Origin of the sequence: Actinomyces stomatis (assembly GCF_031292835.1) — a bacterium.
Classification (GTDB): domain Bacteria; phylum Actinomycetota; class Actinomycetes; order Actinomycetales; family Actinomycetaceae; genus Actinomyces; species Actinomyces stomatis.
The window spans coordinates 1-55242 of record NZ_JASPEP010000015.1 but is presented as its reverse complement, the minus strand read 5'-3'; the positions used below and the strand labels follow the sequence as shown (position 1 = coordinate 55242).

At 62.2% G+C, this 55242-nt stretch carries 65 protein-coding genes (1 of these 65 only partly in view); 59 read left to right on the top strand and 6 right to left on the bottom strand.

Features of this window, described 5'->3' with window-relative positions; translation table 11 throughout:
* The 3 genes from nusG to rplA all read left to right on the top strand — a co-directional run.
* Positions 1-92, top strand: partial view of a transcription termination/antitermination protein NusG gene (nusG, locus tag RIV12_RS09010; protein WP_309323285.1) — the 3' portion only. The gene continues 745 nt to the left of window position 1, outside the view; 92 of the gene's 837 nt are visible here — the last part of the coding sequence; its start codon lies off the left edge, out of view; its stop codon occupies positions 90-92.
* Between the two features lie 260 nt (positions 93-352).
* Entirely contained in the window at positions 353-784 is a 432-nt protein-coding gene (gene rplK / locus RIV12_RS09005) for a 50S ribosomal protein L11 (protein ID WP_009233246.1), read from the top strand.
* A 98-nt stretch (positions 785-882) separates the two neighbouring features.
* The gene (gene rplA, locus RIV12_RS09000) at positions 883-1572 is read left to right on the top strand and encodes a 50S ribosomal protein L1 (protein WP_075250043.1); all 690 of its coding nucleotides are present in this window, start codon (positions 883-885) and stop codon (positions 1570-1572) included.
* Positions 1573-1865: 293 nt separating this feature from the next.
* Here rplA and RIV12_RS08995 read toward each other — a convergent pair whose 3' ends face one another.
* From RIV12_RS08995 to RIV12_RS08985, 3 genes are all read right to left on the bottom strand, one after another.
* Positions 1866-3365 carry an OmpA family protein gene (locus RIV12_RS08995; protein WP_309323283.1) on the bottom strand — a complete coding sequence of 500 codons (1500 nt, stop codon included), beginning with the start codon at positions 3363-3365 and terminating at the stop codon, positions 1866-1868.
* A gap of 221 nt (positions 3366-3586) precedes the next feature.
* Positions 3587-5209 (bottom strand): OmpA family protein, encoded by a 1623-nt coding sequence (locus RIV12_RS08990; protein ID WP_309323282.1) that lies wholly within the window; start codon positions 5207-5209, stop codon positions 3587-3589.
* 14 nt (positions 5210-5223) lie between these two features.
* Entirely contained in the window at positions 5224-6873 is a 1650-nt protein-coding gene (locus RIV12_RS08985; RefSeq protein WP_309323291.1) for an OmpA family protein, read from the bottom strand.
* Between the two features lie 335 nt (positions 6874-7208).
* Here RIV12_RS08985 and RIV12_RS08980 point away from each other — a divergent pair, with 335 nt between their 5' ends.
* The 20 genes from RIV12_RS08980 (at position 7209) to RIV12_RS08895 (ending at position 27436) form a co-directional block, all read left to right on the top strand.
* Positions 7209-7832, top strand: coding sequence for a hypothetical protein (locus RIV12_RS08980; RefSeq protein WP_309323280.1), 624 nt, complete (start codon positions 7209-7211; stop codon positions 7830-7832).
* A gap of 188 nt (positions 7833-8020) precedes the next feature.
* On the top strand, positions 8021-8515 hold the full coding sequence (locus RIV12_RS08975; RefSeq protein WP_309323278.1) for an OmpA family protein: 495 nt from the start codon (positions 8021-8023) through the stop codon (positions 8513-8515).
* A 377-nt stretch (positions 8516-8892) separates the two neighbouring features.
* Positions 8893-9234, top strand: coding sequence for a hypothetical protein (locus tag RIV12_RS08970; RefSeq protein ID WP_309323276.1), 342 nt, complete (start codon positions 8893-8895; stop codon positions 9232-9234).
* A gap of 922 nt (positions 9235-10156) precedes the next feature.
* Complete coding sequence (gene cpaB / locus RIV12_RS08965) at positions 10157-10966, top strand: Flp pilus assembly protein CpaB (protein WP_309323274.1); 810 nt, start codon at positions 10157-10159, stop codon at positions 10964-10966.
* Positions 10963-12867, top strand: coding sequence for a response regulator (locus tag RIV12_RS08960; RefSeq protein WP_309323272.1), 1905 nt, complete (start codon positions 10963-10965; stop codon positions 12865-12867). The genes cpaB and RIV12_RS08960 overlap by 4 nt, the downstream gene beginning before the upstream one ends.
* The gene (locus RIV12_RS13175) at positions 12855-13271 is read left to right on the top strand and encodes a TadE/TadG family type IV pilus assembly protein (protein ID WP_428978927.1); all 417 of its coding nucleotides are present in this window, start codon (positions 12855-12857) and stop codon (positions 13269-13271) included. Before RIV12_RS08960 ends, RIV12_RS13175 begins: the two co-directional genes overlap by 13 nt.
* An 11-nt stretch (positions 13272-13282) precedes the next feature.
* Complete coding sequence (locus tag RIV12_RS08955; RefSeq protein WP_309323270.1) at positions 13283-14548, top strand: TadA family conjugal transfer-associated ATPase; 1266 nt, start codon at positions 13283-13285, stop codon at positions 14546-14548.
* Positions 14545-15471, top strand: a complete 927-nt coding sequence (locus RIV12_RS08950) for a type II secretion system F family protein (protein WP_309323268.1) — start codon at positions 14545-14547, stop codon at positions 15469-15471. The genes RIV12_RS08955 and RIV12_RS08950 overlap by 4 nt, the downstream gene beginning before the upstream one ends.
* Before the next feature lie 4 nt (positions 15472-15475).
* Positions 15476-16372 carry a type II secretion system F family protein gene (locus RIV12_RS08945; RefSeq protein ID WP_309323266.1) on the top strand — a complete coding sequence of 299 codons (897 nt, stop codon included), beginning with the start codon at positions 15476-15478 and terminating at the stop codon, positions 16370-16372.
* A complete protein-coding gene (locus RIV12_RS08940; RefSeq protein WP_309323264.1) occupies positions 16365-17546 on the top strand; it encodes a sensor histidine kinase in 1182 nt (393 codons plus the stop codon). The genes RIV12_RS08945 and RIV12_RS08940 overlap by 8 nt, the downstream gene beginning before the upstream one ends.
* A 16-nt stretch (positions 17547-17562) precedes the next feature.
* Positions 17563-18195 carry a response regulator gene (locus tag RIV12_RS08935; protein ID WP_309323262.1) on the top strand — a complete coding sequence of 211 codons (633 nt, stop codon included), beginning with the start codon at positions 17563-17565 and terminating at the stop codon, positions 18193-18195.
* A gap of 162 nt (positions 18196-18357) precedes the next feature.
* Complete coding sequence (locus RIV12_RS08930; protein ID WP_309323260.1) at positions 18358-18618, top strand: Flp family type IVb pilin; 261 nt, start codon at positions 18358-18360, stop codon at positions 18616-18618.
* A gap of 204 nt (positions 18619-18822) precedes the next feature.
* Positions 18823-20379: an OmpA family protein gene (locus RIV12_RS08925; protein ID WP_309323258.1), complete on the top strand. Its 1557-nt coding sequence runs from the start codon at positions 18823-18825 to the stop codon at positions 20377-20379.
* 72 nt (positions 20380-20451) lie between these two features.
* Positions 20452-21075 carry a pilus assembly protein TadG-related protein gene (locus RIV12_RS13170; RefSeq protein ID WP_428978928.1) on the top strand — a complete coding sequence of 208 codons (624 nt, stop codon included), beginning with the start codon at positions 20452-20454 and terminating at the stop codon, positions 21073-21075.
* An 809-nt stretch (positions 21076-21884) separates the two neighbouring features.
* On the top strand, positions 21885-22211 hold the full coding sequence (locus RIV12_RS08920) for a hypothetical protein (protein WP_309323256.1): 327 nt from the start codon (positions 21885-21887) through the stop codon (positions 22209-22211).
* 50 nt (positions 22212-22261) lie between these two features.
* A complete protein-coding gene (locus RIV12_RS08915) occupies positions 22262-22969 on the top strand; it encodes a hypothetical protein (protein ID WP_309323254.1) in 708 nt (235 codons plus the stop codon).
* Positions 22966-23970, top strand: a complete 1005-nt coding sequence (locus tag RIV12_RS08910; RefSeq protein ID WP_309323252.1) for a hypothetical protein — start codon at positions 22966-22968, stop codon at positions 23968-23970. Before RIV12_RS08915 ends, RIV12_RS08910 begins: the two co-directional genes overlap by 4 nt.
* Before the next feature lie 811 nt (positions 23971-24781).
* Positions 24782-26290, top strand: a complete 1509-nt coding sequence (locus tag RIV12_RS08905; protein ID WP_309323250.1) for a hypothetical protein — start codon at positions 24782-24784, stop codon at positions 26288-26290.
* 325 nt (positions 26291-26615) lie between these two features.
* Positions 26616-27038 (top strand): hypothetical protein, encoded by a 423-nt coding sequence (locus RIV12_RS08900; protein ID WP_309323248.1) that lies wholly within the window; start codon positions 26616-26618, stop codon positions 27036-27038.
* Positions 27038-27436, top strand: coding sequence for a hypothetical protein (locus RIV12_RS08895; RefSeq protein ID WP_309323246.1), 399 nt, complete (start codon positions 27038-27040; stop codon positions 27434-27436). Before RIV12_RS08900 ends, RIV12_RS08895 begins: the two co-directional genes overlap by 1 nt.
* Here the strand turns inward: RIV12_RS08895 and RIV12_RS08890 are convergent.
* Positions 27420-27857: a DUF192 domain-containing protein gene (locus RIV12_RS08890; protein ID WP_309323244.1), complete on the bottom strand. Its 438-nt coding sequence runs from the start codon at positions 27855-27857 to the stop codon at positions 27420-27422. The two genes, RIV12_RS08895 and RIV12_RS08890, sit on opposite strands and share 17 nt — an antisense overlap.
* The gene (locus RIV12_RS08885) at positions 27854-28684 is read right to left on the bottom strand and encodes an A24 family peptidase (RefSeq protein ID WP_309323242.1); all 831 of its coding nucleotides are present in this window, start codon (positions 28682-28684) and stop codon (positions 27854-27856) included. The genes RIV12_RS08890 and RIV12_RS08885 overlap by 4 nt, the downstream gene beginning before the upstream one ends.
* Positions 28685-29144: 460 nt before the next feature.
* Here RIV12_RS08885 and rpsL point away from each other — a divergent pair, with 460 nt between their 5' ends.
* From rpsL to rplQ, 36 genes are all read left to right on the top strand, one after another.
* Positions 29145-29519, top strand: a complete 375-nt coding sequence (gene rpsL / locus RIV12_RS08880) for a 30S ribosomal protein S12 (protein WP_003786082.1) — start codon at positions 29145-29147, stop codon at positions 29517-29519.
* On the top strand, positions 29519-29989 hold the full coding sequence (rpsG, locus tag RIV12_RS08875) for a 30S ribosomal protein S7 (protein WP_003786052.1): 471 nt from the start codon (positions 29519-29521) through the stop codon (positions 29987-29989). The genes rpsL and rpsG overlap by 1 nt, the downstream gene beginning before the upstream one ends.
* 45 nt (positions 29990-30034) lie before the next feature.
* Positions 30035-32176 (top strand): elongation factor G, encoded by a 2142-nt coding sequence (gene fusA, locus RIV12_RS08870; protein WP_309323240.1) that lies wholly within the window; start codon positions 30035-30037, stop codon positions 32174-32176.
* Positions 32177-32376: 200 nt separating this feature from the next.
* The gene (tuf, locus tag RIV12_RS08865) at positions 32377-33567 is read left to right on the top strand and encodes an elongation factor Tu (RefSeq protein ID WP_009394384.1); all 1191 of its coding nucleotides are present in this window, start codon (positions 32377-32379) and stop codon (positions 33565-33567) included.
* A gap of 416 nt (positions 33568-33983) precedes the next feature.
* A complete protein-coding gene (locus RIV12_RS08860) occupies positions 33984-35588 on the top strand; it encodes a SpaH/EbpB family LPXTG-anchored major pilin (RefSeq protein ID WP_309323238.1) in 1605 nt (534 codons plus the stop codon).
* Between the two features lie 236 nt (positions 35589-35824).
* Positions 35825-37063: a class C sortase gene (locus RIV12_RS08855; RefSeq protein WP_309323236.1), complete on the top strand. Its 1239-nt coding sequence runs from the start codon at positions 35825-35827 to the stop codon at positions 37061-37063.
* A gap of 258 nt (positions 37064-37321) precedes the next feature.
* Positions 37322-37630, top strand: a complete 309-nt coding sequence (rpsJ, locus tag RIV12_RS08850) for a 30S ribosomal protein S10 (protein WP_003786051.1) — start codon at positions 37322-37324, stop codon at positions 37628-37630.
* Between the two features lie 8 nt (positions 37631-37638).
* The gene (gene rplC, locus RIV12_RS08845; RefSeq protein ID WP_075377473.1) at positions 37639-38307 is read left to right on the top strand and encodes a 50S ribosomal protein L3; all 669 of its coding nucleotides are present in this window, start codon (positions 37639-37641) and stop codon (positions 38305-38307) included.
* A 4-nt stretch (positions 38308-38311) separates the two neighbouring features.
* Positions 38312-38956: a 50S ribosomal protein L4 gene (gene rplD, locus RIV12_RS08840; RefSeq protein WP_009403568.1), complete on the top strand. Its 645-nt coding sequence runs from the start codon at positions 38312-38314 to the stop codon at positions 38954-38956.
* On the top strand, positions 38953-39255 hold the full coding sequence (rplW, locus tag RIV12_RS08835) for a 50S ribosomal protein L23 (protein ID WP_003786064.1): 303 nt from the start codon (positions 38953-38955) through the stop codon (positions 39253-39255). Before rplD ends, rplW begins: the two co-directional genes overlap by 4 nt.
* 26 nt (positions 39256-39281) lie before the next feature.
* On the top strand, positions 39282-40118 hold the full coding sequence (rplB, locus tag RIV12_RS08830) for a 50S ribosomal protein L2 (RefSeq protein WP_009747234.1): 837 nt from the start codon (positions 39282-39284) through the stop codon (positions 40116-40118).
* Between the two features lie 14 nt (positions 40119-40132).
* Complete coding sequence (rpsS, locus tag RIV12_RS08825; RefSeq protein WP_003786073.1) at positions 40133-40411, top strand: 30S ribosomal protein S19; 279 nt, start codon at positions 40133-40135, stop codon at positions 40409-40411.
* 31 nt (positions 40412-40442) lie between these two features.
* Complete coding sequence (gene rplV, locus RIV12_RS08820; RefSeq protein ID WP_003789298.1) at positions 40443-40820, top strand: 50S ribosomal protein L22; 378 nt, start codon at positions 40443-40445, stop codon at positions 40818-40820.
* Complete coding sequence (gene rpsC / locus RIV12_RS08815; protein ID WP_003789299.1) at positions 40820-41641, top strand: 30S ribosomal protein S3; 822 nt, start codon at positions 40820-40822, stop codon at positions 41639-41641. The genes rplV and rpsC overlap by 1 nt, the downstream gene beginning before the upstream one ends.
* A gap of 3 nt (positions 41642-41644) precedes the next feature.
* Positions 41645-42064 carry a 50S ribosomal protein L16 gene (gene rplP / locus RIV12_RS08810; RefSeq protein WP_003781881.1) on the top strand — a complete coding sequence of 140 codons (420 nt, stop codon included), beginning with the start codon at positions 41645-41647 and terminating at the stop codon, positions 42062-42064.
* Positions 42064-42309 carry a 50S ribosomal protein L29 gene (rpmC, locus tag RIV12_RS08805; RefSeq protein WP_009403578.1) on the top strand — a complete coding sequence of 82 codons (246 nt, stop codon included), beginning with the start codon at positions 42064-42066 and terminating at the stop codon, positions 42307-42309. The genes rplP and rpmC overlap by 1 nt, the downstream gene beginning before the upstream one ends.
* Positions 42306-42599 carry a 30S ribosomal protein S17 gene (rpsQ, locus tag RIV12_RS08800; protein WP_003789301.1) on the top strand — a complete coding sequence of 98 codons (294 nt, stop codon included), beginning with the start codon at positions 42306-42308 and terminating at the stop codon, positions 42597-42599. The genes rpmC and rpsQ overlap by 4 nt, the downstream gene beginning before the upstream one ends.
* A gap of 1060 nt (positions 42600-43659) precedes the next feature.
* On the top strand, positions 43660-44028 hold the full coding sequence (gene rplN, locus RIV12_RS08795) for a 50S ribosomal protein L14 (RefSeq protein WP_003781898.1): 369 nt from the start codon (positions 43660-43662) through the stop codon (positions 44026-44028).
* Between the two features lie 2 nt (positions 44029-44030).
* Positions 44031-44375, top strand: coding sequence for a 50S ribosomal protein L24 (rplX, locus tag RIV12_RS08790; protein WP_003781892.1), 345 nt, complete (start codon positions 44031-44033; stop codon positions 44373-44375).
* 2 nt (positions 44376-44377) lie between these two features.
* Entirely contained in the window at positions 44378-44935 is a 558-nt protein-coding gene (gene rplE / locus RIV12_RS08785) for a 50S ribosomal protein L5 (protein WP_009396382.1), read from the top strand.
* Position 44936: 1 nt separating this feature from the next.
* Entirely contained in the window at positions 44937-45122 is a 186-nt protein-coding gene (locus RIV12_RS08780) for a type Z 30S ribosomal protein S14 (protein WP_003781856.1), read from the top strand.
* A gap of 58 nt (positions 45123-45180) precedes the next feature.
* Positions 45181-45579, top strand: coding sequence for a 30S ribosomal protein S8 (rpsH, locus tag RIV12_RS08775; RefSeq protein ID WP_003781870.1), 399 nt, complete (start codon positions 45181-45183; stop codon positions 45577-45579).
* Between the two features lie 21 nt (positions 45580-45600).
* Positions 45601-46140, top strand: coding sequence for a 50S ribosomal protein L6 (rplF, locus tag RIV12_RS08770; protein WP_003781878.1), 540 nt, complete (start codon positions 45601-45603; stop codon positions 46138-46140).
* A 2-nt stretch (positions 46141-46142) separates the two neighbouring features.
* Positions 46143-46523: a 50S ribosomal protein L18 gene (gene rplR, locus RIV12_RS08765; protein WP_003789309.1), complete on the top strand. Its 381-nt coding sequence runs from the start codon at positions 46143-46145 to the stop codon at positions 46521-46523.
* A gap of 34 nt (positions 46524-46557) precedes the next feature.
* A complete protein-coding gene (gene rpsE / locus RIV12_RS08760; protein ID WP_003781868.1) occupies positions 46558-47265 on the top strand; it encodes a 30S ribosomal protein S5 in 708 nt (235 codons plus the stop codon).
* Positions 47265-47471: a 50S ribosomal protein L30 gene (rpmD, locus tag RIV12_RS08755; protein ID WP_009396392.1), complete on the top strand. Its 207-nt coding sequence runs from the start codon at positions 47265-47267 to the stop codon at positions 47469-47471. The genes rpsE and rpmD overlap by 1 nt, the downstream gene beginning before the upstream one ends.
* 1 nt (position 47472) lies before the next feature.
* Positions 47473-47949: a 50S ribosomal protein L15 gene (gene rplO / locus RIV12_RS08750; RefSeq protein WP_003789315.1), complete on the top strand. Its 477-nt coding sequence runs from the start codon at positions 47473-47475 to the stop codon at positions 47947-47949.
* A 353-nt stretch (positions 47950-48302) separates the two neighbouring features.
* A complete protein-coding gene (gene secY, locus RIV12_RS08745) occupies positions 48303-49595 on the top strand; it encodes a preprotein translocase subunit SecY (protein ID WP_309323234.1) in 1293 nt (430 codons plus the stop codon).
* The gene (locus RIV12_RS08740) at positions 49592-50179 is read left to right on the top strand and encodes an adenylate kinase (protein WP_309323232.1); all 588 of its coding nucleotides are present in this window, start codon (positions 49592-49594) and stop codon (positions 50177-50179) included. Before secY ends, RIV12_RS08740 begins: the two co-directional genes overlap by 4 nt.
* A 136-nt stretch (positions 50180-50315) precedes the next feature.
* The gene (gene map, locus RIV12_RS08735) at positions 50316-51197 is read left to right on the top strand and encodes a type I methionyl aminopeptidase (RefSeq protein ID WP_309323230.1); all 882 of its coding nucleotides are present in this window, start codon (positions 50316-50318) and stop codon (positions 51195-51197) included.
* 375 nt (positions 51198-51572) lie between these two features.
* Positions 51573-51794 carry a translation initiation factor IF-1 gene (gene infA / locus RIV12_RS08730; protein WP_003781847.1) on the top strand — a complete coding sequence of 74 codons (222 nt, stop codon included), beginning with the start codon at positions 51573-51575 and terminating at the stop codon, positions 51792-51794.
* A gap of 33 nt (positions 51795-51827) precedes the next feature.
* Complete coding sequence (gene rpmJ / locus RIV12_RS08725; protein ID WP_003781903.1) at positions 51828-51941, top strand: 50S ribosomal protein L36; 114 nt, start codon at positions 51828-51830, stop codon at positions 51939-51941.
* Between the two features lie 165 nt (positions 51942-52106).
* Positions 52107-52481, top strand: a complete 375-nt coding sequence (gene rpsM / locus RIV12_RS08720; RefSeq protein WP_010614542.1) for a 30S ribosomal protein S13 — start codon at positions 52107-52109, stop codon at positions 52479-52481.
* Positions 52482-52543: 62 nt separating this feature from the next.
* Complete coding sequence (rpsK, locus tag RIV12_RS08715) at positions 52544-52945, top strand: 30S ribosomal protein S11 (RefSeq protein ID WP_003781888.1); 402 nt, start codon at positions 52544-52546, stop codon at positions 52943-52945.
* 156 nt (positions 52946-53101) lie between these two features.
* Positions 53102-54103, top strand: a complete 1002-nt coding sequence (locus RIV12_RS08710) for a DNA-directed RNA polymerase subunit alpha (RefSeq protein ID WP_075417354.1) — start codon at positions 53102-53104, stop codon at positions 54101-54103.
* A 30-nt stretch (positions 54104-54133) separates the two neighbouring features.
* On the top strand, positions 54134-54856 hold the full coding sequence (gene rplQ, locus RIV12_RS08705; protein ID WP_075417353.1) for a 50S ribosomal protein L17, sunset domain variant: 723 nt from the start codon (positions 54134-54136) through the stop codon (positions 54854-54856).
* Between the two features lie 111 nt (positions 54857-54967).
* Here the strand turns inward: rplQ and RIV12_RS08700 are convergent.
* Positions 54968-55242, bottom strand: a 275-nt coding sequence (locus RIV12_RS08700; protein ID WP_309323228.1) for a tetratricopeptide repeat protein, incomplete at its 5' end; no start/stop codon positions are given.

Below are 55242 nucleotides of genomic sequence, written 5' to 3'. Positions count from 1 at the left end.
ACCCCGACACTCAGAAGCTCCAGGTGCTCATCTCCCTGTTCGGCCGTGACACCCCGGCCGAGCTCTCCTTCACCCAGGTCGCCAAGATCTGAGGCGGACCTGAAGAAAGGCCCCGACATCGGCTGTGGCCCGACGACGCAGAACAGGCGTCGTCGGGCCACAGCCGCCCGGGCCGCGCGAGCGGCCACGGCACGGGAGCCATGAATCACAGGCCGATGTCCTGTGATACCGCGCACCGGGCGCCCTGCTCGGCCCGGCGGCGGGCTACGATGAGCGCTTGTGTGTGCGCATGCACCCACGGCTGCACGGCAGGCGTGCAGCACATCCGGACAAGTAAGAAGGACCCATTCCTATGGCCCCCAAGAAGAAGGTCGCCGGGCTGATCAAGCTCCAGATCCAGGCCGGCCAGGCCAACCCCGCTCCGCCGATCGGCCCCGCCCTGGGTGCCCACGGCGTCAATATCATGGAGTTCTGCAAGGCGTACAACGCGGCGACCGAGTCGCAGCGCGGCAACGTCATCCCCGTGGAGATCACCGTCTACGAGGACCGCTCCTTCACCTTCATCACCAAGACCCCTCCGGCCGCCGAGCTCATCAAGAAGGCCGCGGGCGTCCCCAAGGGATCCGCCACACCCCACACCGTGAAGGTGGCCTCCCTGACCCAGGCCCAGGTGCGTGAGATCGCCGAGTCCAAGATGCCCGACCTCAACGCCAACGACGTCGAGGCCGCCGCCAAGATCATCGCCGGCACCGCCCGCTCCATGGGCATCACCGTCGAGGCCTGAGGCACTCGCCGGTCCGCCGGTTCTCTCAACTCAACCCCCATACGAAACCGTGGAAGGGCCTCGCGCGGCCCGAACACCACGACTGCAAGGAGAAGCAGATGACCAAGCGCTCCAAGGCCTACCGCGCCGCGGCTGAGAAGATCCAGTCCGGAGTCCTCTACACCCCGGCCGAGGCCGTTCACCTGGCCAAGTCCACCTCCATCACCAAGTTCGACGCCACCGTGGATGTCGTCTTCCGCCTGGGAGTCGACCCCCGTAAGGCGGACCAGATGGTCCGCGGCACCGTGTCCCTGCCGCACGGTACCGGTAAGACCGCCCGCGTCGTCGTCTTCGCCCAGGGTGAGCGTGCCGAGCAGGCCCTCGCCGCCGGCGCGGACGAGGTCGGTGGCGACGAGCTCATCGAGAAGGTCGCCAAGGGCTACACGGACTTCGACGCCGCTGTGGCCACCCCGGACCTCATGGGCAAGGTCGGCCGCCTGGGCCGCGTCCTGGGCCCCCGGGGCCTCATGCCCAACCCCCGCACCGGCACCGTGACGATGGACGTGGCCAAGGCCGTCTCCGACATCAAGGGCGGCCGTATCGAGTTCCGCGTGGACCGCGCCTCCAACCTCCACTTCATCATCGGCAAGGCCTCCTTCTCCGAGGAGCAGCTGACGGAGAACTTCCAGGCCGCCCTGGAGGAGGTCCTGCGCCTCAAGCCCTCGACCTCGAAGGGCCGCTACATCCTCAAGGCCACCATGACCACCACCATGGGCCCCGGCATCCCGATGGATGTCACCAAGGCCTGAGGCCCTTTCTCTTCACGACGGCGTCGGCCGCCTCCTCATCCGGGAGGCGGCCGACGCCGTTCTTCGCCTTCCGGGTTGTCCGGGCGGTCCCCGGGTCCTGCCCGGGGACCGCCCGAGTCCTCCACGGGGGCATCTGCCCATGGTCCGAGGGGTGCCAGGCTGGCTACGGTGAAGCCGTCGGTGGAGCACCGGATGGGGGAGGGGAGTGGAGAAGCTGGTTGTCCCCGTCCTTGTCTCTCCCTCTCGCAAGGACGGGGACGACCTCTCCGCCTTGAGGTAGGCCCGGATACGCCTCAGCTGTTTTTGACGGGGATGTCGGTGAGGCGGAAGGCGAAGTCGGCGATGTGTTTTGTGGGTGCTGCGTGGTCGAGGGTGATGGTGTCGCCGCCGGGGTCGGGCCAGACGACGCAGACGGTGGTGGTGCCGGCCTTGATAGGGGGAGTGAGCTGGAGCTCGGTGAGGGGGACGTGGGTCTTGAAACCGGCGTCGAGGTAGTCGGCGGGGTAGATGCGTTCGCCTCCGGCCAGGAGGGTCAACCCATTGGAGGAGAGCTCGGTGGGCTCGCTGCTGCCGTCCTCGCTGCGGGAGTTGGAGAAGAGAACCTCTTTGTCGCCGAGCCAGATCTCGAGGCCGCTGGGGGTGGAGTCCTTCTTCGCGTTGAGGGTGGTGTGGAGCTGTCCGAGGAGGTAGCCGCCAGAGCGGGTGACGTGGTTCAGGCTGATGGTGAGCTGGGCGCCACTGTCATGCTTGACGGTGACGCCTTCGGTGCCCTTGGCAACCGGGCCCTTGGGGTCTGGCAGCTTACCGCTGCTACTGGGGGTGGGGGTGGTGTTGTTCTTGGTGGTGGTGCCGCCGGTGGGGGTCAGGGTGATCTCGACGCGCCGGTTGACGGCCCGGGCCTCGTCGCTGGTGTCCTTGACCTTGGGCTCGGACTCGCCCTTGCCGGACACGCTGGTCTGCCACGTGTCGAGCTTGGTGAGCTGCTCGAGGCGGGTCTTGACGGCGTTGGCGCGCTTCTCGGAGAGGGTCTGGTTGTAGGCGTCGTCCTGGACGTCGTCGGTGTGCCCCACGATCGTGAGCGTCCCGCCGTCGGGGTACTGGTTCAGCTGGCCGGCGACGGTTTGGAGCTGGGTCTCGGCGGCGGGGGCCAGGTCGGCTGAGTCGGAGGCGAAGGTGACATCACTGGCGAGGGTGACGGTGATGTCCTTGCTTCCGGTGTGGGTGCTGGTGGAGTCATCCAGTGCCCGGGTGTAGCGCTCAATGGGCACCGGGGCGGCCAGAGCCTGGTCGGGCTTTGCCTTGTAGTTGGGGTTGGCGACGCTGTCGAAGGCCTTGTCGATGGCCTCAAGGTCGATGCCGGAGGCTGCTGCGGCACTGCTGTCGAGGACGTTGACGGTGACGAAGCCGGCCTGGGGGACGAAGACGGTGACCTCCTTGGCGTCCACCGGCCCGAAGAGCACGAAGCAGCTGGTGGACTCACCCGGTTTGAGCGGCAGCTTGTTGTAGTTGTCCTTGACCTTGTTCTCCACGCTGGCGGTGGCTACCCACGCCCGTTTGGTGGGCAGGTCCAGCAGACGCACCCCGTTGGCGCCCCAGTCGGATCTCCTCAGGCGACCGGGGCGTGACAAAGGCATGGATGCCTCGAAGGTGTTGCTGCTGCTGTCACCGGAGGCGTCTGCGATGTCCTTGACCGCGGGGTCGTCCTTGGCCCGCGTCAGCTTCAGGACCAGCACGGTGGTCGTCTCGTCGCGGCGCACCAGCGGCGAGACCTGAATCCCCAGGTGGTGACCCATGACGTGAGCATCAAGCTCTTGCCAGCCCTGAGGCGCCCCCGACGCCCCAGGCACGGCCGCCCCTGACGCCCTACCCGCCGACGCCGACGCTGCTGCGGAAGTGGGGCCGGTCTGACGCTTCGACAGCCAGGGGGCCTTGCACCCGGCCATTACCGGCAACCCGACACCGGTCAGGATCGCACCGGACAGAAACACACGGCGACGCATTTGGGTAGGTCCTTTCAGCTGTTCTTGACGGGGATGTCGGTGAGGCGGAAGGCAGTGGTCGAGTAGCTGTCCTCCGATTGGGGATGGTCGAGCGTGACCGTGTCGCCGCCGGGGTCGGGCCAGACAACGCCAACGGTGGTGACAGTTCCACCTAGGAGTTCATCACCGACATACAGCTCGGTCAGCGGGATATGAGCTTTGATGTCGGCCTGCTCGTAGTCGGCGGGGAAGACTCGTTCGGTGCCTGAGATGAGAGTCAGCCCGTCGGCGGCCATGAAGGTTGCGTTACTTCCAGTGTCCTCGTCTCGCTGGTTTCCGGATCTGCTCTCCAGGTCGGTGAGTAACACGGTGAGATTTGCGCTGTGAGAACTGGGCTTGACGGTGCAGGTCAAGGTGCCCAGAAGGTAGCCGCCTTGGCGAGTGACATGGTCGAGAACAATGGTGACCTCGCCGTTGCTGTTAGCACTTTTAGCAGTCACAGTGACGCCGTCGGAGCCCTTGGCGCTGGGGCCTTCCGAGGCCGGCAGGGTGCCGGGATTGCTTCTGTTGGGGGTGGGGGATGAGCCCTTCTTGGTAGTGCCGTTGGTGGGGGTCAGGGTGATCTCGACGCGTCGGTTAGCGGCGCGGGCCTCGTCGCTGTTGTCGTTGATCTTGGGCTCGGACTCGCCTTTGCCGGTGGCGGATGTCTTCCACTTGTCCAGGCTGGCGATCTGCTCAAGCCTGGTTTTGACGGCGTTGGCGCGCTTCTCGGAGAGGGTCTGGTTGTAGGCGTCGTCCTGGACGTCGTCGGTGTGGCCCACGATGGTGAGTGTTCCGCCGTCGGGGTACTGCCCCAGCTGGCCGGCTACGCTCTGGAGCTGCGCCTCAGCACCCGACGCCAAATCAGCTGAGTCGGAGGCGAAGGTGACGTCGCTGGCGAGGGTGACGGTGATGTCCTTGCCGCCCGTGTGGGTACTGGTGGAGTCGTCCAGAGAGCGCGTGTATCGTTCAATGGGTGCCGGGGTGGCGAGCGTAGTATTAGGGTGCGTATCCAGTTCGGTTTGAGCTGCAGACAGGTCGATGTTTGCCTGTTGGGCGGATCCTGCCCCGAGAACCGAGACAGTCACGAACCCGGTCATAGGAACGAAGACGGTCACTTGCTCGGAGTCGACCTTGCCGAAGGCAACGTAGTAGGTGGCCTTTTCTCCCGGTGCGATCCCGGGGTCGGCATTACTTCCATCGATGGAGTTCCATACGCGTCCGGTCTGCAAGTCCATGATTCTGACAGCCGAGGCGACGTTCCCTGGTTGAAGGTTTGCTCGGCTTCTCCAGTAGTCAACAATGGTGAACTTGTTTTCCGGCGTAGAAGACGTTGGCTTGTTCTCTGTGCGGTTTTTGTCATCGGATGCTCGAACTAGCTCCAAGGCCAGAATCGAGGTGGTTTCATCCTTGCGAATAATTGGGGAGACGTTCACGATGATGTGGTGACCGGCGATGTGGCCGTCGAGCTGCTGCCATCCCTGCGGCGCCGCAGGCGCCCTGCCCGCCGAGGTCGAACCGGCCTGATGCTTCGACTGCCAGGGGAGCTTGCAGCCGGCCAGCAGCGGCAAGCCCGCACCGGTCAGGATCGTTCCGGAGAGAAATACGCGACGACGCACTGCTGTGGGTCCTTTCAGCTGTTCTTGACGGGGATGTCGGTGAGGCGGAAGGCCGTGCCCTTGGGAGAGTACTTGCCCTCGGGGTGGTCCAGGATGACGGCGTCGCCGCCGGGGTCGGGCCAGACGACGCAGACAGAGGCGATGCCGCCCTTGAGATGGTCGGAGACATTGAGCTCGGTCAAAGGGAGGTGCTGCTCAGCGTCGGCGTCGCGGTAGTCGGCGGCGAAGATACGCTCCCCGCTGGCGATGAGTGTCAGACCATCGCTGGCATTGAAGGTTGGTAGGGCGCCTCCGTCCTCGCCGCGTTGGTTGGCCAGGAGTGTCTGGGGATCCTCGAGCAGCGCGTGCAGTGGAGCGCCTGTGGAACCGTCTTTGACGGTGCAGGTGATGGTGCCCAGCAGGTATCCGCCGGTGCGGGTGACGTGGTCGAGGGTGATGATGACCTCCCCGCTGGTGTCGGTGCCCTTGGAGGTGAGGGTGACGCCCTCGGAGCCCTTGGCGACGGGGCCCTGTGGGTCCGGGAGGGTGGCGCCGCCGGAGTTGTTGGGGGTGGCGGACGCTCCCTTCTTCGCGGTGCCGCCGGTGGGGGTCAGGGTGATCTCGACTCGTCGGTTGGCGGCGCGGGCCTGGTCGGTGGTGTCCTTGACCTTGGGCTGGCTCTCGCCCTTGCCGGACACGCTGGTCTTCCACTTGTCCAGGCTGGTGAGCTGCTCGAGGCGGGTCTTGACGGCGTTGGCGCGTTTGTCGGAGAGGGTCTGGTTGTAGGCGTCGTCCTGGATGTCGTCGGTGTGGCCCACGATGGTGAGTGTTCCGCCGTCGGGGTGCTGCTTGAGCTGGTCGGCCACTGTCTGGATCTGTGCCTCGGCACCTGAGGCCAGGTCGGCTGAGTCGGGGGCGAAGGTGACGTCTGATGCCAGGGTGACGGTGATGTTCTTGCCGCCGGCCTGGGTGCTGGTGGAGTCATCCAGGGCTCTCGTGTAGCGGTCAATGGTGACGGGGGCGGCGAGCTCCGGGGCGGCGTGGGAGGACTGGTCGAGCGAGGTCTGGGCGATGCTCAGGTTGACGTCGGCCTTCTTGGCGGCGTCCGCTTCTAGGACTGAGACGGTGACGAAACCGGCCATCGGGACCATGACGGTCACGGTGTCGGAGTCGACCTTGCCGAAGGACAGGAAGGAGGAGATCTTCTCGCCGGGGGCGAGGTCGAGGAACAGGCCGCTGCCATTGATGGCACTCCATACGCGCCCGGAGCCCAGGTCGAGGAGCTTGACCAGGGAGGCTCCGGTGCCGGGGCGGAAGATTGATGGGACTCCCAGGTAGTTCGAGATGCTGAGCTTGTTGTCGTTGCCGTTGTAGGAGTTGGCGACGGCGTCGATGGAGGCGTCGTCCTTGGCGCGGGTCAGCCTCAGAGCGATGATCGAGGTCTTCTCATCCTGGCGGATGACCGGGGAGACCTCCACGCTCACCTTGTGGCCCATGATGTGGGCGTCGAGCTTCTGCCAGTCGGTACTGCCTGCCTTGGCACTGCTGCCGGATGAGGCGGATCCTCCGGCTGTGGTCGAGGAACGCGATGATGAGGCGGATCCGCCTTTGCCCTTCGACACCACCGGTAGGTCACAGCCAGCCAGCACGGGAAGCGCCGCCCCCGCCAGGGCCGAGAGGACCACGAGCGACCGACGAGACGGCGTCGGAGAAGGAACGCGACGTGAATGGGAGAATACCGAGACCACGGGAACTCCTTAATGGGGTCGACAGAAATACTCAAAGAGAATAGGTGGGGCGCAATTATCTGAGCAAGGGCAGCTCCCCGTGTACTCCCCATCGCTCCACGGGGAGTACACGGGTACTCCGGGTATCCTATGGGGACCCGGGTGTATCCGTGTCCTACACGTTTTCTCCCCGTGGGAGCCTCCCCATTTCTCGAATGAGGAATGCTGCATAGAGTTTCAGTATTCCTGCAGGCCGTAGTGGCCTGATCGAGAGCATTGGAGGTCCTATCGTGATGACTGCTTCGAAGCGAATCCTGGCTGCCGTGAGCGCCATTGGTCTGGCAGCGACCCTGGCGTCCTGTGAACTGGGGGGCGTCTCGGGCTCGAAGAGCTCAAATGCGTCGGCGACAACGCAGACGTCGGCATCAGCGCCGAAGTCGGCGCAGTCCGGGGGTGGTGGCAAAGGCGGTCAAGGTGCTGCCATTGAATCTCACGCCACCAGCATTGACAGCAAGCCCGCAACTGTCTCCCTGAACTCCGTCTCTGCCACGGGGACGACGGTCACCGTCATGTTCTCCGTGACGAATGATGACAAGAGCAATGATATGTACGTCACCGATTACTTCTCGGATGGAGACGACTCGATTCCGCAGCCCAGTGGAAAAGCGACACCGGGGGGAAGTAAGAACAATGTCGATGGTCTTACACTCATTGAGCCGTCTTCCTCGAACATCTATCGAGTCTCCTACGACTCTCAGGGTGGCTGCCTGTGCTCCAGTGACCTCAACGAGTTCGTCAAGCCCGGTCAGACAATCGCATTCCAGGCGACCTTCACCGGCGTTCCTGCGGATACGAAGACCGTCAGCGTCACCATTCCCAATGGCGGAAACTTCACTAACGTGGCGGTGTCACGATGAAACGGCGAACTCTTCTTGCATCATGGACGACGGGTGCGGGGCTGCAACATCGCACGAGGCTCGTCGCCGCGATTGTCGGTGCGAGCGCATTGGCCTGGTCGACCGCGGCCGGGGCTGCCGCGTTGCCTGCTGAGCCCCATGCTGTCCCTCCGGCGGAGGCTTCGGCGAAGAACGCTACGCCGGATCCGATGCCGACGCTCAAGCCGCAGGAAAGCGGCGGTCCGGGTGAGTCCCGGCAGGTTCAGCCCCTGGATCGGCGTGTTGTCCCGGTGTCTCGATCGAGCAGCTCGGACAGCGCGGTCACCTACTCCTCGGATGGGCAGACCACGGTGGCCTCACTGTCCGGTGACGTCACCTTCGATGTCGACTCCTCCGCCCTGACCGACCGCGCCAAGCAGGTGCTTGACGACATCATCGTCAAGCGCTGGAAAGGCAAACCGCCGGCCACGGTCACCGTGGTGGGGCATACGGATTCCGTAGCCGACGACGCTCACAACCAGACGCTCTCCGAGCAGCGGGCGAAGGCGGTCGCGGACTACCTGACCTCCAAGGTCCCGTCCCTGAACGTCCAGTCCTCCGGCAAGGGGGAGAGCGAGCCTGTGGCCTCCGAGACCAATGCGGACGGCAGTGTCAATGAGGCCGGCAAGGCCGCCAACCGTCACGTCGACGTGCGCTGGGGGTAGGCGAAGGGATGGTGCGTTGTCCCCATATGACCACCACGAAGATTGTGGCACTTTACGAAGGGTCAGTTGAAATCGTGGTCGCTCCGAGGGTGTCCCACGGAGCCCTTCAAAGGGGCGCACGTGGGGCGCTGGCCCCTGGGGCCTTGCCTCGGTTGTCCGTAACCTCCACCGAAGGCGGTGTGCTCATGGAGAGTGTCTCCCAAGGGAATGCCTTGGTACTCCCACGGTCTGGCCGCTGGGAGTGGAAGGTGTGGAAGCAGATGGCTGACGGCTTGCCCCTACGTGTTGGGAACCTTGTCGTTGTCACGGTAGTTGGGGCGGCCGGCGTCATCGCGGTGCCTCGGTGGCATCCACTGATTGACCGTTCGATCCACCTGGTGTCATCAGTGGACCTCCCCCTGGTCTACGTCGTCGATCTGGTGTGTGGGCTCGTGGTCGGCTGTGCTGGCATCCTGCTGCTTGGACGACTGCACCGAGTGACCGACCGCGGACTCAAGGCGGCTCACGTCGTGGCCTACGCCGCCTTGATCCCCGCCGGGGCTGCCGGCACCTGCGTCTTCGCAGGTCTCGATGTCGATGCCGCCCTCCTTCAGAACATGACAGTTGTGAGTCTCGGTGTGCTGCTGTCCATGACTCTGCTTCGGCGTCCTGCTGCTGCTCGTGGAGGGCGCGCATGGATGGATCGTGGAGGGCGCCTCGACGATGGTGCTGGATACTGACCGGCAAGTTATTGTGAGGACCCTCTCAGACGTTCAGTCTCCGCTCAGATAACGGTTCGGTTACGCTGAACTTGTTGTTCCGGCAACTAGCGGGCATATGGCCTACACATTGATTCCCATTTCAATCACATCCCGCAAGGAGAGAACAGGTGATTCTAGTCTCGGGCTTGGAAGTGGGCGACCCCATACCGCCGGGCTGCTGGGTGGTGTCGTCACTCGATGAAGCTGTTGAATCGGTGTCGTCTGTTCGTGGTGACTCACTCCTTGTCTGCACTCGAACTGAGGCATCACGCCCCTCGGTTATGACCCGGGAAGTGATAGCGCGTGACGATCTGGCGATGGTCGTGAGCCAGGGGCCACCTACGCGGCAAGCGCTTGTCCTGAGAGCTCTGAGCATGCTTCCTCCGACCTCCTACGGGTTGGCTCAGCATGTTGCGGATACTGTCGGTGCTCGGTGCTGGACGCGAGTCGCTCTGTCATCGGTCTCAAAATTGTCGCAGGCACGTCCAGGACTCGGGCAGCACATCAGGAGCTTCTTCCCGGGGGCGTCTTTCGACGTTGACCTCAACTCAGGCAAAGTCCGGTCGTCTTCATCAATCATATGGGACACCAATGGAGCGAGGGCGATCTGTTGGGCGTCCGGCGCCGATAAAGCAGCGATGAAGGTCTCCGTCACTGGAGGATCACCTCATGTCGTTTTGTCGCCAACTGGACCGTCTCCGTACGGTGCGCGTCGATGGGCTGAGCTCTCGGTCGTTGAGGATCTTCGCGCGTCCGTGGGGTTTGCCCTGAGTTCTGTTCAGGCTGTGGCGTGCTCGAGCTGTGGGCGCCTGACCCCTCGCACCGGATGCCCATTTTGCGGTACGTGGAAGGCAAGCGCATCTAAACCCCATTCATATTCTATGGCTGAGAGGCATGTTTCATGAATCCGAGACAGCGACGTGGAGTTCTTCTCCTTCTGGTCACCATTCTTGGTGCGGCACTGACGTTCGTCGGAATTGCGGCATATGTCAATTCAGTGTCCTCTCAAGTGGGGCCGATGGTAAAAGTGCTGAAACTGACGACGCATATTGATCCGATGCACCCCATTGCTGATAAGGATGTTGAGGTCGTTGAACTGCCGAAACGATGGGCTCCGGTCAATGCAGTGTCCTCCTTCGGGCAAGTGGATGGTCTCGTGAGCGTCGGTTCTTATGATGCAGGAGCCGTCCTTCAGAAAGGTATGCTTACCGAGCGCCCTGGTCTTGCTGAAGGAAACCGCGAAGTTGCCATCATGGTGGACGCAGAAACTGGCGTTGCTGGACGAGTCTCGCCTGGGGATCATGTTGATATCGTGGCCACGGTGGAGGATCAAAGCACTAAACAACGAAAAGCTCAGGTCATTGTCCAGAACGCGTTGATCATCAATGTTGGTGTTGAGACGACGGTCGAACAAGAAAACTCGTCCGGCTCATTCTCGGAAGGCAAGGCTATTCCTGTCACTTTCTCGCTATCGACGAACGATAGCTTGAAGGTGGCATATGCTGAAAGTTTCGCCGTGAAACTGCGTCTTGCGCTGAGGGGAACAGGAGACTCTCAGCCGTTGACGGAGGAGCAGTCGGTATACGGAGGATCAGGAACAGCGAGTTCAGGCGACCAATCCTCCCCCAATGGAGGCGGCGGCGCCGCCGCCAATGAATCTCAGCCGAGCACCCCGCCAAACAACAACGAACAGAATGGAGGGCAGCGATGACTAATATCCTTATCGTCACATCTAATGCAGAGACGACCACATCAGTTGCAGCCGTCCTGTCGGAATTAGATGGATTCTCCGAGCCATTGGTGCTCGGGTCAGCGGCACAAGCGCGTCTGGAACTTCAGAAACACGATATTGATATCATCCTCGTCGACCAGTCCGTCCAAAATGGCGAAGGAATTGCGGTCGTGCGTGAAATCGCCGCCTTGGAGCCGCTTATTCCTGTCTGTCTATTGACGCCCTACGATGACGCTGACTCAGTGTTGAAAGCTGTCGATGCGGGTGCGCGTGCGATTCTGCCGCTGCCACCATCAGTGGAGCGCTATGCGGAGCGCCTACGCTCACTCTCAGCCTGGGCTCGTGCGGCGAGCGGTCAGGTGGCTAGCGAGCGAGAGGCATTGAACCGAACCGTAGGAAGAATGGTTGTGGTGCTCGGCGCCAAAGGCGGCGTCGGTACTTCCCTCATTGCTCTGCTGTCAGCTAAGGAGACCGCGTCTCGCGGGAGGACGGCGTTGCTGGACTTTGACCTCCGACAAGGAGATCTGGGGTCGTACTGCGGTATCCGAGTACGGCACTCCGTCGTCGATCTAGTTTCGGTGGCGGCTGAGATCGGAAATCGAGAACTCTCGGAAGTCGCGTACCCGGTGCGTTCCGGAATCGAGCTATTCCCCGCGCCGGAACACAGTGAAATTGGTGAAGACGTTACCGAAGCGGCATCGCGTCAGATCCTCCAAGCAATGCGCTATCAGTATGAATACATTATCGTTGACGGTGGTTCCTATATCGACGAAGCCACTGCTGCAGCGCTTGATCTCGCTGACGTCATCGTCGTTGTAGCAACACCAGACGTGCCGGCATTAAGGGCAGTCCGGCGCTTGAAAGAAACGATGGAACGACTGGGACTCGCACAAAGCACGCCGATTCATGTAGTCCTGAATCGCACGTCGCGTCACAATGAAATCCAGCCGGCCGGTGCAGCCAAGTTAGTTGATAGTCCGTTACTCGGTAATCTTCCAGAAAATGGCCCTCGGCTGGAACCTGCGATTAACGCTGGCCAGCTTTTGGACGCCGACTATCCGGAGCTGCTCTCCATTTCACGTGCAGTAGGAGCACTCCTCTATCCAAGTTCTCCTTCGATGTCCGCATCTGAGTTCAATGGTGCCACTACGCCGATGGCAACGCCACACTCGATGTCATCAAGGCGCGACAGTTCGAAACGTAAAGAAAAGCGTCGCAGGTTCACAAGAAAACGGGCTGCCACCGTGGAGGAGGCTTCAACTCGAACCTCTGATCATCAAGCAGTACGTACCCCTCCTGTGCGCGCTGAAGTGCAATCCAACATGTCAGCAAGCTCAGGCAACAGAACCTTGGCGTCTGCGGGTGCTGCCGCTGTACCGGAAGGTGCTCAGGCGCCCGAACTGTCTCATCTACCGTCAACACCCGCGCCGTTGCCCCCGTCTTTACCGCCCCGCAACACGAATGGGGTACCTCAGGCGTCGCAGATTCCAGCGCAACGTCGTAGCAGTACGACAGGGCGTACTCCGTCCTCACCCGGCCAGGCAAGACCACATGAACATGGCGCCACCGCCGTTGAGTTTGCAGGGATATTTGTCATTGCAGCTGGATTCATCATGCTGTGTCTCGAACTGCTTCTGTTTGGAGGTGTATCGCTTGTTGCTCATAATTCGGCGCAAGAAGCAGCCCGCAACTACGCCGTCGGCATGTCGGATAGGCAGGTCGAACAGGCCGTGGCAAAGCGTTTACCTGATGGGTGGGCTTCCAGGATGAGCATCGATGCAGTACATGACGACAAGGTGAAAGTCAGCATTGACGCGCCTGGGCTGATGCCAGGTCTCAGACCGGCTCAAGCTACTGCACGGATCACATGGGAGAAATGATGGAAGACAACGTGCTGGAGGCAGAATCTCCTTGTCGTGCGAGCAAGAAGAACCATCACGATCATGGGCAATCCGCGGTGGAAATGGCTGCCTTGGCGCCGCTAGTGCTCGCTGTGCTCCTATTCTTGATCCAGGGCATAGGCATCATGGTGGCCGCTTCCCAGGTACGTGACGCCGCTCGTGACGGTGCACGTGCAGCAGAACGAGGAGACTCAGTGACGAAGGCGGTACATTCCTCGCTTCCGGAATGGATCGAGATAGATTCGATTACTGCCTGCGGGCGGGGCTGTGTGAAGGTATCAACGAAAGTTCCGATAGGTGTCGCAGGTATTCTTGAGTTTACGCGCTTTTCTATGAGTGACGAAGCAACCTTTCGGCCGAGATCGGGGGTATCATGGCTCTAAAGGACAGGGCGTTGCGCTCGGAAGTTAAAGACGATAACGCCGAGCTCATCAAACGATTTAGGTCTCGCCTTCTTGAAGAGATCAACATTGAAGAGATCTCGGGACTTGACATGCCTCAAAAAAGGGCGAGGCTGGAACGGGTGCTGGCCCGAATTCTGTCATTCGAAGGGCCAGTGATGTCGACGCGCAATCGTGCTCGACTCATTCAAAGAATCGTTGACGACACTGTTGGCCTGGGGGTGCTAGAGCCCTTGATTTCGGACCAAAGTATCACGGAGATCATGGTCAACGGAGTTCATAATCTGTTTGTCGAACGTAATGGTCGGATTGAGCGCATTCCTTCAGCGTTCACGTCAGAAGAAGAATTGTATCAGACCATCGATCGGATTGTGTCGACCGTTAATCGGCGGGTGGATGAATCGAGCCCAATGGTGGATGCAAGGCTTGTTGGAGGCGAACGCGTCAACGTCATCATTCCTCCACTTGCGCTGGATGGTCCTACGATGACTATCCGCCGCTTCCCGAAGCCTTTTCGCATGCATGATCTGGTCGCGAAGGCATCGTTGCCGGGTGATGTCGCAGAACTTCTCGGAGCTATGGTCCGAGTACGATTCAACATCCTTGTTTCTGGAGGAACTGGTACAGGCAAGACGACCTTTCTGAACGCACTGTCCGGAATGATTCCCGATCATGAACGTATTATCACGATCGAGGACTCAGCCGAACTTTCGTTGCAGCAAAGCCACGTCGTGAGACTAGAAGGACGCCCAGCGAACACCGAAGGAAAGGGTGAGATATCGATTCGTGATTTGGTCAGAAACTCACTGCGAATGCGGCCAGATCGAATTGTTGTTGGTGAGGTTCGCGGCGGCGAAACGATGGACATGCTTCAGGCTATGAACACCGGTCACGAGGGATCGTTGACGACTGTGCATGCCAATTCTGCGCGAGATGCCTTGGGACGATTGGAAACATTGGCAAGCATGTCGGATCTTGAGCTGCCGGTTGATACTATCCGTGATCAAATCAATAGTGCTATTGACGTGATCGTTCAGCTTGAGCGCGACTCAAAAGGCGTGCGGCGTGTCCGCCAGATTGAAGCGGTGACGTCCGAGCGGCGGGACGGATACACTACAGAACCGATCATGCGTTATGTGGAGCTTCCACAAGTCGGTCGGAATAATTTTCGCCTCTTCCGACTTCCCGACGTCATTTCATCGAGAATTCATGGCAGAGGCGAGTCCATTCCAGGCTCTTTTGAAAGAAGCGCGCTGTGAGTCTTTCTGTCAGGGTGATTTTTGGCCTGCTCATCGCGACACTGGCCTTCGGTGTGTGGGGTATATTCGTCATCGGAGACGAGGCGGCAAGGCGACGCAGCTTATGGGACCAGGCCGTTGGTACTCATGTTGGTGGGTCAGCTCGCTTCAGAAACCTCGAATCGAGACTCGTGCCGATGTTTCCGTTGAAGTATGTTGCGAGTAGAATGTCTGCTGCTAATGTAACATGGTCTCCGTTGCTCACGGTCATGTCGTTAGCGGCATGTATGGGAGGAATTGCCTATCTCGGTCAAGCGATACTCGGTAAGATTGCCAGCAGCCTTATCGCAGTCGCCATTCCTTTTGCCTTCGCCATCTGGTTGAAGCGGAAGGCCCTGCAAAGGCGAGAGAACTTCATTGCTCAGCTTCCGGAAGTTGCCCGGATTATCGCTAATGGAAACGCTGCGGGTTTATCGGTTGGGCGGTGTTTGGCTATGGCAGGACGAGAGATGCCAGATCCGGCAGGTGAAGAGCTGCGCCGCGTTGCTCAAGAAATCAATTTGGGTCTGACTACGGATCAGGCGATTGGCGAATTGTCAAAGCGATTGCCGTCCCGCGAAGTCGACGTGCTAATGAGGACGATCATTATTCAGTCGCGCGCGGGTGGTGCGCTCAGCGAGGCATTGACAGGGATTTCACAAACACTTGAAGATCGAAAAGAACTTCGTCGGGAAGTGGGTACCGTCATTCTGGGGGCATCAGTCGCCGGATATGCAGTCATGGGAATAGGTGTTGGTGCAGTAGTTCTACTTAACCTTCTCAAACCTGGCGCTCTGGATGGCATGGCAGGTTCCATTGCCGGGCAGATCGTTATGGGCATCTCGGCCACTCTGTATATAGCAGGTGCATTACTCATGCGTCTGGTCTCGAGGATCGAAGTGTAGAACCATGATCGCAATATTATTCGCCACCATTGCAATGGCGCTCGTACTGTGTTGTGCACAATCATTACGGATGCTACGTGCCACACTGGTTGAAGATCTCATCGCAACCGAAGACAAAAAAGGGTCAGAAGGGGAAGTGAGGACCTCCCCATTTACCAGGCTTGTTGATAGGCTTGGGCGAATCGCGAACTCTATTCTACTGGGATTCTACGGCGAGAAGAACATTAGGCGCTTAGCCTGGCGGCTTCGCGCCGCTGGGCAGCCATCAACCTTCACCGCAAAAACGTTTATTCAACGTGAGGCGGGATTCGTAACCCTTGGAATCTTACTGATGGTCATCGCTGCACTGAACGACCAATGGCTGTTTGGAATCGTGATTTGCCTCCTGTTCGCTGCGTGGATGCATGCGTGGCTGGTGCTAACTATCAGAGCCAGACGATCTCAGATTGAGAACGCGCTCCCTGATTTTCTCGATGTTCTTTCCGTGACCGTTGCGGCTGGGATCCCTTTTCGCGCCGCGCTGCAACGTGTAGCAGAGCAACATTCGGGATCTCTTGCGGAAGAGATGCTCACGACGCTTCGGGAAATGCAGTTGGGCGTTTCCAGACGGGAGTCGCTTGAAAATCTGCGGGACAGAATTAACGCCGATAGCGTTTCCGCATTTGTTACCTCACTCTTGCAGTCAGAAGAACTCGGTTCTTCAATTGAGGACTCTTTAAGGCAGATCGCGGCAGAAGTGAGAAGAGAACATGCTCAGCAGGTCCGGAGACAAGCCGCCAAAGCACAACCAAAGGTGTCATTAGTGGTTACAACATTCATCGTTCCCGGGGCAATAGTACTGATCGTTGGCGCCATGCTTCTGGATAACATGGATTCGTTCTTAGGGTTCTTCAATGGCTGACGGTAAGATTGCGCAGGCCGCACTGGCTCCCACGATACGGCTACTTAGTAACTTTCGTCTCGTTGTCGTCGTCGTTATGGGAATTGTTTGCTTCACCGGGGAGCACTTCGGTTGGATCCTAGCTATTGCCCTTCTGACTATACCTCAGAACATCGTTTTGTTATTTAAATGGGGTCGTCCATCGGCGAAAATGGTGGTCGGCGCCTACTTCACTGTTTGGGATTCTGCGGTGGTGTCATGGATGCTCGTCGTCAGTGTTGGACAAGCAGAGTACATACTGTCGTTGGTGACCGCATATGTTTTGCTGTCCTCATTAATTCTGGGAATGCTTGCCGGCAACCGGTCGCTGATAGCGTGGTGGATACCGGTTATGGTCGCGTTGTTCTGTATCGGCTACCTATTCAACAGCGTGATGTTTGCCTTGCTAATATTCGCTGCAATCGCACCTTTGATGCTGATGGGAAAACGATTGACTCGTCAAATGGTACAGGTGGAGGCTTTGGCTGCTGACGTAGTCGAAGCTCGTTCTCGGCAAGCTGGCGCCGAAGAGCGACTGATTCTTGCGCGGGATCTTCATGACACGGTCGCAAAGTCAGCGGCCGGGCTGCGAATGCTGTCCGAAGCTCTACGTGATTCGTTGTCAGGTTCTCAGTATTACCAGGAGGCCAATCAGCTATTCGACGCGGCTGCCGCTCTCAGCCTTGAGTCACGAGCGGTTCTGGATGAACTTCGGTCGTATCCGACCAATGACTTGGTTCAACTCATCAAGCAGGACGTTGTCACATGGGGGAATCGCACGGGAATTCCGATTCATTTGAAGTGCGACGGCGCATCCGCGCGCTTCACTCCGGCGGCGACCTGGCAGACGCAAAGAATCGTTGGCGAGCTACTTTCAAACATTGAGAAACATTCAGAAGCAAACCAGGTCTGGTTCAGTGTCAATTGTACAAACCGCCTACTGTTTACGGTCGAAGACGATGGGATTGGGCTTCCGAAGGCAATTCTGGACGACATTTCTAACCTTCAGGGTTCGGGCCATTACGGGCTGTGTGGACTGAGAGAGAGAGTTGAGTCGCTCGAAGGGCGAGTCAGCCTCATGAAAGGATCCAAGGGAGGAACGATGGCGCGAGTGGAAATGCCACTGAATACCGAAATGCTTGACAGTATGAACTAGTACGGAAGGTTTCACGATGAAGGTTCTTGTGACCGACGACAATACCATTGTTCGGATGGGGCTGAGTAAACTGTTGCGCGAAGTCGCCGAAGTTGACGAGATCCTCGAGGCCAGCAACGGTGAAGAAGCTATCGAAATCGCAAGGAACTTATCGCCCGATATCATTCTCCTTGATGTAAGGATGCCCAGAATGGGAGGGCTGGAAGCGCTTCCGGTTCTAGTTGACTACGCTAAAGTAATTATGCTGACGTCATCGGACGATCCGGAAACCATATCGTCTGCTATGGAACTTGGAGCCACTGGATATCTGGTTCATGGAACTATAGGAGCGGACCAAGTCTCCGGCGCTATAGCTACTTGTGTGCAAGGAGGACTGGTGCTGGGACCGGAAGCGGTGTCTCATGTGTCTCTGCGAATGACAGGAAAGGCACCAGAGAGAAATCCCTTGGAGAGCGTGTTGACTGAACGGGAGTCGCAGGTGTTGGAAGCGGCTGCGCAGGGAGAGAGCAATAGGGAGATTGCGGCGAAGCAGTTCCTTTCTCCGAGAACGGTGAAGAACTACCTCAACTCTGCCTACGTCAAGCTTGGTGTCCATACACGTAGTGAAGCGATTATAGCTTGGCGTGAGGCGAACGCCTCTGACGTTTAGGTGGACTTCAGGGCTGCTCTTGGGGCGACCGCCCCTATGAGCGAAGGTGGCGGGAACTATAACATGGGATTGTCATTGGGAACAGGATAGTTCCCACAGTCACCTCCGGCATGTAATTCGAATTGGAAATGCATGTGGGAACGCAATCGGAAGGAATAGACAATGTCGGACTCGATTCTCGCGGCCCAGGTTCGCGCCAAGATCTTCGTCGATGATATGACGGCTGGCGTGAAGAACTTCTTCGCCTCAGAGAAAGGGCAGGGTGCAGCAGAGTATGCCGGTCTTATCGCAATCGTTGCCCTCCTCGTTCTTGCTATTGCAGGCGCTGTCAAAGACGTTAACGTGCAAGATAAAGTCAAGGGTCAGCTCGAGAAGATCCTCAATGCTGGAGGTGGTGGCGGCTTCCCCTTTTTCGGTGGCTAATTAGAAAGTTTCTAGCATCAGCGGTCGGTGTTGCAGTTCAGTTTTTCGGACGCAACACCGACCGCGCATTTTGTGTGAGCGTCGCAGGAAACATAGCGAAATGCTAGGAAACTAAGCTGCTTGCTTTGCGAGAACCTTCTTGATGCCACTGCATGAGTATGGTAGGCTGAGCATAGACGGGTTTCGATAGAGAATGAGGACTCTGTGCACACCTACCGCATTTCTAGGAAAGCTTTCGTCTCTGTTCCTGCATTTGCCGGAATGCTCGCCTGCATGTGCGCTTGCGATATTCACAAATCTCCGGGTTCGAAGGCTAGCGTTGAAGTTTCAGGCAGCGCAACCTCCGCTTCCTCAGGACCCCATGGTGGCGTTGTTTTAGAAGCCTCGTGGAGCGGAGTGGATCTCTCGGTTGAAGCGGGCCCTGCCGTGCAGAAGAACAATTACACTGTTATTCGAGTGAGTTTTCTGATGTCCCGCAGCGCCCAGCCTTCGGCAGATGCTCTGTCTCTCAGTAGAGTATTTAGCGAGGGGTCTGATCCTGATACAATGCTGGGTCTGCGGATGCTGGACTTGGAAAACAGTCTGATTTACCCACAGTTAAATCAATCCTCTGTCATGGCAGCCGGATCGCTCAGCAAAAAGAAGCCCATCGAAATATTTCCGGTCTTCTCTTCGGTAGGTAGTGACACTCAGGTTGTACAACTATTTTTGCCCAGCATGGGAATAGTTAGCGTCCCGGTGGTCAAAGAATCGGACGTTCAATATTCCGTTGATAGGATTCTGAATGACGCAAAACTTCCTAATAAAGACATCGCTCCGTTAAAGTTGGATAGTATCATCCAAACAGCTGACGGGTCGTCGGATACGAAGGAGGATGAGAAGTCGACGACGGTGACGGTGGCCGGGGACGTCACGTTCGCGACCGACTCCGATCAGCTCTCGGCTCAGGCTGACAGCGTGCTGGCGAGTGTGGTGGAGCAGATCAAGAAGTATCCTTCTGGTGGGGATCTGACGATCACGGGTCACACTGATGATGTGGCCGATGATGCGCACAACCAGGATCTGTCGGAGCGGCGGGCCAAGGCGGTGTCGGATCGGCTCAAGAAGCTGACGGACCTGTCCAAGTGGAAGGAGTCGGTCTCGGGCAAGGGGGAGTCGTCTCCTCGGGTGCCGAACGACACCGATGAGCACCGGCAGGTCAACCGTCGTGTGGAGATCACTCTGACACCCTCGAAACCCGCCGAAGCCAGCGCTTCACCGAGCGCGATGCCATCGTCTCCTACACTTCCAAAACAGTCAGGACCAATAGGGAAGGGCTCTGACGGCGTCGATGTCTCCATCGATGGAAATACGGTACATGTTTCTATGGAACGCGCTGTTCGGGCGGGAAGGTTCTTAATGGGAACCTTAATGCTTGACGTTGACAAGGAAGTCAGCATTCCTGCAGCGGCATTCTCAATGCCCAACTCCGTTCAGGACAAGTACTGGCCAATCTCTGCGCTCGCCGTGTGCAGTTTGACGCTCCTTAGTCACGGACAGTATTATCTTGAGGCGAGCTATTCGAACGCTGCAGGTGATGCGGCTCCAGTATCGAATAACTTCGTCTACTCGCTTCACCCGGGTGCGCCTACGAGATTGCCCGCCGTTTGGCCTGATCCGGGGGGTGACAGCGTTGTTCTCGATGTTCCTCCTGGAGAAAATAGTGCGGCGCATCAACGACTTTTTTTCCGTCTGACCGACATTCCCGTCGTCGACTCTTAAAAGTGGAAGGGATGCCGAGTGAATCACTTCATAAGTGTCTGCAATGACCATTTTTTTTCTCAAATAAGGAAGATGCGATACTCGCACGCAAACGAAGAAGGCGCAATTAGCATGCTGTTCGTATGCGTCATCGTCGTTATCTTGGCTATTGGGCTTGTTATCATCTTTCCGGTCGGAGATTCTATCGCTGATCGGCGAAACGCCAACACCGCAGCGGATTCGGCGGCTCTCGCTGGGGCAGGTTACTGCGCTGACAAGCTCGAGGCGGCATATGAGCGGGCAAAGTACGCCCCAAACGGTAAACTTTTTTGGAATGAGTTCGGCAAGCCTGTTGCGAGTTACTGTCGGGGAATGGTGTGGGAAGCCTCTCGATATGCTAGCAAAAACAACGCCTCTCTGACTTCGTTCTCTGTCTTGAATAGGTCGCGTTTTCAGGCGTCCGTCAAGTTGGCGGACAACATTGCGGACACTGACCTGAAGTCGAATTCGAAAGCTATCGCTGAAGTAGTTCCGTCGAAGGGTGTTTGCATTAAGAATGATAAACTCGGAGTGCAATTAGGGTCATGGTGTCAGACTACGCCTACGGACGTCTTGGGAGCGACGCCCGCTGAACTGGGCAAGGTGGTGCCTAATCCGCCGAAGCCACCGATCCTAGCTCCTGAAGCGGTTGTCGACTCTCGGCTCGTCGGCACATGATGTTAAAGGTTAAACGTCGGCGTCTTCGAGCTGAGCCAGGCATTCGTGGCTATCGTGGGATTATCGTTGTTATTACTCTCATTGGACTGGTTGCCGTACTTGCGTTCACCGGAATCTTTCGACGCGGGTTGTGCGTTTTAGATTCTGCATCCTGCCCGGGTAATATGTCGTCGGTACCTACGGCGAAGAATCTCGACCCTGGTGAGCTACCTGCACCTACAGATGAACGCGCGGTCAACAACGGGGCCGGCGTTGGAACCGTACCACCGGGTTCACGCACGCTTGCGCGAGGGAAGACGTCTGTTGTTTCTGGTGGTCCGCCTCCCTCTCAGAATGACTTGTGGGGAGATCCACGTCAGGCAGGCGGCGACAACAAATCGCCATGGGAATCCCCAGTGTTTTTGCGCATAGATAAGGCTCCTTGCGGTACTGCAAGCACCGCTCCATGCGACGCATTTCCGGAACTTCGCACTGATTCAACGGCAGAGCAGACCCAAGGAGCTCCGCGTCTATCACTACTTGGTCTGGATCCCTACCTCGGAGAGGAGGGGGCAACGAACGTTGTCGATCTGACGTTGCCGAGCGAGAAGAGTATTCCATCTCGGAAGGACGCGAGCGGTGACAAGATATTGCTGTACAGAAACTCTCAACGTTTACGGGACGGACTGACAACCGAGACGTGGACATGGCAGAAGAAGGAAAGTAACAGCTCCGATCAACTAAAGATTGAGCGTACACGTGAGGGTATTCTACATTCATTCACTGCCGTCCGCGTGACTCAGTCATCTGGTCAACTCAAGGTGACTACGGTGAGCATGCCGGTCCTCGACTCGACGAAAGATGCGCTTGATGAACTATCGTCCAGTCTCATGTCTGGAAAGCTGGATCTACCCGATGGCGTTTTCAACCCGGTCGCACCTGCGAGCATGTCCGACGAAATGGTAGTTCGTCTGGCAAAAAAGGTGGGGCAGGTGACTCGTGAAACGCGGAATCCAGGAACAGGCTTCAGTGGATTGACTCTCGAATCTCTTCGCAATGACCCTGGTCTAGTTAGCAGCTCGACTCCTGTATCCAAGGAAACACTGTCGGCTCCAGATAAGACCGGCAAACGAGCTTTCACCTCGGCATCTGGATAAAAATAGGCGACTGGTGTGGATTGCGAGAAGTGGTAAGCAGCCTTATGGTAATGAGAAAACTATCGCAGATGCGTATGCAAGGAATCGCCAGCGGTACGTTGGTGGCGCTTTCGTTGGCATCATGCTCAATCATTGGTCCGTCTGGATCGCCTTCGACTACACCTACAGCCGGCCGCGAGTTGCCAACTAAAACTCAAACGGTTGGAGAACTGACGTTAGAGATTCCCGACTCCTGGGAAGTCGGGAATCAGAAGTCCACTGGTTCACCGAGCGGCGAGTCGACGGCTCGAATGTGGGACGTCGTGATGACCGATCCTCACGGCGACAATTTTCCGACGCTGACCATTAGTGGAACTTTTCCTGCTGAAAGTCCGGAGCAGGCGGCTGAAGTGTCGCAGACATTACTCATGTCGTCTCTGCCAGATTATCGTTCTTCCAGTTCAATGGCGTTGCCCGGAACGAACCTCAAAGCCTGTGCGTCAGATAGCCCATCTCAGGACCCTACGACGTCGGAACCAAGCACAAGCAGCGGCGTAGAAAGTCAGAACAAGTCTGCTCCTGACAGCAAGCAGAGAGTAGGAACGAATGGCTGTCAGTTCATTCGGTCGTCGTACTTTTATCAACGCGATAATCGAGAAACGCAGGGGATGGCATGGACTGTGCCTGTGCTTCACGGCTACGTTGTTGTCGCGTTACTCAAAGCAGACGACTCCGTAGCTAACCAACTGGAGTCGTCGATTGCCGACGGGGGATCATGATCGAGACTGTTGTACGTAGACGTGGCCTATTTTCTTTGGCGGCTACGACACTGATTGGTGCCAGTTTTAGCGGATGCTCTTTAAGACCAAGCGTCGCCTCGCAGGGTTGGAGCAAAGTGCTGGTATCGGAAGCCTACATTCCGGTGCGTAGCGATTGGCAGCATTCCGTGGCTCCCGATCAAGTCTCGCTGTTCTCCGAGATGTGGATGGAATCGGCAGGTTCACCTTATCGACTGATTGTAGGCAGTCCGACATCTGTTTCTGACCCTCAAGCGACGGGCGCCGAAGTCAATGCTGCGCTGCGTTCTGTTCTGTCTGGATACAGTGTAACCACTCAGGAACAAGTCATGGAACGCGATAGCGCAACGATAAGATTTTGTGATTTTGCGGCTGAACCTGAGTTCGCGAAGCAGGGACGATTCTGGGTTGTACACAACAAGGCATCTTCCGTCTGCGCGGCTCTTATGGCCGCAAATATGAATGAAGAGTATCAAACCGTCATTACGGAAGGGCTGTCGCTCCTTGAATCTGACGCACCAGCTGTCCCCGACGGTTGGGCAAGGGTCGGCAGAGACAACATCACATTAGCGGTTCCTCGGGACTGGAGCGTTAATGGAGCTCCATCCCACTCAAAGCGTTGGAAGGAAAGCTGGGCAGATGCGGATCTAGATGGATCAACTCGAAGTCGCTTGCTTCTTGCATCAAATCTCGGAAAAACAAAGATCGTAGACGCCCTTGCTCAGATCGAATCTGATTCGATAGCGGGAGCTCTGAAAGGATATAATCGTCGGAGCGCTCCAGTCGTAGCAAAGGTTCGTCAAGACAAGGTATCTGGGACTCGTGTAGATTTCATATACGGCACTTCGAAATCTCAGGGGTCGCTGTGGGTGTTTGAAGCTGGTGGTGTGACTAGTGCGGTGTTACTAACGTTTGCCGATAAGTCGAATGCTGATACAGTCGCAGTGGTGGAGAAGAGCATATGGTTCAACAACATCGGATGAATGTCTCTCGCCGGCGGGTTGTCCTTTCGGTGTTTTATTCCTTACCGCTAGTCGCATGTAGTAAAACAGGTTCCGGACGCGAAGGGGACGACCAAGCGACGATCCAGCAAGTTGGAAGTTCTGATTCTCCTGTCTTGGGCGCTCCTGACGTCATAGCCGCACCTATTAAAAGCACAGGGCAACTTGTTCAGCCAATCACAGGGATAGGGATCAATATACCCACTGATACATCTGTGCTTATGCCGGAGAAATTGGGGGATGGGCGAACATCTGTAACCTACGTGTGGCCTGCCGACAATGCCTGGGGATACCTTACGTTAGAAGGTCCAAAGTCGTTCCCGGTTGGGAACGACGCTGAAGCGACGAGGAAGGCGGTAGATGCGGAACGTGAAAGACTCATTACCGCGCTCATTACGCCGTCAGAAGCTCGTAGTTTGACCTGGCCCGGTTTTTCACAATGCAGCCAGGTGACATGGACTCAAACTACAATTCCTCCTGGGTGGTCAGAGCAGACACAAGTTGATGCACTGGCGCTGTTCCTTGTCGATCGATCTGGTAGGACATACACCGCTGTAGCTTACGCCTCTCGCGAGCAGTTGGTGCCATCATCATCGGCGCTCTCTACGCTTTGCAGCGTTACTGCTCTGTAGATTAGGTTAGTTTCGCACCTATTCTTATCTGGGTGGGTACTTTCGGTTGGCTGGGGGGTTGACGCTTTGGGGCGCCCTTGGGGCGGTCGCCCCTGTTCGCTGTGAGTGGGCAATGGTTTACTTGGGTAGAGTAGCCAAGAAGAGTAGGACAGGACTGGGTTATGAGACTTCGCCGAGTGCATAGACAAGAAAAGGGGCAGAGTACACTCGAGTACGCGGCCATTCTAGCGATTATCGCATTTATTATCGTGGCTTTAATGGTCATGGCTACGCCTATGGGGCGCAGGATTACATGCCAAGTGCAGTCCTCTCTCGATAAGATACTGGGCGGAAACGGCGGAGCGTGTTCGTCGGCGGATGCTAAGGCCGAAGAGGATAAACATAAACCCAAGGGGCCGTGCGTTAAGAAGGAGTCGTCACGAGAGAAGAAGGTGAGTGGTACCTTCTTCGTCGAGGTCCAAGGTGGCGGACGCATTAAGGTCGAAGAAATGAGTGACGGTACGTACCGAGTCACTGAGACGGGAATCTTAAGGGCTTCGTACTCATTCTCCGCCCCAGAGATCTCTGGCACCCTCACGTACGATGGTCAGACCCAGAGTCAGGATTTCGGCAAGGATGATAATACTAAGGCCGAGGGTAAGGAAGGAAATAAGGAAGACAAAGGCGGTAAAGGGGATAAAGGAAAAGGGGACAGTAAGGACGGCGACAAGGGGAAGAAGGGCCTGAAGCCCAGTGGTAGTGCCGAGGTGGGAGCCTCCGGAGAAGGATCCAGGGTATTCACGGTAGGCAACAAGGAAGAGAAGGATAAGCTTGTCGATTACTTGCAGAACCAGGTGGATAACACCACTTTAACAGCTGCTTACCCTCCAGTAGGTGCGGCGAAGACCGTTTGGGACTGGGGCTGGGATAATTCTGGAGCTCGCACGTACACGCCTCCGCCGCCCACCGAGTACTCAGTGCAGGCCGGAGCGGATGGTACCCTCGAAGGCAATGTCAATATGGGACCAGTCAGCGCTGGTGCATCAGGTACCGCATCTGCTGCTCTCGGTGCCACTTTCCACAAGGACGGCGGCGCGACATATTTCTACTCTGCGGCTGCTGAGGTTGGTGCGAACGGCAAACTTCAGTTCGCCAACGTCGAAGGGCCGTCAGCTGACGGGAAGGCGAAGGCGAAGAATATTATTGCGGTTACCGTAGATAAGGAGGGTAAACCCACTAAGATGAACGTGACTACGGCGCTCGACGCTAAGGGAAGTACCTCAGGGGGCGATGTGGGAAAGTTGGCGGAAGTCTTGGCGGGTAAGGACCCGGCGGCGCATTCAGGAGAAATTGGGAGAGTGTATAGTGACGAGATCGATATGACTGATCCTCGAGCTGCCCAGATTGGCTTGAACTACATGGCCGAAGCCGGCATTCCCGCTTACGGACTAGCAAAGATGGCTACGGGTGATAGTGCTATCGAGGATTTTTATCAAGAAGCTCATGCTAATGGACAGTCGACCAGGCGAGAAATGACCACCGATGACAAGACGAACTTCGGAATCGGATTCAAGGCGAAAGGCGATGGTTTTAATTTTGGTGCAGGTTACACTGATACAACTAGTAATGTGAACTACCAGAACAGTGAGTACTGGAACGGAGAGCAATGGGTTAAGTGGGAAGGATGCTGAGATGGTTTTCGGAAGCGACTTGCGCTGCAGTCTCGATAGAAGGTCTATGCTGGGGATGGGTGTAGTGGTTGCAGTGAGTGGTGTTTTGAGCGGATGCTCGGGAAGTACGGAGTCGGCGGATAGTAGTGCTTCGGCAAGTAAGCCGGCGACGCCGTCAGGCGGTTCTGTGTCGAGTGCGGCCGCTTCGCCGACGGTTCCTGAATGGCGGCCAGCTTCTGAGCTCTCAGTTGCTCCCGATCTACCATCTCGGGGAGTCAAACAGACATCACCCTCCGGCAAGAGCGCGTCTATGTATGGGATGACTTTGACGTTACCGGAGGTAGCGGTGAGCGAGGAGCAGACCAACCAACAGGGTCTCCCGGTCACCACAATCCGACTTGCGGGACCTCAAGAGGATCTTCCTAATTTCGTTGTCACATACATTAAAGAGGCGGGTAAAACTCTCGATGACGAAACACATCTTCAGGAAGCGCTACTTTTGGGACCGGGGCGCACAGATACTTATGTCATGAGAACTCCGGAGAAATGGATGATGGGGCAGAAGGAAGTTCCGGCGTGCCTCATGACCTGGAGTCATCGAGAGCAGGGACGCGATGGCTCGACCATCGAGAGGGATAATGCCGCTCTTTGGATTACGAATGATGCTGGTGGGTACTGGAGAATTATCGCGCACGCTCCAGTTGGCCAGCTCAAAGAGGGGGGCCCAACATGGCAGGCCATGCTGAGCGCGAAGGTGGAGAAGGCATAATGTGGAGTTTCTTCAGAAAGCGTAACATCGCTGGCATCAGCGTGCTGTCCTTTTTCACCTCAACGGTGCTCGGCTTAGTCGTCGCGCTGGTTCCTGACCTGGCCGATGCGAGTGGGGCAATGAGTGGCGACATTCTCTCGCCGTATGTGCTGGTTGAACTTCTGAGGCAGTTCGTGGTTTCAGCGATCGGCTTGCTTCTGCTGAAACGCGGCGGGCGTTTGACGGCTCGTTGGATCGGTTACGTTCACTGCCTCTTCTACGCCATTGGCGCTTCGCTGCTGTTACTTGCGTTTCAATACTTGACTCTCGGCCAAACCAACTGGGCTATGCTGACCGAGGCGGCGGTCTTACTGATTGGTTCTCTTCTCGGTGCGTTGCTGATCAAGCCCCGCTTGTAGGGGATTGGTGAGCCGCTCCTTCGCAGGTGCTGCCCTCGCGTATTCCGGCCAGCGCTGCGTGACCAGCCTCCATCTCGATCACTGAGTGTGCGCTGAAGCGTGGTGCCCCAAGGCGTCTCTGGGCAGCGGTGGTCACAGCCACTACGAGCCCTCGACGATTGATGTAGACGACATCAATGTCATACCGCATGCCGAAGGTGTGGATCCAGTTGCAGCGCTCGATCCACAGGGCGCCATGCAGCCCGTCGGTACCCAGGAGCCCAGTGTTGCGCTCTTTGCGCTTCCGGGCTCTCCACAACGGAACGTCCGTTACCCGACCATCGACAACCAGAACTTCAGGTGGTGCGCCGGTCGGTGCCCAGGTCGGAATCTTGATTGCCGGCGAGCCGCCGTTGCCGGCGCCGTCATTCTGTGCACTCATGCCACCGCGAGCATCCATGACAGCCAACCCCCTATCGCTAGATAGGGACCGAAGGCGATGAGCGTCTTGCGGCCAGCAAGCCGACTGATCATCAGCACGATCGCGATGACACCACCGATAAAGAACCCCAGAATGATGCCCATCGCGGCCTCGTCCGCCCCGAAGTAGCCGAGCCACAACCCGAGGACCGCGCAGAGCTTCGCATCCCCCAGCCCCATCCCGGATCCGGGAATCAGAACCATTGCTCCCACAATGACGCCTGCGCACACCGCACACAGAGCGGCCCGGAGGGCAATCCACGCCGCATCGGCCAGTAGCAACCCCGTTGCGACGTTGAGAGCGAGAAGCGCCAATGTCGCCGCGCCGGCCCACAGTGCCGCAGGGCCGAGAATGCGATTGGGGAGTCGGTGGCATACGGCGTCAACGCTGCACGCGGTGCCCAGCAGCGCCACGATCGGAAGCGCCACGATCACCTCGGCCCATGCGGCGCTGCGTGCCCCCCATGCGAGGGTCAGTCCGCACAGGACCGCTGCGAGGACGGCCTGTGAGGCGGGTGTCAGCAACCACCGCGCACGGAAGGTGGTCGGCTGGAAGGCGGTGCCACTGCTGGGGGAGAGCTTCGCGTCTGCTGAAGTCGCTTCGTTCGTGGGTTCCGCTCCCAGTGTGGGCGCGGTAGCTGCCGTGTTATCAGATGAAGTCGCCGCCTCTGCCTCGTCCTGCTCAAGATCGGACACGTACTGTCGCGCGAAGGCGGAGACTCGGCGGGCTACGACCGTGACGGTCGCGCCACCAACGGCAATGGTGGCCAGTAATGCAGGGACGTTCACCGCCACACTCTCGCACGTTTGCCGCATTCTCGGCATGGGGCGGGCGCCCCAATCTGCGGCCCCGAGACCCTTATCCCGCAGAGTGCTCACCATCCTTACGTGTCCAGCACCACGCCTTCTCCGTTGGTCCTACCCTGGCGCCCTGATGTGACAGGCGGGTAGCCTGGCCGGCGGTGCCCGCAGACGGGTCACCGCATCTCCATTCCGTTCCCAGCGACGTCGGCTCCGGCTCGGCCCCTCACGGCCCGCCGGCTCTGTTCGACATCGTGACGCGGGTCTGCCGCGGCGGGAACCGACGGGCCCCTGACTGCGGGGCTCCGGACGTCGTCATCGGGTCATCCCGATCCCGGCGGGCCGGCCCTCTCCGCGGTGGCGTGCGCCGTCGAGCCACCGATGGGGGAGCGGCCCGGCACGCAGGCAGCAGCCAGATACAGACTCACGTCCCAATGGAGAATCAGTAGTGCCTACCATTCAGCAGCTGGTCCGCAAGGGCCGCTCGACGAAGCGCTCTGCGTCCAAGACGCCGGCGCTCAAGGCCAGTCCGCAGCGCCGTGGCGTGTGCACCCGCGTGTACACCACGACCCCCAAGAAGCCGAACTCCGCCCTCCGTAAGGTCGCCCGTGTGCGCCTGTCCACCGGTATCGAGGTCACGGCCTACATCCCCGGTGAGGGCCACAACCTCCAGGAGCACTCCATCGTGCTCGTGCGCGGTGGTCGTGTGAAGGACCTTCCCGGTGTCCGCTACCACATCGTGCGCGGCGCCCTCGACACCCAGGGTGTCAAGGGCCGCCAGCAGGCACGTTCCAAGTACGGCGCCAAGAAGGAGAAGAAGTAATGCCTCGTAAGGGTCCCGCACCCAAGCGCCCGCTCGTCGTCGACCCCGTCTACGGCTCGCCGGTCGTCACCCAGCTCGTCAACCGTGTCCTGCTGGACGGCAAGAAGTCCACCGCTGAGCGGATCGTCTACGGCGCCCTCGAGGGCGTGCGCTCCAAGACGGACCAGGACCCGGTCTCGGTCCTCAAGCGCGCTCTGGACAACATCCGCCCCGCCCTGGAGGTCCGCTCCCGTCGCGTCGGTGGCGCCACCTACCAGGTGCCCGTCGAGGTCCGCCCGGGCCGCGCCACCACCCTGGCTCTGCGCTGGCTCGTGGACTTCTCCCGCCAGCGCCGCGAGAACACCATGACCGAGCGTCTCATGAACGAGATTCTCGACGCCTCCAACGGCCTGGGCGCCGCGGTCAAGCGCCGCGAGGACATGCACCGCATGGCCGAGTCCAACAAGGCCTTCGCCCACTACCGCTGGTAGTGCCGGTAGCAGCTCCGTACCCCACTCGAACGAAGGACACCACCAGTGGCACTTGACGTGCTGACAGACCTCACCAAGGTCCGCAACATCGGCATCATGGCCCACATCGATGCCGGTAAGACCACCGTGACAGAGCGCATCCTGTTCTACACGGGCATCAACTACAAGATCGGCGAGACGCACGACGGCGCCTCGACGATGGACTGGATGGAGCAGGAGCAGGAGCGCGGTATCACCATCACCTCCGCGGCCACCACCTGCTTCTGGAAGAACAACCAGATCAACATCATCGACACCCCCGGCCACGTGGACTTCACGGTCGAGGTCGAGCGCTCCCTGCGCGTGCTCGACGGGGCCGTCGCGGTCTTCGACGGCAAGGAGGGCGTCGAGCCGCAGTCGGAGACGGTGTGGCGCCAGGCGGACAAGTACAACGTCCCGCGCATCTGCTACATCAACAAGATGGACAAGCTGGGCGCCGACTTCGACTTCTCCGTCCAGACCATCCGTGACCGCCTCCACGCCACCCCGATCGTCCTCAACTTCCCGATCGGCGCCGAGAACGAGTTCTCCGGCCTCGTCGATGTCCTGGAGATGCGGGCCATCCGCTTCCCCGAGAAGGACGCCGAGGGCAAGGACACCCGCGGCTCCGTCGTCGAGTACGAGGAGATCCCCTCCGAGCTCGTCGCCAAGGCCGAGGAGCTGCGCGCCCAGCTGGTCGAGACGGTCGCCGAGGCCGACGACACCCTCATGGAGAAGTACCTCGAGGGCGAGGAGCTCAGCGTCGCCGAGCTCAAGGCCGGTATCCGCAAGCTCACCGTGGCCGGTGAGGCCTTCCCGGTCCTGGCCGGGTCCGCCTTCAAGAACAAGGGCATCCAGCCCGTGCTCGACGCCGTCCTCGACTACCTGCCCTCCCCGCTCGATGTCCCCGACGTCGAGGGCCACGCCGTCGGTAACGAGGAGGAGGTGCTCACCCGTCCGGCCGATGAGAAGGCCCCCTTCGCCGCCCTGGCCTCCAAGGTGGCCACCCACCCCTTCTACGGCAAGCTCGTCTACGTGCGCGTCTACTCCGGCAAGGTCTCCCAGGGCGACATGGTCCTCAACGCCACCAAGGGCAAGAAGGAGCGCATCGGGAAGCTCTTCCAGATGCACTCCAACAAGGAGAACCCGGTGGAGGAGGCCCACGCCGGCCACATCTACGCCCTCATCGGCCTCAAGGACGTCACCACCGGCGACACCCTGTGCGCCCAGGACTCCCCGATCATCCTGGAGTCCATGACATTCCCGGACCCGGTCATCCACGTGGCCATCGAGCCCAAGACCAAGGGTGACCAGGAGAAGCTGAGCGTCGCCATCCAGAAGCTCTCCGAGGAGGACCCCACCTTCACCGTCTCCCTCGACGAGGAGACCGGCCAGACCGTCATCGGCGGTATGGGCGAGCTCCACCTGGACGTGTTCGTGGACCGCATGCGCCGCGAGTTCAAGGTCGAGGCCAACGTGGGCGCCCCGCAGGTCGCCTACCGCGAGACCATCCGCAAGAAGGTGGACAAGGTCGAGTACACCCACAAGAAGCAGACGGGTGGTTCCGGCCAGTTCGCCAAGGTGCAGATGAGCTTCGAGCCCCTCGTGGTCGACGAGGCAGCCGAGGCCGCCGACGGCGAGAAGGCGCACTACGAGTTCGCCAACGCCGTCACCGGTGGTCGCGTGCCCCGTGAGTACATCCCCAGCGTGGACGCCGGGGTCCAGGACGCCATGCTCACCGGTGTCCTGGCCGGCTACCCGATGGTGGACATCAAGGCCACCCTCATCGACGGCGCCTACCACGAGGTCGACTCCTCCGAGATGGCCTTCAAGATCGCCGGCTCCATGGCGTTCAAGGAGGGTGCCAAGAAGGCCTCGCCGGTCCTCCTCGAGCCCGTCATGGCCGTCGAGGTCCGTACTCCCGAGGAGTACATGGGCGACGTCATCGGTGACCTCAACTCCCGTCGCGGCATGATCGCCTCGATGGAGGACGCCGTCGGCGTCAAGGTCATCCGCGCCAACGTGCCCCTGTCGGAGATGTTCGGCTACGTCGGTGACCTGCGTTCCAAGACGCAGGGACGTGCCGTGTACTCCATGACCTTCGACTCGTACGCCGAGGTTCCCAAGAACGTCGCCGACGAGATCATCGCCAAGGTCAAGGGCGCCTGACGCCCTCGCACCGGGGTCCGCGGCGGCTGCACGCAACCGTGGCGGGCCCCGGCCCGGCGGTGCCCCTCGGGCGCCTACCGGGACCCAGTTCAGTAAGATTTCCAACATCCACCAGTAGAGACTCTCGACGCCCGGGCGGCTAGCATGTGTGCTAGTCGAATCCCGACGAAGAGAACTACCCGAGTCCCAGGAGGACACCAGTGGCCAAGGCCAAGTTCGAGCGGACCAAGCCGCACGTCAACATCGGAACGATCGGTCACGTCGACCACGGTAAGACGACGCTGACCGCTGCGATCTCCAAGGTTCTGCACGACGAGTACCCCGAGCTGAACCCCTTCACCCCCTTCGACGAGATCGACAAGGCTCCTGAGGAGCGTCAGCGCGGTATCACCATCAACATCGCGCACGTCGAGTACGAGACCGACAAGCGCCACTATGCGCACGTCGACGCCCCCGGGCACGCCGACTACATCAAGAACATGATCACCGGTGCCGCCCAGATGGATGGCGCGATCCTCGTGGTCGCCGCCACCGACGGCCCGATGGCCCAGACCCGCGAGCACGTCCTGCTCGCCCGCCAGGTGGGCGTCCCCGCCCTCCTCGTGGCCCTCAACAAGTCCGACATGGTGGACGACGAGGAGCTCCTCGACCTGGTTGAGATGGAGGTGCGCGAGCTCCTGTCCTCCCAGGACTACGACGGCGACGAGGCTCCCGTCATCCGTGTCTCCGCTCTCAAGGCCCTCGAGGGCGACGCCGAGTGGGCCGCCAAGATCAAGGAGCTCATGGACGCGGTGGATGACTTCATCCCCACCCCCGAGCGTGACATGGACAAGCCCTTCCTCATGCCCATCGAGGACGTCTTCACCATCACCGGTCGCGGCACCGTCGTCACCGGTCGTGTGGAGCGCGGCAAGCTCCCGATCAACTCCGAGGTCGAGATCCTCGGTATCCGCGAGGCCCAGAAGACCACGGTCACCGGTATCGAGATGTTCCACAAGCAGATGGACGAGGCCTGGGCCGGCGAGAACTGCGGTCTGCTCCTGCGCGGCACCCGCCGCGAGGACGTCGAGCGCGGTCAGGTCATCTGCAAGCCCGGCTCCATCACCCCGCACACCGAGTTCGAGGGCCACGTCTACATCCTCACCAAGGACGAGGGCGGCCGCCACAACCCCTTCTACTCGAACTACCGTCCGCAGTTCTACTTCCGGACCACGGACGTCACCGGTGTCATCACCCTGCCCGAGGGCACCGAGATGGTCATGCCCGGTGACACCACCGAGATGAGCGTCCAGCTCATCCAGCCCATCGCCATGGAGGAGGGCCTCGGCTTCGCCATCCGTGAGGGTGGCCGCACCGTCGGCTCCGGCCGCGTCACCAAGGTCATCAAGTGACCCACTGACGCTCCGCGCCTCCGCGTAGCACCAGACCTCCCCGGTCAGAGCAGTTGCTCTGACCGGGGAGGTCTTTTGTGTCCTTGAACCGAGGGGTGACGCCCTACCGACGGCACGAATAGTAGTAATAGTGACATCAATAATGCGTGGGTGTGATGCCGCCGTAATAAAAGGCATCGCAATGCAGTAACGGACGATTTCAGATCTATTACCGGCACGGTTTCTCTCGGTTTCTTGGGCTAGTTTATCGACGGTGCCCAGGTGTGGGTGTCAACGCTTGTGAACAGGCGGTTGCAACGTTGTTCCGTTGGTGCCGTCGGACGAGACGGACGTGCTCGCTGGAGAACACGCTCCCGATTTAACCCTGTCATGCGCAGCCTTCCCCGGCGGCGCACAGTGAAAGGAAATCCCAACCCATGAAGTACAACGCCAGCAAGCTGGGGCGTCGGGCTGCAGCCACAGCCGGTGTCCTCACCCTGGCCGTGCTTGGTCTGGCCCCCATGGCTCAGGCCGAGAACGCCAACCACGGAGACATCAACACCGAGGCGTTAGGCTCCCTCACCATCCACAAGCACCTCACCGGAGACGGCAATCCCATCGGTGCTCCTGACGGCACCGCTTCCAACGACGATGGCAAAGGTGCACCGGTCTCCGGAGTGCAGTTCACGGCCTACGAGATCAATGGGATCGACCTGAAGACCTCAGAGGGATGGACCAAGGTCAACGCCCTGACCAACACCGGAGCGATCCCTGACAACGCCTGCGCCACCCCTGGGCAGCCGACGCTCCCCAACTACACCTTCGGCCCGAGCAGGGTCTCGGGCGACACTGATCGCGACGGACAGGCCAAGATCGAGAGCCTGCCGGTCAAGGCCTATCTCGTGTGCGAGACCAAGACTCCTGGCAACATCGTCCAGAAGGCCAAGCCTTTCGTTGTGACGATTCCTCACCCGAACACTGCCGCGAAGGCGGATGGCACGTGGCTCTACGACGTCCACGTCTACCCCAAGAACGAGAAGATCGAGGTCGCCAAGACCATCGAGGACCAGAGGAACAACGGCTACGTCGTCGGGTCCAAAGTCCGCTTCCCGGTCTCCTCGACGCTGCCGAAGCTGGATGACAATTCCTACTACAAGTACTACCAGTTCAAGGACACCCTGGACAATCGTCTGAAGCAGGTAACGGCGACAGACGTCACCCTCGGCGAGACGCGGCTGAATGAGGGCACCGACTACGGCCTGGGCACCGCCGGGCAGACCGTGACCGTGACCTTCACCCAGAATGGTCTGAACAAGCTCAAGGGCAATCCGGGTCAGAAGCTTCAGGCGGTCTTTGAGGGAGTCGTCTCCGAAATCGGCGACGGCAGCATCAACAACACGGCCCAGCTCATCTCCGACACGACCTACGACGAGCAGCCCCCGACACCTGAGACGCCTCCCGCCGACCCCGACAACCCTCCGACGACCGAACAGGTGACCTCGAAGTGGGGCGACCTGACGATCAAGAAGGTTGACGGCAACGACCGGTCGGGCGACAAGGAAGGCCTCAAGGGCGCTGAGTTCCAGATCTACAAGGCCAAGGAGGCCTACGCGGACACATGCTCCCCGGAGGCCGATGGGCAGCCCCTCACCATTAACGGTGAGAACACCTTCACGACTGGTGAGGGCGGCACTATCAACTTCAAGGCCCTGTTCGTCTCCGACTCCGTCCAGGATGCCGGTCGTGACAACCAGGTGGATGCGGCCCACCGTTGCTACGTGCTGGTGGAGACCAAGGCTCCTGCCGGCTACGTGCTTCCCGCAAACGCCAGTCGGGCCATCACCGTGGAGCCTGGAGCTGGTGTGACGCAGCAGGTCGTGATCGACAACGTCAAGCAGACGGTTCCGGGTCTGCCCCTGACCGGTGCCAACGGCATGCTCATCCTGACCGCCTCCGGCGCGGCCCTGCTGATGATCGCCGTCGGCTCCGTCCTCGTGGCCCGCTACCGCGAGCGCAAGCGGAACGCGGAGCTCTCCGCCTGATGACAATCGCTGCCTGCTGAGGCTCACGGGCCTCAGCAGGCAGCCACGACCGTGCAGGCCTCATCTCAACCGCGTCTTGACCGTGTTCTGAACATGTCTCGATCGTCAGGTCTCGGCCTGAGCGGAAACGGTGCAGGCACTCGGCGATCCTCGATCCGTCGAGCGCCTGCACCGTCATGTGCAACCCCGCACCATCTCCACCCCGGATACCCGACCCTGGAAGCGCACGAGGCCCCATGATCTCCCGCAACCCACGCAAACCCCGCACCGCCCGGACTCCGCGCACCCGCGCTTCGATCACCCAGAAGCACCGCCGTCCCCGTGCCTGGCGCCTGTCGATCTCAGCCCTGGTCACCTCCATCATGGCGGTCGTGGGCATGGGTCTGCTGACCTATCCGACGGCGGCCTCCTGGGTGGCTCAGTACAACCAGTCGAAGGTGACCGCCGACTACTCGGCTCAGGTCGACGGCGCCCGGCCGGACGCCAAGACCCAGATCGCCCAGGCCCACGCGTACAACGAGGCGCTCTCCGCCGGCGCGGTCCTGGAGGCCAACAACCACGTACCCACCGGTGCCGGCTCCAGCAAGGACAGCTCCCTGAAGTACGCCAATATCCTCAAGGCCAATAACGAGGGCCTCATGGCCCGTCTCAAGATCCCCTCCATCTCCCTGGACCTGCCCGTCTACCACGGCACGGCCGAGGACACTCTGCTCAAGGGCCTGGGGCACCTGGAGGGCACTTCCCTGCCGGTCGGGGGAGAGGGGACCCGGTCGGTCATCACCGGGCACCGCGGCCTGGCTGAGGCCACCATGTTCACCCACCTGGACAAGGTGAAGAGCGGTGACAGTCTCATCGTCGAGGTCTTCGGGGAGGTCCTCACCTATCGGGTCACCAGCACCAAGGTCGTGGAGCCAGAGGAGACCGAGGCCCTGCGCGTTGAGGAGGGTAAGGACCTGCTCACCCTGGTGACCTGCACGCCCCTGGGCATCAACACCCACCGCATCCTGCTGACCGGCGAGCGCGTCTACCCGACCCCATCCAAGGACGTCGCGGCGGCGGGCAAGCGCCCTGACATCCCGCACTTCCCCTGGTGGGCCGTCGCGCTGGTGGCGGGGCTCATCATCGTCGGGCTGTACCTGTGGCGCTCGGGCTACGTGGCGGCGCGGGCCACGGAGCGCGCCCTGGCCAGGACGCGCGACAAGGAGCAGGAGCCGCGTCCGCAGACCTGGGCCGAGCAGATGCAGATCTGGATGGACGAGGATGCCGGTGTCGAGCCTCGGAGGTGTTTCACCGACCTGCCGGTCCCACAGGAGCCCTCCGAGGCGGAGAACCAGGCGCTTCTGGAGGAGATCGCGTCACTGTCGGCGTCCTCCGGCCGATGGGATGATCAGGAGCTCATCGACACCGCGGAGATCCCGGCGCTGGACGCGACACGCCCGAGCGCGGGGGCCAGTGGGCGGACTCACAGCCTCTAGGCCCCATCCTGGGTTCCGCTGCCCGTGCGAGCCCTGATAACGTAATCCGGCCGGCCAAGGGCGTGCACGTGTGTGCCCCTGGTTGTGCCGACCCGGGTCTCCCCGGGATTCATTCTGACGGACCCGTTCCTCCTGAACGGGTTTCCGTGTGTCCAGACCGGTTCACCACCTCCCATCACCGGGGGTGGCGTGCTTCCTGAAGCGACACGCCCGAGCGCGTGGACCGGCCAGAAGCAAGTACAAGAGAGGTTAGGCGCCATGGCGGGACAGAAGATCCGCATCCGGCTCAAGTCCTACGACCACGAGGTCATCGATTCCTCGGCGCGCAAGATCGTCGACGTCGTGACCCGCGCTGGCGCGACGGTCGTGGGCCCGGTGCCGCTGCCGACCGAGAAGAACGTGTTCTGCGTGATCCGGTCGCCGCACAAGTACAAGGACAGCCGCGAGCACTTCGAGATGCGCACGCACAAGCGGCTGATCGACATCGTCGACCCGACGCCCAAGGCCGTCGACTCGCTCATGCGTCTCGACCTGCCCGCTGACGTCAACATCGAGATCAAGCTCTGAGGACTGCCATGACAACGCTTAACACGCCGGCTGCCGCCGCGCCTGCCAAGGCGCTGCTCGGCACCAAGCTCGGCATGACGCAGATCTGGGACGAGAACGGGGTCCTGCGCCCCGTGACCGTCGTCCGGGTCGACACCAACGTCGTGACCCAGGTCCGCACCATCGAGACCGATGGCTACGAGGCCGTTCAGCTCGCCTTCGGCGACATCGACGCCCGCAAGGTCACCAAGCCGCTCGCCGGCCACTTCGCCAAGGCCGGGGTCGAGCCCCGCCGCCACGTGGCGGAGATCCGCACCTCCCTGGCGTCCGAGTTCACCCCCGGCCAGGAGCTGGCCGCCGACACCTTCGAGGTCGGTCAGCTGGTCGACGTCACCGGGACCTCCAAGGGTAAGGGTTTCGCCGGTGTCATGAAGCGCCACGGCTTCGCCGGTGTGGGTGCCTCCCACGGTGCTCACCGCAACCACCGCAAGCCTGGCTCCATCGGTGCCTGTGCCACCCCCGGACGCATCTTCAAGGGCCTGCGCATGGCCGGCCGTATGGGCCACGCGCGCCGCACCGTCCAGAACCTCAAGATCCGCGGCGTCGACGTTGACAAGGGCGTTCTGCTCGTCAACGGCGCGATCCCCGGCCCCAAGGGCTCGGTCGTCGTCGTCCGCACCGCCGTGAAGGGAGCCTGAGACCATGACTGAGGCACTCACCGTCGACGTCGTCGACTCCGCGGGCAAGAAGACCGGCAGCGTCGAGCTGCCCGCCGAGGTCTTCGACGCCCCCCTCAACATTCCGCTCATGCACCAGGTGGTCGTCGGCCAGCTGGCCGCGGCCCGCCAGGGCACCCACGCCACCAAGACCCGCGGCGACGTCCGTGGCGGTGGCCGCAAGCCCTACCGCCAGAAGGGCACCGGCCGCGCCCGCCAGGGCTCGACCCGCGCCCCGCAGTTCGTCGGCGGTGGCACCGTCCACGGCCCGCAGCCGCGCGACTACACCCAGCGGACCCCCAAGAAGATGAAGGCCGCCGCCCTGCGCAGCGCCCTGTCCGACCGCGCCCGCAACGGCCGCGTCCACGTCATCACCGAGTTCGTCACCACCACGGTGCCCTCCACCAAGAACGCCCTGGTCGCGCTGCGCAACCTCACCGACCGCAAGGCCCTGGTGATCGTGGACCGTCAGGACGACCTGTCCAGGCTCAGCCTGCGCAACGCCCCCGAGGCGCACGTCCTGTGGGCAGACCAGCTCAACACCTACGACGTCCTCAAGTCCGACGACGTCGTCTTCACGGCCTCTGGCCTGGACGCGTTCCTGGGCAAGGGTGAGGAGGAGTCCAAGTGAGCCTCGAGAAGTCCAAGAACCCCCGCGACGTCATCATCGCGCCGGTGGTCTCCGAGAAGTCCTACGCCTGCATGGACCGTGGCCAGTACACGTTCATCGTGGCGCCGGGATCCAACAAGACCGAGATCAAGCAGGCCGTCGAGGCCATCTTCGATGTCAAGGTCTCCTCGGTGAACACCATCAACCGCAAGGGCAAGACGCACCGCACCCGCACCGGGATCGGCAAGTCCAAGGACACCCGCCGTGCGATCGTCACCCTGCGCGAGGGGACCATCGACATCTTCGGTGATGTGGCCTAGTGCGCCACGGAAGGTAAAGGATCGATATGGGAATCCGTAAGTACAAGCCCACGACCCCGGGTCGTCGCGGCTCCTCCGTGGCCGACTTCGTGGAGATCACGCGCAGCACGCCCGAGAAGTCGTTGGTGCGCCCGCTGAGCAAGTCCGGTGGACGTAACTCCTCCGGCCGTATCACCACCCGCCACAAGGGTGGTGGCCACAAGCGCGCCTACCGTCTCATCGACTTCCGTCGTCACGACAAGGACGGCGTGCCCGCCAAGGTCGCTCACATCGAGTACGACCCCAACCGCACCGCGCGCATCGCCCTGCTGCACTACATGGACGGTGAGAAGCGCTACATCATCGCCCCGAACAAGCTCCGTCAGGGCGACGTCGTCGAGGCCGGCCCCAGCGCCGACATCAAGCCCGGCAACAACCTGCAGCTGCGTCACATCCCCACCGGTACGGTCGTCCACGCGGTCGAGCTGCGTCCCGGTGGCGGGGCCAAGATCGCTCGCAGCGCCGGCACCTCCGTCCAGCTGGTCGCCAAGGAGGGCAAGTACGCGCAGCTGCGCATGCCCTCCGGGGAGATCCGCAACGTGGAGGCCGCCTGCCGCGCCACCATCGGCGAGGTCGGCAACGCCGAGCAGTCCAACATCAACTGGGGCAAGGCCGGCCGTATGCGCTGGAAGGGCGTGCGCCCGACCGTCCGCGGTGTCGTCATGAACCCGGTGGACCACCCGCACGGTGGTGGTGAGGGCAAGACCTCCGGTGGTCGTCACCCCGTCTCGCCGTGGGGCAAGCCCGAGGGCCGCACCCGCCGTCCCAACAAGTCCAGCGACCGCCTCATCGTGCGTCGTCGTCGGACCGGCAAGAAGCGCTGATAGGAGCCTGAATCATGCCGCGTAGTCTGAAGAAGGGTCCCTTCGTCGACGACCACCTCCTCAAGAAGGTGGACGCTCAGAACGAGAAGGGCACTAAGAACGTCATTAAGACCTGGTCCCGCCGTTCGGTCATCACTCCGGACTTCCTGGGGCACACCTTCGCCGTCCACGACGGTCGCAAGCACGTGCCGGTCTTCGTTACCGAGTCCATGGTGGGCCACAAGCTCGGTGAGTTCGCTCCGACCCGCACCTTCCGCGGGCACGTCAAGGACGACCGCAAGTCGCGTCGCTGACGGACGTCGGAAAGTTTGAGAGGCAGAGAACATGGAAGCCAAGGCGCAGGCCAAGTACGTGCGCTGCACGCCGATGAAGGCGCGCCGGGTCGTGGACGTCGTCCGCGGCAAGCGCGCCGTCGAGGCCGTCAACGTGCTCCGATTCGCCCCGCAGGCCGCTGCGGTGCCGGTGCGCAAGGTCCTCGAGTCCGCAATCGCCAACGCCCGGTTCAAGGCTGAGCGTGACGGTGAGCGTTTCGACGAGAACGACCTGTTCATCATCGAGGCGTTCGCCGACGAGGGTCCCACCCTGAAGCGGTTCCGTCCCCGTGCGCAGGGCCGGGCCAGCAGGATCCTCAAGCGGACCAGCCACATCACCGTCATCGTCGGGGACAAGTCCGACGCCGCAACGAAGGAAGGAGCCCGGTAATGGGGCAGAAGGTCAACCCGACCGGGTTCCGCCTGGGCATCACCACGGACCACCGCTCGCGCTGGTTCGCCGACTCCACCAAGCCCGGTCAGCGTTACCGCGACTTCGTGGAGGAGGATGTCAAGATCCGCCGTCTCATGGAGGACGGCATGGAGCGGGCAGGTATCTCCAAGGTCGACATCGAGCGCACCCGTGACCGCGTGCGTGTCGACCTGCACACCGCCCGTCCCGGCATTGTCATCGGTCGCCGCGGAGCCGAGGCCGAGCGCCTGCGCGGTCAGCTCGAGAAGCTGACCGGCAAGCAGGTCCAGCTCAACATCCTCGAGGTCAAGAGCCCCGACCTGGACGCCCAGCTGGTCGCCCAGGGCATCGCCGAGCAGCTCGCCTCCCGCGTGTCCTTCCGTCGCGCCATGCGCAAGGGCATGCAGTCCGCGATGCGAGCCGGCGCCAAGGGCATCCGGGTGCAGTGCTCCGGCCGCCTGGGCGGCGCCGAGATGAGCCGCAGCGAGTTCTACCGCGAGGGGCGCGTGCCGCTGCACACCCTGCGCGCGAACATCGACTACGGCTTCTACGAGGCCAAGACCACCTTCGGCCGCCTCGGCGTCAAGGTGTGGATCTACAAGGGCGACATCACCGAGCGTGAGTTCGCCCGTCAGCAGGCCGAGTCCGGCTCCCGTGGCCGGGGCCGGGGCGAGCGCCGCGGCGGCCGTCGTGGCGACCGCGGTGAGCGCGGTTCGCGTCAGAACACCGAGCAGCAGCAGGCCGCCGAGCAGACGCCGGCCGCCGAGACCGCTGCCGCAGACCAGGGAACGGAGGCCTGAGCCGTGCTCATCCCCCGCCGGACCAAGTTCCGCAAGCAGCACCGCCCGCACCGCACGGGCCTTTCCAAGGGCGGCAACCAGATCGCCTTCGGTGAGTACGGCATTCAGGCCCTCGAGCCCGCCTACATCACCAACCGCCAGATCGAGGCGGCCCGTATCGCCATGACCCGTCACATCAAGCGTGGCGGCAAGGTGTGGATCAACATCTTCCCGGACCGCCCCCTGACCAAGAAGCCCGCCGAGACCCGTATGGGTTCCGGTAAGGGTGCACCCGAGTGGTGGATCGCCAACGTCAAGCCCGGACGCATCCTGTTCGAGCTCGGCGGTGTCGACGAGGCCCTCGCCCGCGAGGCCATGCGCCGCGCACAGCACAAGCTTCCGATGAAGACCCGTTTCGTGACTCGTGAGGGTGGTGACGTCTGATGGCAATCGGTTCCAAGGGCCTGACCCCCGCCGACCTCGACGGCATGGACAACGAGCGCCTCTCCGAGGAGCTCTCCAAGGCCAAGGCCGAGCTGTTCAACCTCCGGTTCGCCTCGGCGACCGGCCAGCTCGAGGACCACGGACGTCTCAAGGCTGTGCGTCGCGACATCGCCCGTATCTACACGATCGTGCGCGAGCGTGAGCTCGGTATTCGCACCGCCCCGAGCACGGAGGAGTCCAAGTGAGCGAGCAGACCAGCACCGAGAACGTCGAGCAGTCCACCGAGCGCCCTCAGCGCAAGGTGCGTCGTGGCTACGTCGTCTCCGACAAGATGGACAAGACGGTTGTCGTCCTCGTCGAGGAGCGCTACAAGCACTCCCTGTACGGCAAGGTCCTCCGTCGCTCCAAGAAGGTCAAGGTCCACGACGAGAACAACGAGGCCGGTGTCGGCGATCTCGTCTCCATCATGGAGACCCGCCCGCTGAGCGCCACCAAGCACTTCCGCCTCCTGGAGATCCTCGAGCGCGCCAAGTGACCCTCGGCTGATCGCCGCTCTCGACGACGTCGAGACGGCCCCCGACGCCGCAGCATCCCACCCGGGAGGCTGCGGCGTCGGCGTCGTTGACCGCGGGTCCTCGCGGTCAACCGCCCCGCGGGACATATGCAGCCTTGCGGTGCGGCTCCGATGCCGAGCCGATGCTGCAGGCAGCCCAGTGTCCACAGCGCTGACATCAACGATCCCGCCATCAGCGCGCCCAGCGAGGATCGTTGGAATGCTGCGGTTTCTTCCCGGCGTGCAGCGCCGATGCAGGGTTGATGTCAGCACCATGGACACCGCCGGTCCGCCAGGTGGCCTCCATCGGCCCACCATCACGTCCGGAAGTACCAGCCCCATCCCGGAACCACGCCCGAGCGACTGTCTCAAAGGCTGTGACACTCCCGTTTCTCAGAAGCGAGGAGACAAGGACACGCGGACAACCCATGGCCAGTGTGGTCTCAGCACTCGTGGAGTGACGGACCCGGACCCAGGGTGGGCAGTCGCTCGATGGAGTGCCCAGGTGGCGACGTCGTCGGGCGCATACCGCGGTAAGCGAACCCGGTGCAGGTCGCTCCTGACCGGAGCCGGCGGCGGATCTCCGATGACAGTCAGGCGGATCGGGGACTGCGCTTTCCGACGGGGACGTCCTTGACCTCCAAAGGACGACGGTCGCGCCCCCAGTCGTCTGGAGGACAACGCAGTCCTCGGCCGGCAGGTACGTCGTCGAACAGGGGCCGGCGGCGTGCCTCGGGACGTCGGAGCAGGAAGTCCGGGAAAAGCCGGTGAGCAAAGGCACAGGCCCTGGTGGTCATCTCAGGTTCCGCGTGATACGGCGGCTGGACTAGGCTAATGGAGTTGCGCGCGCCCTCGGTGCGCCCGGCAGAGACCTCGTGCAGTCTGCGCCTGTGTCTGTCGGGAGAGCGTACCGCGGGCATCCCCTATCCCTGGGTCGGCCTCGTGCGGCCTGCGGCCGGGGGAGACGTGTGCAAGACCAGAAGAACGTTCGGCCAGGCTCAGGAGCTTCCTGAGAACCGGCTCGACGACAGGAGAACACTCAATGATCCAGCAGGAGTCGCGACTGAAGGTCGCCGACAACACCGGTGCCAAGGAGATCCTTTGCATCCGTGTTCTCGGTGGATCGGGTCGGCGCTATGCGGGTATCGGCGACACGATCGTCGCCACCGTCAAGGACGCCATTCCCGGCGGCAACGTGAAGAAGGGCGAGGTCGTCAAGGCCGTCGTCGTGCGTGCCCGCAAGGAGCGTCGTCGTCCCGACGGCTCATACATCCGCTTCGACGAGAACGCCGCCGTCATCCTCAAGAACGATGGGGAGCCGCGCGGTACGCGCATCTTCGGCCCCGTCGGCCGTGAGCTTCGCGAGAAGAAGTTCATGCGCATCGTCTCGCTCGCCCCGGAGGTGATCTGAACATGGCACGCATTAAGAAGGGCGACCAGGTCATCGTCATCGCCGGTAAGGACAAGGGCAAGACCGGCCGCGTTCTGGAGGTCCTCAAGGGCACTGACCGTGTCATCGTCGAGGGCGTCCAGCGCGTAACCAAGCACACCAAGGTGGGGCAGTCCCAGCAGGGCGCCCGCACCGGCGGCATCGAGACCGTTGAGGCACCCATCCACGCCTCCAACGTCATGCTCGTCGACCCCAAGACCAAGAAGCGCACCCGCGTGGGCTTCCGTGTCGAGGAGGGCGTGCGTCCCGACGGCCGCAAGCGCACCGTTCGCGTGCGTTACGCCAAGAAGAGCGGGGAGGACCTGTGACCATGGCTGAGAAGACCACCCCCCGTCTCAAGACGAAGTACACCGAGGAGGTGCGCCCCGCCCTGCTCAAGGAGTTCCAGCACGGCAACGTGATGGAGGTCGGGCGCGTCGTCAAGGTCGTCGTCAACATGGGTGTGGGCGAGGCCGCCCACGACTCCAAGATGATCGAGGGCGCCGTGCGCGACCTCGCTGCCATCACCGGCCAGAAGCCTCAGGTCACCCGGGCCCGCAAGTCCATCGCGCAGTTCAAGCTGCGCGAGGGCATGCCGATCGGCGCGCACTCCACGCTGCGCGGCGACCGCATGTGGGAGTTCCTGGACCGTCTGGTCTCGATCTCCCTGCCCCGTATCCGCGACTTCCGCGGTCTGAGCCCCAAGCAGTTCGACGGGAACGGCAACTACACCTTCGGTCTGACCGAGCAGGCTGTCTTCCACGAGATCGACCAGGACCAGATCGACCGCGTCCGCGGCATGGACATCACCGTGGTGACCACGGCTAAGACCGACGAGGAGGCCCGTTCGCTGCTCAAGCAGCTCGGCTTCCCCTTCAAGGAGAAGTGAGATGGCGAAGACCGCACTGATTGAGAAGGCGAACCGCAAGCCCAAGTTCGGTGTCCGTGCCTACACGCGCTGCCAGCGCTGCGGCCGCCCGCACTCGGTCTACCGCAAGTTCGGCCTGTGCCGTATCTGCCTGCGTGAGATGGCCCTTCGCGGCGAGCTCCCGGGCGTGAGCAAGTCCAGCTGGTAAGAACTTACGTCGCAGGTCCGCTGAGGAAACCACGACGAGGAAGGGCCAAGGCCCACTCATGACAATGACAGACCCCATCGCAGACATGCTGACCCGTCTGCGCAACGCAAACAGCGCCTACCACGACACCGTGTCGATGCCGTCGAGCAAGCTCAAGGTGAACATCGCTGAGATGCTCAAGTCCGAGGGCTACATCGCCGGCTACGAGGTCACGGACGCCGAGGTCGGCAAGACGCTCACGCTGAGCCTCAAGTACGGAGCCAACCGTCAGCGGGCCATCCAGGGCCTGCGCCGGATCTCCAAGCCCGGCCTGCGCGTCTACGCCAAGTCCACCAACCTGCCCAAGGTCCTCGGCGGCCTGGGAGTGGCGATCCTGTCCACCTCCTCCGGCCTCCTGACCGACAAGCAGGCCGAGTCGCGTGGCGTGGGCGGCGAAGTCCTCGCCTACGTCTGGTAAGAGAAGGAACGGAGGAAAACCATGTCTCGTATTGGACGGCTCCCCGTTCCGGTCCCTGCCGGAGTGGACGTCACCATCGACGGCCAGGACGTGACGGTCAAGGGCCCCAAGGGCACCCTGTCCCGCACGATCAGCGAGCCCCTGAGCGTCACCCGCCAGGAGGACGGCTCCATCCTGGTCACGCGCCCCGACGACGAGCGCCGCTCGCGCTCGCTGCACGGACTGTCGCGCACCCTCATCAACAACATGGTGATCGGCGTCACCGAGGGCTACAGCAAGCAGCTCGAGATCGTCGGCACCGGTTACCGCGTCGCCGCCAAGGGTCAGGGCATCGAGCTCTCCCTCGGCTTCTCCCACACCGTGACCGTCGAGCCCCCCGAGGGCATCACCTTCACGGTCGACGGCAACCTGAAGATCACCGTCTCCGGTATCTCCAAGGAGCAGGTCGGCGAGGTCGCGGCGAACATCCGCAAGATCCGTCCGCCGGAGCCCTACAAGGGCAAGGGCGTGCGCTACGCCGGCGAGAACGTGCGCCGCAAGGTCGGAAAGGCTGGTAAGTGACCATGGCTTACTCGATCAAGAGGGGCAAGGGCAACCCCCGCGCCATCGCCCGCAAGATCCGTCACCAGCGCGTGCGCAAGCACATTTCCGGCACGCCCGAGCGTCCCCGCCTGGTGGTCACCCGCTCCAACCGCCACATGGTGGCTCAGGTCGTGGACGACACCATCGGTCACACCCTGTGCGCCGCCTCCACCCTGGAGGAGGCCGCCAAGGGCGTCGAGGGCCACAAGGTGGGCGCCGCCCACAAGGTCGGCGAGCTCATCGCCGAGCGTGCCAAGGCGCTGGGCATCGAGGCAGTCGTGTTCGACCGCGGTGGCAACAAGTACCACGGCCGTGTCGCGGCCGTCGCCGAGGGCGCCCGCGAGGGCGGCCTGAAGCTGTGAGCACTAAGACGACGAGAAAGCAGAGGAACATCTGATGGCTGCACCGCAGCGAGACAGGTCCGCGTCGTCCGACGGCTCGGCCCAGCGCGAGAACGACGAGCGCCGGGGCGAGGGCCGCGGCCGCCGCGACCGCAACAACGACCGCCGCGACCGTGGTCGCGGCAACGACGACAAGTACATCGAGCGCGTCGTCACCATCAACCGCGTGTCCAAGGTCGTCAAGGGCGGCCGCCGCTTCACCTTCACGGCTCTCGTGGTCGTCGGTGACGGCGAGGGCACCGTCGGCGTGGGCTACGGCAAGGCGAAGGAAGTTCCCGCCGCCATCGCCAAGGCCGTCGAGATCGCGAAGAAGAACTTCTTCCACGTCCCGATGATCCGCCGCACCATCCCGCACCTGGTCCAGGGTGAGGACTCCGCCGGAGTCGTTCTCCTGCGCCCGGCGTCCCCCGGTACCGGTGTTATCGCCGGTGGCCCGGTGCGCGCCGTGCTGGACTGCGCCGGCGTCCACGACATCCTGTCCAAGTCGCTGGGCTCCTCCAACGCGATCAACATCGTGCACGCCACGGTGGACGCCCTCAAGCAGCTTGAGCAGCCCGAGGCCGTCGCGGCCCGCCGTGGCCTGCCCCTGGAGGACGTCGCCCCGCAGTCCATGCTGCGGGCCCGCGCCGAGGGCGAGGCCGACAAGCGCGCTCAGGCCGAGAAGCAGGAGGCCGAGAAGGCCGCTGAAGGAGTGGGTGCGTGATGGCTGAGTCCGCATCGAAGCAGATGACCAAGCAGCTCAAGGTCACTCAGGTCCGCTCTGGCATCGGGGGCACCCACCGCCAGCGCGAGTCCCTCAAGACCCTGGGTCTGCGCAAGATCCGCCAGTCCGTCGTGCGCGAGGACAGCCCCAGCGTGCGCGGCCTGATTGCCACGGTGCACCACCTGGTCACCGTTGAGGAGGTCTGAGATGGCTGACACCGAGAACACGCAGGAGGAGAAGGTGCGCGTCGTCAAGCTGCACCACCTGCGTCCCGCCCCCGGCGCCAAGAAGGCCAAGACCCGCGTGGGTCGTGGTGAGGCGTCCAAGGGTAAGACCGCCGGTCGCGGTACCAAGGGCACCAAGGCTCGTTACCAGGTCCGTCCTGGTTTCGAGGGTGGCCAGATGCCGCTGCACATGCGTCTGCCCAAGCTGCGCGGCTTCCGCAACCCCAACCGGGTCGAGTTCCAGCCCGTGAACGTCGGCCGCATCGCCGAGCTGTTCCCCGAGGGCGGCACGGTGACCGTGGAGGATCTCGTCGCCAAGGGTGCGGTTCGCAAGAACCAGCTCGTCAAGGTTCTCGGCGGCGGCGACGTCACCGTGGCCCTGACGCTCACGGTCGACGCCTGGTCCGGCTCCGCCAAGGAGAAGATCGAGGCCGCCGGCGGCACCATCGCCACGCGCTGAACGCCGGTCAGGCCGTGTCCGGCAGGGGAGTGACTCCCTGACGGGGCGGCCCTGACGAATCGCGAGAACACAGACCCCGGCGGTCCAGGGAAACCTGGGCCGCCGGGGTCTGTCGTGCCCCGACGTCGAACACCGAAACGACCACTGCGCACCGACGGTGAGGTGCCTTGGATCACCCCGCACTACCTCACCGGGACGAGACGTGAGAAAACCCGCACCTCATCGACGTTGCAACCCCGTCTCGGCGCCCAGGTGGCGAGCTGGGCGGGGTAGTCTGGGCCGGGCGCAGTTCCCCTGCGCTCCGCCTTGCTGCCCGCAAGGCCGAACCCACCCCCGAGTCCACAGGAGTTCGAGTGCTCAGCGCGTTCACTCAGGCGTTCAGAACGCCAGACCTCAGGGCGAAGCTGCTCTTCACCCTCGGCATCATGGCCCTGTTCCGGCTCGGGTCGATCCTGCCGGCCCCAGGCGTCAACCTGGCCAACGCCAAGCAATGCATCGCTGCTGCCGAGGATCAGAACCTTCTCAGCCTTGTCAACGTCTTCTCCGGTGGTGCGCTGCTTCAGCTGAGCGTCTTCGCGCTGGGCATCATGCCCTACATCACCGCCTCCATCATCATCCAGCTCCTGCGGGTCGTCATCCCCCGCTTCGAGGAGCTCCACAAGGAGGGGCAGGCCGGCACTGCCAAGCTCACCGAGTACACCCGCTACCTCACCATCGGCCTGGGACTGCTCCAGTCCAGCACCATTGTGGCCACCGCCAGGAGCGGCAAGCTCTTCCCGACCTGCAACAAGCCGGTCCTGCCCGACGGCTCAGTCATCAACCTGCTGCTCATCATCATCACCATGACCGCCGGCACCGGCCTCATCATGTGGCTGGGCGAGCTCATCACCGAGCGCGGCATCGGCAACGGCATGTCGCTGCTCATCTTCACCTCCATCGTGGCCCAGTTCCCCTCCAACATGTTCTCCATCGCCGGAGGCAACAACGGGGCGACCAACTTCGCCATCATCGTGGCCGTCGTCCTCGTGGCCACCCTCGCGGTCGTCTACATCGAGCAGGCTCAGCGGCGCATCCCCGTGCAGTACGCCAAGCGGATGATCGGGCGCCGCCAGTACGGCGGATCCACCACCTACATCCCGGTCAAGATCAACACGGCCGGCGTCATCCCCGTCATCTTCGCCTCCTCGATCCTGGCCATGCCCCAGCTCATCGCCGGCTTCGGTAATCAAACGAGCAAGTGGGTGCAGTGGATCATGACGAACCTGCAGCAGACGCACCCGATCTACCTGACCGCCTATGGCGTTCTCATCCTGTTCTTCGCCTTCTTCTACACGGCCATCACCTTCGACGCCGAGGAGATCGCGGACAACATGAAGCGTTACGGCGGCTTCATCCCCGGTATCCGCGCCGGCGAGCCCACCGTGCGCTACCTGTCCTACGTCATCAACCGCATCACGACGGCGGGCTCCATCTACCTGGTGGTCCTCGCCCTCATCCCGACGCTCGCGGTCATCTGGCTGGACCTGGCTCAGCACCTGCCCTTCGGTGGAACCACTATCCTCATCATGGTGGGCGTGGGCCTCCAGACCGTCAAGGAAGTCAACTCCCAGCTGCAGCAGCGTCACTACGAAGGGTTCTTGTCATGAGCGCACGCATGGTTCTTCTCGGTCCCCCTGGAGCGGGCAAGGGCACCCAGGCCGCCCGGATCGCCGAGTGCCTGGGCATCCCGGCCATCTCCACCGGAGACATCTTCCGAGCCAACGTCGCCGGCGCCACCGAGCTCGGCACCCAGGCCAAGGCCTACATGGACAAGGGCGAGTACGTGCCCGACTCCATCACCAACGCCATGGTCGCCGACCGCATCGCCCAGGCCGACTGCGAGGCCGGATTCCTCCTGGACGGCTACCCGCGCACCACCGCGCAGGTCGGCGAGCTCGACTCCATGCTGAAGGACTCGGGCCTGGCACTCGACGTCGTTGTCGAGATCACCGCCGACGCCGAGGCCGTCATCGCCCGCCTGCTCAAGCGGGCCGGCGAGCAGGGGCGCGCTGACGACACCGAGCCCGTCATCCGCCGCCGCCTCGAGGTCTACGCCGAGTCCACGGCCCCGCTGGCCGACCTCTACGCCGAGCGCGACCTGCTCGTCCAGGTCGACGGCATGGGCGAGATCGACGTCGTCACCGGCCGCATCATGGAAGCCCTCGCCTCCCGCGGCATCACAGGCTCCTGAAGCCCAACCACACCGGCGGGTCGTCTGCTCACGCGGACGACCCGCCTGCGCATGCTCCGGCCCGTCCCCGTACCTGACGGGGCGCTCGTCGGAACGCCCAGGCCCACCCCGCTCCACACGACCACAGGAGGCACCCGTGCTCTCACGCGAACAGATCCAGATCAAGACGCCTGAGCAGGTCCGTCTCATGCGCCGGGCCGGGCTCGTCGTCGCCGACATCCACGCGGCCCTGCGCAAGGCGGTGCGCGCTGGGATCACCACCGCCGAGCTCGACGCCGTCTCGGCCGGCGTCATCGAGGCCGCCGGTGCCCGCTCGAACTTCCTGGGCTACTACGACTACCCGGCCACCGTGTGCATCTCGGTCAACGATGAGGTCGTCCACGGCATCCCCGGCGAGCGGGTCCTGAAGGACGGGGACCTAGTCACCTTCGACTGCGGCGCCTACATCATCGACGACAACGGCACCCAGTGGCACGGCGACGCCGCCTTCACCGCCGTCGTCGGCGGGACGTACCTGAGCGAGACCGACCGGCTCGTGGACACCACCACCCGGCGGGCCCTGTGGGAGGCCATCGCCGCCGTCGCCCGCGCCGCAGCGGGGGAGGGGAGCGGACGCGAGCTGCGCCTCAACGCGATCGGCGACGCCGTCGAGGCCATTGTCGCGGACGTGGCCGCGCGGGAGGGCCACGAACTGGGCATCCTCCAGGAGTACGTCGGCCACGGCATCGGCACGAGCATGCACATGGCCCCCGACGTCCTCAACTACTCCGTCAAGCGGCGCGGTCCCCGCCTGCGCCCCGGCATGGTGCTGGCCATCGAGCCCATGCTCACCGCCGGCAGCCCGGCCACACGCGAGCTCGACGACGGCTGGACAGTCGTCACCCAGGACGGCTCCCACGCCGCCCAGTGGGAGCACACCGTGGCCATCGTCCCCGGCGGCGTGTGGGTCCTTACCGCGCCCGACGGCGGAGCCGAGGGCCTGGCCCCGTACGGCATCGAGCCCAAGGCACTGGGCTGAGACGCTGAGCCGGGAGCGGTTGCGAGGGCCCGTCGGGTTCAGGGCGCCCAGAGGTCGAGGACACACCTCAGGCCTCACGGACTGTGACCGGGGCGTGCGCCGTCAAGGGCGTGGGCGCGTCCTCGACGACACACGTGCCTGCGGTGTGTCAGGAAACACCGCGTGATCGCGCCATCTGGCATGGTGGAGCCCAGGCCGTCTGCCGTAAAGTTATCCGCTGGACGCGCGTCCGTCGATGACGCATGCCCTCATGTCGCATTCAAGACCCTGGTCACAGGGGATTGCCTGTGGTAGGGCCTCTGCAACGGCGACCGCGGCTGCCCGGCGGCGACGTCGTCGGGGTGAACTCGAGCGAGAAAGCACCGATGGAGGAACATGGCTAAGAAGGACGGAGTCATCGAGGTCGAGGGATCGGTCGTCGAGGCCCTTCCGAACGCGATGTTCCGGGTGGAGCTGAGCAACGGGCACGTCGTGCTCGCGCACATCTCCGGAAAGATGCGGCAGCACTACATCCGCATCCTCCCCGAGGACCGGGTGGTCGTGGAGCTGAGCCCCTACGACCTGTCCCGTGGCCGAATCGTCTACCGGTACAAGTGACATGTCGGCTCCCAGAGCCGGCGGAGGAACATCATGAAGGTCAAGCCGAGCGTCAAGAAGATCTGTGACAGCTGCAAGGTGATTCGTCGCCACGGCCGCGTCATGGTCATCTGCGAGAACCCGCGGCACAAGCAGCGTCAGGGCTGAGTCCCCGGCGCCGGGCCGCCCAGAGACCTGGACGGCCCTTTCCAGCACCCATCCCAGCGCACCCGCACCGCGGGTCCGCAACCCCCGGTTCTCGGAGGCCGGGGCCACCATGCGAGGTGGGGGAGATGGGTGACGACCTCCGGGAGCACACAGGAGAACCACACCGTGGCACGCATTTCCGGTGTCGACCTGCCTCGCGAGAAGCGAGTCGAGATCGCACTCACCTACATCTTCGGGATCGGACGCACCCGCGCGGACGAGACCCTGAAGGCGACGGGCGTCAACCCCGACACCCGCGTCAAGGACCTCACCGAGGAGGAGCTGGTCAAGCTCCGCACCCACATCGACGGCAACTACCAGGTTGAGGGTGACCTGCGCCGTGAGGTCCAGGCGGACATCCGCCGCAAGATCGAGATCGGCTGCTACCAGGGCCTGCGCCACCGCCGCCACCTGCCGGTGCACGGTCAGCGCACCAAGACCAACGCGCGTACCCGCAAGGGCCCCAAGCGCACCGTGGCCGGTAAGAAGAAGGCCAAGTAAGCAGCAGCTCGCGCCCCGCCCAGCGGAGAGCGCAGTGACGACCTCATCACGAAGAAGGAAGAATGCCTCCCAAGACCCGCGCCGCCGCGCGCAAGACGCGCCGCAAGGACCGCAAGAACGTTACCCACGGTCACGCCTACATCAAGTCCACCTTCAACAACACCATCGTCTCGCTGACGGACCCGCAGGGCGCCGTCATCGCCTGGTGCTCCTCCGGCCAGGTCGGCTTCAAGGGCTCGCGCAAGTCGACGCCCTACGCCGCCCAGCTCGCCGCCGAGGCCGCCGCCCGGCGCGCCCAGGAGCACGGCATGAAGAAGGTTGACGTCTTCGTCAAGGGTCCCGGCTCCGGCCGCGAGACCGCGATCCGCTCCCTCCAGGCCGCCGGCCTCGAGGTCGGCTCGATCACTGACGTCACCCCCCAGGCCTTCAACGGCTGCCGCCCGCCCAAGCGCCGTCGCGTCTGAGCTTCACGGGACGACGGCGCAGCCGGTGCTGCGTCGTCGTCTCACCACGTTCCGCCCCAACGGCGGGACGCGGAGTAGGGCCGGCCCGGTCGGGCCGGCGGCTCCACCCATGAGGAACGGCGTCATATAGCGGGCGCCGCGACGAAAGGAAACCACGTGCTCATTGCACAGCGACCCACGCTCACCGAGGAGGTCTTGGTCGAGGACCGCCGCTCGCGCTTCGTGCTCGAGCCCCTCGAGCCCGGCTTCGGCTACACGCTCGGCAACTCCCTGCGCCGCACGCTGCTGTCCTCCATCCCGGGGGCGGCCGTGACCAGCGTCCGCATCGACGGGGTGCCCCACGAGTTCCGCACGATCCCCGGGGTCAAGGAGGATGTCGCCCAGATCATCCTCAACATCAAGGAGATCGTCCTGTCCTCGGAGAACGACGAGCCGGTCGTCATGTACCTGCGCAAGTCCGGTCCGAGCGAGGTCACCGCCGGTGACATCACCCCGCCGGCCGGCGTCGAGATCCACAACCCCGAGCTGGTCATCGCCACTCTCAACGAGAAGGGCAAGCTGGAGATCGAGCTGACGGTCGAGCGCGGCCGCGGCTACGTCTCCGCCAACCAGAACAAGGACCCCAACGCGGAGATCTCCCGCATCCCGGTGGACTCGATCTACTCGCCGGTCAAGAAGGTCTCCTACTCCGTCGAGGCCACCCGTGTGGAGCAGCGCACCGACTTCGACCGTCTCATCGTCGACGTTGAGACCAAGTCCTCCATCACCCCGCGTGACGCCCTGGCCTCCGCCGGTAAGACGCTCGTGGAGCTCTTCGGCCTGGCCCGTGAGCTCAACGTCGAGGCCGAGGGCATCGAGGTCGGCCCCTCGCCGATCGACGAGGCCTTCCAGCAGGACCTGGCCCTCATGATCGACGAGCTCGACCTGCAGGCCCGCTCCTCCAACGCTCTCAAGCGCGAGGGCATCCACACCGTCGGTGAGCTCGTCTCGCGCAGCGAGGCCGACCTGCTCGACATCCGTAACTTCGGCGCCAAGTCCATCTCCGAGATCAAGGACAAGCTGGCCGAGCTGGGACTCTCCCTCAAGGGCTCCCCGGTCGACTACGTCTCGGACGACGACTACGCCAACCCCACTTTCAGCGACGAGACCCAGGCCTGAGCCGGCTCGTTATTCACCTAGGAGACAACCATGCCTCGCCCCACTAAGGGTCCCCGTCTGGGCGGCAGCGCCCAGCACGAGCGTCACCTGCTCGCCAACCTGGCCACGCAGCTCATCGTTCACGAGTCGATCAAGACCACGGAGGCTCGCGCCCGTCGCCTGCGTCCCTACGTCGAGAAGCTCATCACCAAGGGCAAGCGCGGCGACCTGCACGCCCGCCGCACCGTGCTGAAGAAGGTGACGGACAAGTACGCCGTCTACCGCCTCTTCGAGGAGCTCGCCCCCAAGTTCGAGGGCCGCGAGGGCGGTTACACCCGCATCATCAAGACGACCCCCCGCAAGGGTGACAACGCCCCCATGGCGGTCATCTCCCTGGTGCTGGAGCCGGTTGCCCGCAAGGAGATCGTGGAGGACGCGGTCGCCACCGCCAAGAAGGCCGCCCAGAAGGCCGTCGCCGACGAGGACAAGGCCGAGAAGGCCACGACCGAGAAGGCTGAGGAGAAGGCCGACAAGGCGGAGAAGGCTGACAAGGCCGAGTACGCCGGCGCGGTTCGCCTCGAGGAGGGCGCCACGGACGCTCCCGACGACGACCACCTGGTCAAGGGCAACGAGGACTCCATGAAGTACCACGTTCCCGGCTCGCGCTGGTACGACGCCACGGTCGCCGAGGTCTGGTTCGCCAGTGCCGAGGACGCCGAGGCCGCGGGCTTCGCCCCCGCTGGCGGCGCCGCCGCCCAGAAGGTCGAGAAGTGAGCCAGGGCTGACGCTCTGAGCGAGAACTCCGGGGAGGGCCGGTCACCCAATGGTGGCCGGCCCTCCCCGTGTTCCTCGGTGGTAGAGGAGCGATGCCGGCGTCGGGGAGCGTCAGACGCCGCCCTCCTCCAGGTCCTTCATCCGCTTGAGGACCTCATCTCGCACCTGCCGGATGCGGGCGGCCTCCTTAGTGTTGCCACTCCGCTCCAGGATGTTTGCATAGGTGTTGAGGGACGTGGCGAGGTTGGGGGTGTGGGCGGCTGGGTTGTGCTTGGCCAGGTTTCTACGGATAGTGACTGCTTCTTGGGCGGTTTGGAGGGCCTCGCGCTGCTGTCCGTTGCTAGCCAGATAGATGGCGAGGTTGTTGAGGGAGGCGGCGAGGTCGG

Excerpts from the sequence above, each read along its gene's own strand:
- rplK (WP_009233246.1), top strand. The coding sequence starts at position 353 with ATGGCCCCCAAGAAGAAGGTCGCCGGGCTGATCAAGCTCCAGATCCAG.
- rplA (WP_075250043.1), top strand. The coding sequence starts at position 883 with ATGACCAAGCGCTCCAAGGCCTACCGCGCCGCGGCTGAGAAGATCCAG.
- RIV12_RS08995 (WP_309323283.1), bottom strand. The coding sequence starts at position 3,365 with ATGGGTCACCACCTGGGGATTCAGGTCTCGCCGCTGGTGCGCCGCGAC.
- RIV12_RS08980 (WP_309323280.1), top strand. The coding sequence starts at position 7,209 with ATGACTGCTTCGAAGCGAATCCTGGCTGCCGTGAGCGCCATTGGTCTG.
- RIV12_RS08975 (WP_309323278.1), top strand. The coding sequence starts at position 8,021 with ATGCCGACGCTCAAGCCGCAGGAAAGCGGCGGTCCGGGTGAGTCCCGG.
- cpaB (WP_309323274.1), top strand. The coding sequence starts at position 10,157 with ATGAATCCGAGACAGCGACGTGGAGTTCTTCTCCTTCTGGTCACCATT.
- RIV12_RS08960 (WP_309323272.1), top strand. The coding sequence starts at position 10,963 with ATGACTAATATCCTTATCGTCACATCTAATGCAGAGACGACCACATCA.
- RIV12_RS13175 (WP_428978927.1), top strand. The coding sequence starts at position 12,855 with ATGGGAGAAATGATGGAAGACAACGTGCTGGAGGCAGAATCTCCTTGT.
- RIV12_RS08945 (WP_309323266.1), top strand. The coding sequence starts at position 15,476 with ATGATCGCAATATTATTCGCCACCATTGCAATGGCGCTCGTACTGTGT.
- RIV12_RS08940 (WP_309323264.1), top strand. The coding sequence starts at position 16,365 with ATGGCTGACGGTAAGATTGCGCAGGCCGCACTGGCTCCCACGATACGG.
- RIV12_RS08935 (WP_309323262.1), top strand. The coding sequence starts at position 17,563 with ATGAAGGTTCTTGTGACCGACGACAATACCATTGTTCGGATGGGGCTG.
- RIV12_RS08930 (WP_309323260.1), top strand. The coding sequence starts at position 18,358 with ATGTCGGACTCGATTCTCGCGGCCCAGGTTCGCGCCAAGATCTTCGTC.
- RIV12_RS13170 (WP_428978928.1), top strand. The coding sequence starts at position 20,452 with ATGCGATACTCGCACGCAAACGAAGAAGGCGCAATTAGCATGCTGTTC.
- RIV12_RS08915 (WP_309323254.1), top strand. The coding sequence starts at position 22,262 with ATGAGAAAACTATCGCAGATGCGTATGCAAGGAATCGCCAGCGGTACG.
- RIV12_RS08910 (WP_309323252.1), top strand. The coding sequence starts at position 22,966 with ATGATCGAGACTGTTGTACGTAGACGTGGCCTATTTTCTTTGGCGGCT.
- RIV12_RS08905 (WP_309323250.1), top strand. The coding sequence starts at position 24,782 with ATGAGACTTCGCCGAGTGCATAGACAAGAAAAGGGGCAGAGTACACTC.
- RIV12_RS08895 (WP_309323246.1), top strand. The coding sequence starts at position 27,038 with ATGTGGAGTTTCTTCAGAAAGCGTAACATCGCTGGCATCAGCGTGCTG.
- RIV12_RS08890 (WP_309323244.1), bottom strand. The coding sequence starts at position 27,857 with ATGAGTGCACAGAATGACGGCGCCGGCAACGGCGGCTCGCCGGCAATC.
- rpsG (WP_003786052.1), top strand. The coding sequence starts at position 29,519 with ATGCCTCGTAAGGGTCCCGCACCCAAGCGCCCGCTCGTCGTCGACCCC.
- RIV12_RS08860 (WP_309323238.1), top strand. The coding sequence starts at position 33,984 with ATGAAGTACAACGCCAGCAAGCTGGGGCGTCGGGCTGCAGCCACAGCC.
- RIV12_RS08855 (WP_309323236.1), top strand. The coding sequence starts at position 35,825 with ATGATCTCCCGCAACCCACGCAAACCCCGCACCGCCCGGACTCCGCGC.
- rpsJ (WP_003786051.1), top strand. The coding sequence starts at position 37,322 with ATGGCGGGACAGAAGATCCGCATCCGGCTCAAGTCCTACGACCACGAG.
- rplC (WP_075377473.1), top strand. The coding sequence starts at position 37,639 with ATGACAACGCTTAACACGCCGGCTGCCGCCGCGCCTGCCAAGGCGCTG.
- rplD (WP_009403568.1), top strand. The coding sequence starts at position 38,312 with ATGACTGAGGCACTCACCGTCGACGTCGTCGACTCCGCGGGCAAGAAG.
- rplB (WP_009747234.1), top strand. The coding sequence starts at position 39,282 with ATGGGAATCCGTAAGTACAAGCCCACGACCCCGGGTCGTCGCGGCTCC.
- rpsS (WP_003786073.1), top strand. The coding sequence starts at position 40,133 with ATGCCGCGTAGTCTGAAGAAGGGTCCCTTCGTCGACGACCACCTCCTC.
- rplV (WP_003789298.1), top strand. The coding sequence starts at position 40,443 with ATGGAAGCCAAGGCGCAGGCCAAGTACGTGCGCTGCACGCCGATGAAG.
- rpsC (WP_003789299.1), top strand. The coding sequence starts at position 40,820 with ATGGGGCAGAAGGTCAACCCGACCGGGTTCCGCCTGGGCATCACCACG.
- rpmC (WP_009403578.1), top strand. The coding sequence starts at position 42,064 with ATGGCAATCGGTTCCAAGGGCCTGACCCCCGCCGACCTCGACGGCATG.
- rplN (WP_003781898.1), top strand. The coding sequence starts at position 43,660 with ATGATCCAGCAGGAGTCGCGACTGAAGGTCGCCGACAACACCGGTGCC.
- rplX (WP_003781892.1), top strand. The coding sequence starts at position 44,031 with ATGGCACGCATTAAGAAGGGCGACCAGGTCATCGTCATCGCCGGTAAG.
- rplE (WP_009396382.1), top strand. The coding sequence starts at position 44,378 with ATGGCTGAGAAGACCACCCCCCGTCTCAAGACGAAGTACACCGAGGAG.
- RIV12_RS08780 (WP_003781856.1), top strand. The coding sequence starts at position 44,937 with ATGGCGAAGACCGCACTGATTGAGAAGGCGAACCGCAAGCCCAAGTTC.
- rpsH (WP_003781870.1), top strand. The coding sequence starts at position 45,181 with ATGACAATGACAGACCCCATCGCAGACATGCTGACCCGTCTGCGCAAC.
- rplF (WP_003781878.1), top strand. The coding sequence starts at position 45,601 with ATGTCTCGTATTGGACGGCTCCCCGTTCCGGTCCCTGCCGGAGTGGAC.
- rplR (WP_003789309.1), top strand. The coding sequence starts at position 46,143 with ATGGCTTACTCGATCAAGAGGGGCAAGGGCAACCCCCGCGCCATCGCC.
- rpsE (WP_003781868.1), top strand. The coding sequence starts at position 46,558 with ATGGCTGCACCGCAGCGAGACAGGTCCGCGTCGTCCGACGGCTCGGCC.
- rpmD (WP_009396392.1), top strand. The coding sequence starts at position 47,265 with ATGGCTGAGTCCGCATCGAAGCAGATGACCAAGCAGCTCAAGGTCACT.
- rplO (WP_003789315.1), top strand. The coding sequence starts at position 47,473 with ATGGCTGACACCGAGAACACGCAGGAGGAGAAGGTGCGCGTCGTCAAG.
- RIV12_RS08740 (WP_309323232.1), top strand. The coding sequence starts at position 49,592 with ATGAGCGCACGCATGGTTCTTCTCGGTCCCCCTGGAGCGGGCAAGGGC.
- infA (WP_003781847.1), top strand. The coding sequence starts at position 51,573 with ATGGCTAAGAAGGACGGAGTCATCGAGGTCGAGGGATCGGTCGTCGAG.
- rpmJ (WP_003781903.1), top strand. The coding sequence starts at position 51,828 with ATGAAGGTCAAGCCGAGCGTCAAGAAGATCTGTGACAGCTGCAAGGTG.
- rpsK (WP_003781888.1), top strand. The coding sequence starts at position 52,544 with ATGCCTCCCAAGACCCGCGCCGCCGCGCGCAAGACGCGCCGCAAGGAC.
- rplQ (WP_075417353.1), top strand. The coding sequence starts at position 54,134 with ATGCCTCGCCCCACTAAGGGTCCCCGTCTGGGCGGCAGCGCCCAGCAC.